The organism is Roseateles sp. FW305-36, from assembly GCF_058787015.1.
This window is the reverse complement of sequence record NZ_JBYSZK010000013.1, coordinates 113960-169254: the sequence shown is the minus strand read 5'-3', so window position 1 is coordinate 169254 and position 55295 is coordinate 113960. Positions and strand designations below refer to the sequence as shown.

General features: G+C 67.5%; 55 protein-coding genes (2 of these 55 running past the window's edge). 45 read left to right on the top strand and 10 right to left on the bottom strand.

Annotated elements, in window-relative coordinates; genetic code table 11:
- Positions 1-625 carry the 5' portion of a DegT/DnrJ/EryC1/StrS family aminotransferase gene (locus AC3WOE_RS22300; protein ID WP_492693591.1) on the bottom strand. It extends 491 nt beyond the left edge of the window, so only the first 625 of its 1116 coding nucleotides appear in the window; its start codon is at positions 623-625; its stop codon lies off the left edge, out of view.
- A 5-nt stretch (positions 626-630) separates the two neighbouring features.
- The gene (locus AC3WOE_RS22295) at positions 631-2553 is read right to left on the bottom strand and encodes a tetratricopeptide repeat protein (protein WP_492693590.1); all 1923 of its coding nucleotides are present in this window, start codon (positions 2551-2553) and stop codon (positions 631-633) included.
- 413 nt (positions 2554-2966) lie between these two features.
- Here AC3WOE_RS22295 and AC3WOE_RS22290 point away from each other — a divergent pair, with 413 nt between their 5' ends.
- From AC3WOE_RS22290 to AC3WOE_RS22235, 12 genes are all read left to right on the top strand, one after another.
- Positions 2967-4382: a hypothetical protein gene (locus AC3WOE_RS22290; RefSeq protein ID WP_492693589.1), complete on the top strand. Its 1416-nt coding sequence runs from the start codon at positions 2967-2969 to the stop codon at positions 4380-4382.
- A 107-nt stretch (positions 4383-4489) separates the two neighbouring features.
- Positions 4490-4942, top strand: coding sequence for a type II secretion system major pseudopilin GspG (gene gspG / locus AC3WOE_RS22285; protein WP_492693588.1), 453 nt, complete (start codon positions 4490-4492; stop codon positions 4940-4942).
- Positions 4943-4954: 12 nt separating this feature from the next.
- Positions 4955-5383: a prepilin-type N-terminal cleavage/methylation domain-containing protein gene (locus AC3WOE_RS22280; RefSeq protein WP_492693587.1), complete on the top strand. Its 429-nt coding sequence runs from the start codon at positions 4955-4957 to the stop codon at positions 5381-5383.
- Entirely contained in the window at positions 5298-5861 is a 564-nt protein-coding gene (locus AC3WOE_RS22275) for a type II secretion system protein (RefSeq protein WP_492693586.1), read from the top strand. The genes AC3WOE_RS22280 and AC3WOE_RS22275 overlap by 86 nt, the downstream gene beginning before the upstream one ends.
- Positions 5858-6553, top strand: coding sequence for a PulJ/GspJ family protein (locus tag AC3WOE_RS22270; protein ID WP_492693585.1), 696 nt, complete (start codon positions 5858-5860; stop codon positions 6551-6553). The genes AC3WOE_RS22275 and AC3WOE_RS22270 overlap by 4 nt, the downstream gene beginning before the upstream one ends.
- Positions 6550-7542 carry a type II secretion system minor pseudopilin gene (locus AC3WOE_RS22265; RefSeq protein WP_492693584.1) on the top strand — a complete coding sequence of 331 codons (993 nt, stop codon included), beginning with the start codon at positions 6550-6552 and terminating at the stop codon, positions 7540-7542. Before AC3WOE_RS22270 ends, AC3WOE_RS22265 begins: the two co-directional genes overlap by 4 nt.
- A 49-nt stretch (positions 7543-7591) precedes the next feature.
- Positions 7592-8821 (top strand): hypothetical protein, encoded by a 1230-nt coding sequence (locus AC3WOE_RS22260; RefSeq protein WP_492693583.1) that lies wholly within the window; start codon positions 7592-7594, stop codon positions 8819-8821.
- Positions 8821-9426, top strand: coding sequence for a GspMb/PilO family protein (locus AC3WOE_RS22255; RefSeq protein ID WP_492693582.1), 606 nt, complete (start codon positions 8821-8823; stop codon positions 9424-9426). The genes AC3WOE_RS22260 and AC3WOE_RS22255 overlap by 1 nt, the downstream gene beginning before the upstream one ends.
- Positions 9423-9866 (top strand): hypothetical protein, encoded by a 444-nt coding sequence (locus AC3WOE_RS22250; protein WP_492693581.1) that lies wholly within the window; start codon positions 9423-9425, stop codon positions 9864-9866. Before AC3WOE_RS22255 ends, AC3WOE_RS22250 begins: the two co-directional genes overlap by 4 nt.
- Before the next feature lie 7 nt (positions 9867-9873).
- Positions 9874-11976 carry a secretin GspD/PilQ domain-containing protein gene (locus tag AC3WOE_RS22245; RefSeq protein WP_492693580.1) on the top strand — a complete coding sequence of 701 codons (2103 nt, stop codon included), beginning with the start codon at positions 9874-9876 and terminating at the stop codon, positions 11974-11976.
- The gene (locus tag AC3WOE_RS22240) at positions 11973-13667 is read left to right on the top strand and encodes a GspE/PulE family protein (RefSeq protein WP_492693579.1); all 1695 of its coding nucleotides are present in this window, start codon (positions 11973-11975) and stop codon (positions 13665-13667) included. The genes AC3WOE_RS22245 and AC3WOE_RS22240 overlap by 4 nt, the downstream gene beginning before the upstream one ends.
- Positions 13667-14866: a type II secretion system F family protein gene (locus AC3WOE_RS22235; RefSeq protein ID WP_492693578.1), complete on the top strand. Its 1200-nt coding sequence runs from the start codon at positions 13667-13669 to the stop codon at positions 14864-14866. The genes AC3WOE_RS22240 and AC3WOE_RS22235 overlap by 1 nt, the downstream gene beginning before the upstream one ends.
- Positions 14867-14870: 4 nt before the next feature.
- Here AC3WOE_RS22235 and AC3WOE_RS22230 read toward each other — a convergent pair whose 3' ends face one another.
- Genes AC3WOE_RS22230 through AC3WOE_RS22220 form a run of 3 tightly spaced genes read right to left on the bottom strand, consistent with a single transcriptional unit; the run spans position 14871 to position 18087 of the window.
- On the bottom strand, positions 14871-15911 hold the full coding sequence (locus AC3WOE_RS22230) for a sulfotransferase family protein (protein WP_492693577.1): 1041 nt from the start codon (positions 15909-15911) through the stop codon (positions 14871-14873).
- Positions 15908-17872 carry a sulfatase family protein gene (locus AC3WOE_RS22225; RefSeq protein ID WP_492693576.1) on the bottom strand — a complete coding sequence of 655 codons (1965 nt, stop codon included), beginning with the start codon at positions 17870-17872 and terminating at the stop codon, positions 15908-15910. Before AC3WOE_RS22225 ends, AC3WOE_RS22230 begins: the two co-directional genes overlap by 4 nt.
- Positions 17869-18087 carry a hypothetical protein gene (locus AC3WOE_RS22220; RefSeq protein ID WP_492693575.1) on the bottom strand — a complete coding sequence of 73 codons (219 nt, stop codon included), beginning with the start codon at positions 18085-18087 and terminating at the stop codon, positions 17869-17871. The genes AC3WOE_RS22225 and AC3WOE_RS22220 overlap by 4 nt, the downstream gene beginning before the upstream one ends.
- A gap of 159 nt (positions 18088-18246) precedes the next feature.
- Between AC3WOE_RS22220 and AC3WOE_RS22215 the strand changes: the two genes are divergently transcribed.
- From AC3WOE_RS22215 to wecB, 10 genes are all read left to right on the top strand, one after another.
- Complete coding sequence (locus tag AC3WOE_RS22215; RefSeq protein WP_492693574.1) at positions 18247-19533, top strand: flippase; 1287 nt, start codon at positions 18247-18249, stop codon at positions 19531-19533.
- An 81-nt stretch (positions 19534-19614) separates the two neighbouring features.
- On the top strand, positions 19615-20544 hold the full coding sequence (locus tag AC3WOE_RS22210; protein WP_492693573.1) for a glycosyltransferase family 2 protein: 930 nt from the start codon (positions 19615-19617) through the stop codon (positions 20542-20544).
- Entirely contained in the window at positions 20541-21848 is a 1308-nt protein-coding gene (locus AC3WOE_RS22205) for a hypothetical protein (protein WP_492693572.1), read from the top strand. Before AC3WOE_RS22210 ends, AC3WOE_RS22205 begins: the two co-directional genes overlap by 4 nt.
- Complete coding sequence (locus AC3WOE_RS22200) at positions 21842-23122, top strand: oligosaccharide flippase family protein (protein ID WP_492693571.1); 1281 nt, start codon at positions 21842-21844, stop codon at positions 23120-23122. The genes AC3WOE_RS22205 and AC3WOE_RS22200 overlap by 7 nt, the downstream gene beginning before the upstream one ends.
- Positions 23119-24312, top strand: coding sequence for a glycosyltransferase (locus AC3WOE_RS22195; RefSeq protein ID WP_492693570.1), 1194 nt, complete (start codon positions 23119-23121; stop codon positions 24310-24312). Before AC3WOE_RS22200 ends, AC3WOE_RS22195 begins: the two co-directional genes overlap by 4 nt.
- 158 nt (positions 24313-24470) lie before the next feature.
- Positions 24471-25511 (top strand): glycosyltransferase, encoded by a 1041-nt coding sequence (locus AC3WOE_RS22190; protein ID WP_492693624.1) that lies wholly within the window; start codon positions 24471-24473, stop codon positions 25509-25511.
- On the top strand, positions 25508-26725 hold the full coding sequence (locus AC3WOE_RS22185) for a glycosyltransferase family 4 protein (RefSeq protein ID WP_492693569.1): 1218 nt from the start codon (positions 25508-25510) through the stop codon (positions 26723-26725). The genes AC3WOE_RS22190 and AC3WOE_RS22185 overlap by 4 nt, the downstream gene beginning before the upstream one ends.
- 16 nt (positions 26726-26741) lie before the next feature.
- On the top strand, positions 26742-27614 hold the full coding sequence (locus tag AC3WOE_RS22180) for a dTDP-4-dehydrorhamnose reductase family protein (RefSeq protein ID WP_492693568.1): 873 nt from the start codon (positions 26742-26744) through the stop codon (positions 27612-27614).
- Between the two features lie 19 nt (positions 27615-27633).
- The gene (locus tag AC3WOE_RS22175) at positions 27634-28644 is read left to right on the top strand and encodes an SDR family NAD(P)-dependent oxidoreductase (RefSeq protein WP_492693567.1); all 1011 of its coding nucleotides are present in this window, start codon (positions 27634-27636) and stop codon (positions 28642-28644) included.
- Complete coding sequence (wecB, locus tag AC3WOE_RS22170; protein ID WP_492693566.1) at positions 28637-29773, top strand: non-hydrolyzing UDP-N-acetylglucosamine 2-epimerase; 1137 nt, start codon at positions 28637-28639, stop codon at positions 29771-29773. Before AC3WOE_RS22175 ends, wecB begins: the two co-directional genes overlap by 8 nt.
- Before the next feature lie 21 nt (positions 29774-29794).
- Here wecB and AC3WOE_RS22165 read toward each other — a convergent pair whose 3' ends face one another.
- Positions 29795-30925, bottom strand: a complete 1131-nt coding sequence (locus tag AC3WOE_RS22165) for a GNVR domain-containing protein (protein ID WP_492693565.1) — start codon at positions 30923-30925, stop codon at positions 29795-29797.
- A gap of 14 nt (positions 30926-30939) precedes the next feature.
- The gene (locus tag AC3WOE_RS22160; protein WP_492693564.1) at positions 30940-32931 is read right to left on the bottom strand and encodes an SLBB domain-containing protein; all 1992 of its coding nucleotides are present in this window, start codon (positions 32929-32931) and stop codon (positions 30940-30942) included.
- 230 nt (positions 32932-33161) lie between these two features.
- Between AC3WOE_RS22160 and AC3WOE_RS22155 the strand changes: the two genes are divergently transcribed.
- Positions 33162-34292 carry an MraY family glycosyltransferase gene (locus tag AC3WOE_RS22155; protein ID WP_492693563.1) on the top strand — a complete coding sequence of 377 codons (1131 nt, stop codon included), beginning with the start codon at positions 33162-33164 and terminating at the stop codon, positions 34290-34292.
- Positions 34293-34329: 37 nt separating this feature from the next.
- Positions 34330-35802, top strand: a complete 1473-nt coding sequence (locus AC3WOE_RS22150) for a DEAD/DEAH box helicase (protein WP_492693562.1) — start codon at positions 34330-34332, stop codon at positions 35800-35802.
- Here the strand turns inward: AC3WOE_RS22150 and AC3WOE_RS22145 are convergent.
- Both AC3WOE_RS22145 and AC3WOE_RS22140 read right to left on the bottom strand, forming a co-directional pair.
- Positions 35799-36560 (bottom strand): SAM-dependent methyltransferase, encoded by a 762-nt coding sequence (locus AC3WOE_RS22145; protein WP_492693561.1) that lies wholly within the window; start codon positions 36558-36560, stop codon positions 35799-35801. The two genes, AC3WOE_RS22150 and AC3WOE_RS22145, sit on opposite strands and share 4 nt — an antisense overlap.
- Positions 36557-37132 (bottom strand): Maf family nucleotide pyrophosphatase, encoded by a 576-nt coding sequence (locus tag AC3WOE_RS22140; protein ID WP_492693560.1) that lies wholly within the window; start codon positions 37130-37132, stop codon positions 36557-36559. Before AC3WOE_RS22140 ends, AC3WOE_RS22145 begins: the two co-directional genes overlap by 4 nt.
- Positions 37133-37164: 32 nt before the next feature.
- On the opposite strand from AC3WOE_RS22140, the gene AC3WOE_RS22135 reads away from it, so the two are divergent.
- The 21 genes from AC3WOE_RS22135 to acpS all read left to right on the top strand — a co-directional run bounded on the left by AC3WOE_RS22135 (position 37165) and on the right by acpS (position 54382).
- The gene (locus AC3WOE_RS22135) at positions 37165-37719 is read left to right on the top strand and encodes a YceD family protein (protein WP_492693559.1); all 555 of its coding nucleotides are present in this window, start codon (positions 37165-37167) and stop codon (positions 37717-37719) included.
- A 161-nt stretch (positions 37720-37880) separates the two neighbouring features.
- On the top strand, positions 37881-38066 hold the full coding sequence (rpmF, locus tag AC3WOE_RS22130) for a 50S ribosomal protein L32 (protein WP_056876082.1): 186 nt from the start codon (positions 37881-37883) through the stop codon (positions 38064-38066).
- Positions 38067-38177: 111 nt separating this feature from the next.
- Positions 38178-39275: a phosphate acyltransferase PlsX gene (gene plsX, locus AC3WOE_RS22125; protein WP_492693558.1), complete on the top strand. Its 1098-nt coding sequence runs from the start codon at positions 38178-38180 to the stop codon at positions 39273-39275.
- Positions 39272-40270: a beta-ketoacyl-ACP synthase III gene (locus AC3WOE_RS22120; RefSeq protein ID WP_492693557.1), complete on the top strand. Its 999-nt coding sequence runs from the start codon at positions 39272-39274 to the stop codon at positions 40268-40270. Before plsX ends, AC3WOE_RS22120 begins: the two co-directional genes overlap by 4 nt.
- A gap of 41 nt (positions 40271-40311) precedes the next feature.
- Entirely contained in the window at positions 40312-41259 is a 948-nt protein-coding gene (fabD, locus tag AC3WOE_RS22115; RefSeq protein WP_492693556.1) for an ACP S-malonyltransferase, read from the top strand.
- Positions 41260-41263: 4 nt separating this feature from the next.
- Entirely contained in the window at positions 41264-42007 is a 744-nt protein-coding gene (fabG, locus tag AC3WOE_RS22110) for a 3-oxoacyl-ACP reductase FabG (protein WP_492693555.1), read from the top strand.
- Positions 42008-42096: 89 nt separating this feature from the next.
- Positions 42097-42336: an acyl carrier protein gene (gene acpP / locus AC3WOE_RS22105; RefSeq protein ID WP_056204266.1), complete on the top strand. Its 240-nt coding sequence runs from the start codon at positions 42097-42099 to the stop codon at positions 42334-42336.
- 37 nt (positions 42337-42373) lie between these two features.
- Entirely contained in the window at positions 42374-43618 is a 1245-nt protein-coding gene (fabF, locus tag AC3WOE_RS22100) for a beta-ketoacyl-ACP synthase II (RefSeq protein ID WP_492693554.1), read from the top strand.
- Between the two features lie 18 nt (positions 43619-43636).
- Positions 43637-44020: a hypothetical protein gene (locus AC3WOE_RS22095; RefSeq protein WP_492693553.1), complete on the top strand. Its 384-nt coding sequence runs from the start codon at positions 43637-43639 to the stop codon at positions 44018-44020.
- On the top strand, positions 44017-44601 hold the full coding sequence (locus AC3WOE_RS22090; protein ID WP_492693552.1) for a sigma-70 family RNA polymerase sigma factor: 585 nt from the start codon (positions 44017-44019) through the stop codon (positions 44599-44601). Before AC3WOE_RS22095 ends, AC3WOE_RS22090 begins: the two co-directional genes overlap by 4 nt.
- Positions 44595-45104, top strand: a complete 510-nt coding sequence (locus tag AC3WOE_RS22085) for a sigma-E factor negative regulatory protein (protein WP_492693551.1) — start codon at positions 44595-44597, stop codon at positions 45102-45104. The genes AC3WOE_RS22090 and AC3WOE_RS22085 overlap by 7 nt, the downstream gene beginning before the upstream one ends.
- Positions 45105-45156: 52 nt before the next feature.
- Positions 45157-46620: a DegQ family serine endoprotease gene (locus AC3WOE_RS22080; RefSeq protein ID WP_492693550.1), complete on the top strand. Its 1464-nt coding sequence runs from the start codon at positions 45157-45159 to the stop codon at positions 46618-46620.
- A gap of 517 nt (positions 46621-47137) precedes the next feature.
- Positions 47138-48946, top strand: coding sequence for a translation elongation factor 4 (gene lepA / locus AC3WOE_RS22075; protein WP_492693549.1), 1809 nt, complete (start codon positions 47138-47140; stop codon positions 48944-48946).
- Between the two features lie 21 nt (positions 48947-48967).
- Positions 48968-49951: a signal peptidase I gene (gene lepB / locus AC3WOE_RS22070; protein ID WP_492693548.1), complete on the top strand. Its 984-nt coding sequence runs from the start codon at positions 48968-48970 to the stop codon at positions 49949-49951.
- Positions 49952-49959: 8 nt separating this feature from the next.
- Positions 49960-50343, top strand: a complete 384-nt coding sequence (locus tag AC3WOE_RS22065) for a DUF4845 domain-containing protein (RefSeq protein WP_492693547.1) — start codon at positions 49960-49962, stop codon at positions 50341-50343.
- Between the two features lie 16 nt (positions 50344-50359).
- Positions 50360-51052: a ribonuclease III gene (gene rnc, locus AC3WOE_RS22060; RefSeq protein WP_492693546.1), complete on the top strand. Its 693-nt coding sequence runs from the start codon at positions 50360-50362 to the stop codon at positions 51050-51052.
- Complete coding sequence (era, locus tag AC3WOE_RS22055) at positions 51049-51969, top strand: GTPase Era (protein ID WP_492693545.1); 921 nt, start codon at positions 51049-51051, stop codon at positions 51967-51969. The genes rnc and era overlap by 4 nt, the downstream gene beginning before the upstream one ends.
- Entirely contained in the window at positions 51966-52724 is a 759-nt protein-coding gene (recO, locus tag AC3WOE_RS22050; RefSeq protein WP_492693544.1) for a DNA repair protein RecO, read from the top strand. Before era ends, recO begins: the two co-directional genes overlap by 4 nt.
- Before the next feature lie 4 nt (positions 52725-52728).
- Positions 52729-53496 carry a pyridoxine 5'-phosphate synthase gene (locus AC3WOE_RS22045; RefSeq protein ID WP_492693543.1) on the top strand — a complete coding sequence of 256 codons (768 nt, stop codon included), beginning with the start codon at positions 52729-52731 and terminating at the stop codon, positions 53494-53496.
- Positions 53493-53987 (top strand): GNAT family N-acetyltransferase, encoded by a 495-nt coding sequence (locus tag AC3WOE_RS22040; RefSeq protein WP_492693541.1) that lies wholly within the window; start codon positions 53493-53495, stop codon positions 53985-53987. The genes AC3WOE_RS22045 and AC3WOE_RS22040 overlap by 4 nt, the downstream gene beginning before the upstream one ends.
- The gene (gene acpS, locus AC3WOE_RS22035; protein ID WP_492693539.1) at positions 53984-54382 is read left to right on the top strand and encodes a holo-ACP synthase; all 399 of its coding nucleotides are present in this window, start codon (positions 53984-53986) and stop codon (positions 54380-54382) included. The genes AC3WOE_RS22040 and acpS overlap by 4 nt, the downstream gene beginning before the upstream one ends.
- Before the next feature lie 22 nt (positions 54383-54404).
- Here acpS and AC3WOE_RS22030 read toward each other — a convergent pair whose 3' ends face one another.
- On the bottom strand, positions 54405-55295 hold the 3' portion of the coding sequence (locus tag AC3WOE_RS22030; RefSeq protein WP_492693538.1) for a hypothetical protein. 117 nt of this gene lie beyond the right edge of the window; 891 of the gene's 1008 nt are visible here — the last part of the coding sequence; its start codon lies beyond the right edge, outside the window; it ends in the stop codon at positions 54405-54407.

The window sequence follows — 55295 nt, the reverse complement described above, 5'->3', positions numbered from 1 at the left end:
GCTGGTCGATGCGCAGCTTGGTCTTGGCGTCCTTGCAGACGATGGCGCCGCCTTCGAAGGTGTTGAAGACCTTGGTGGCGTGGAAGCTCAGCACCGACAGGTCGCCCGCGTTCAGCACGCTCTGGCCGTCGGACTCGACGCCGAAGGAATGGGCCGCGTCGTAGATGACCTTGAGGTTGTAGTTCTCGGCGATCTTCTCGATGGCCGCCACGTCGCAGGGGTGGCCGTAGCAGTGCACCGGCATGATGGCCGTGGTCTGCGGCGTGATCGCGGCCTCGATCTTGGCCGGGTCCAGGTTCAGGTTGACCGGGTCGACGTCGACGAAGACGGGCTTGATGCCGTTCCACAGCAGCGAGTGAGCCGTCGCGACGAAGGAATAGGGCGTCGTGATGACCTCGCCGGTGATGCGCAGCGACTGCAGCGCCGTCAGCAGCGCCAGCGTGCCATTGGAGAACAGCGCGATCTCGGGCACGCCCAGGTATTCGCACAGCGCCCGCTCGAACTTCTGGTGCATCGGCCCGCCGTTGGTGAGGAACTTGCTGTCCCACACCTCCTTCAGATAGGGAAGAAATTCCTCCAGCGGCGGCAGATGGGGCTGGGTGACGTAGATGGGTTTCTGGCTCATGGGAATCAGGCGGGAATGGGTTCGCCGACTTTCAGAAGATGCTTGGAACTGGCCTGCAGGGCTTCGTGGTTCTGGTACATCCAGTCGAAGGCGTCGACGAACTCGGTCTCGTCCTCAGGACTCGGCGGCTTGAAGAGCGCGCCCTTGACGTCGCTGGTCTGCAGATGGGTGATGATGGCCTCTCGTGCCGCGTCGTCGTGGATCAGCTTCATGGCGGCCTGGAAGTAGTCCTCGTCGTTGTCCGACACCAGCCAGCTCGGCAGGCCCACCATGCGCATCACGTCGCGGTCGCCGATGCTGAGCACCTCGTTGGCGTAGTAGGCCGCCGTGGGGACGCCGAGTAGGCAGGTGTCGACCGTGCTGTTGGTGTTGCCGAACGGGAAGGCGGCAAGGGCCAGATCGCAACGTTTAAGCTGGTGCAGAAATGAGGCATAGGGCCGCGACGGCTCCAGCGTGAAGCTGCGGAAACGGCGCTCGAACACCTGGCGGATGCGGTCGTACATGACGCCGGCCGCACTCGCGAAGAAATGGAAATGAACAGGCCTGGTGGCTTCCTTTTCCAGGCGCTCGCACATGGCCAGAAACCGGGGCGACAGCTTCATCAAGGAGCTGTTGACGGCGATATGGAGAGCATCGTCGTCAAACGGCAGCTTTTCGATGCTGAAGTCGATGGTGTCGCTGTAGGGCGCGAAACTGCCCCAGGCCTTGCGTTCCAGTACTTTCTTGCCGAATTCCCAGGATGCTTCGCCGTGGCCGTCCTGTACGAGGGTGTAATCCATCGTTTCCATCATTGCCGGCGCCGGATGGCCCAGCGTCATGATCTGGATTGGGGCATACCGCAAATTGGCGACCATCTGCGTCCATTCCGACATGCCTAAGCTTGGGTAGTAGATGATGTCTGGCGCGATTTTGACGATGTGCGCGCCAATGTCCTTCATGCTAATTCCCGGTTCCAGCAGGATGACGTCATGGAATAAATCGAACGCCGATTCCGAAATAAATCCGCGCACTGCCATGCAGACCACGTGGTAGCGGCTCTTCAACTGCCGAATCGACGCCGCATAGCTTCGATACATGGCATGACCCACTGACATGCGCTCCGCGGCGACGAGGATGGTGGGTCGGTCTACGACCTTGTAGGCGACGCTGCGGGACTTGAGGCCGCCCATCTTGTCGATGCGCAGCCAGACCTCATTCATCGACTTCTTGAGGTGGTGCTTGTGCGCGTGATCTGCGTAGCTGACATGCATCCAAGCCGATGTCAGTGCCTGAACAATCCCCTGGGTCGGCACCCCCTGCTCGATCAGTACCGAGTTTTCTATAAGCAGGCCGCGATTTTTTTCACCATTGGCGTTGTGGACGAAGGGTGCTGTGAACCATCCCAACATCAGCGGCAGCAACTGATCTGGTGGCAGCTTCAAAACACCGCTCATCAATTCCGCGGGCATGTCGTCCAGCGAATAGAACAGAGACAGTACGAAAACCTGGTTGGGCCGCAGCGTGAGGCTGCCGTTAGCGTTGCGAATGCCGTGATAGCGCAGCAGGTGGAAGGGGCCCTCATAACCGCTGAGCTCGAAAATCGCTTCCAGCGCGGGCTTGCGGCCGGCAAGAAATTCAATTTGTGCGAGGTCAATCTGGAAATCCGGGCTGCACAACAGCGCTGAGATCATGGCGGCGATCCGGGTATATGCCGCACGCCTCTGCTCTGCAGTGGTGTCTGGAGCAAGAATCCCGAACGGATTTCGTGTTTGGCTGATGTGGCTCAGCATGCTGAGCAGCAGCGCGACACCTTCCTTGGTTTGACGTTGAAATACAGCGCGTTCCAGCTTGTCGAGGGTCTCGTCGACCAGGAGGTTGGGGTCTGTCGTTGTCATATCTTCAAGAAGAACGTGCGAAAGTCGCGGGATCGATCTGGTCAGTCGGCCCAAGGGGACCAGAGATTCTAGAGGTTGGCTCGGGAGGCGGCCCGGTTGCCCATGGAGCAGGCATGGGGCGTTCGATCCAAGGGAGTGGAAGGCCGCGTTGGGACGCGCGCCACTGATGTCAACAAGCAACGCATCTGGGGCAAACCCCGATCTGTGACCGATGTCCGACGGACAAACACCTGTAATCGTCTGCTATGCTGCCGGGCAACCTGCTGAGCTGGAGGGTGTTGAGCCGTGCCAGTCAAAGTAGGGGAGGCGAAGCATGAGCGCTTTGTGTCGACGCAGTGGTCGCCGCGTTGGTGGCTGCGACGGACCGGAAACGGACCGGGGCAATCGACCCAATGCGGTGTTCTGAGTGTTCAGCTTCGCTTGTGTTCGGTTAATTTGTTGCAACAACGATCCGGAAGGTTCATTTAATGAAGAACTTCACCTACAAGGCCCTGGCCGTCGCGACCGCTGCGGTTTGTGGTGCTGGTGCTCAGGCGGCAGGCTCGGTCTCCTCGACGGCCGGCAAGTACGCCGTCGAAGCCATCACTTCGAGCAGTCAAATCACGCTGAATCCCGTCGTCTACACGATGGGTGTCTCGCGTGTGGTCTCTCAGCCGTTCACCATCATCGTGCGTGAGCCTGCTGGCGCAACGACGACCCTGAGCTGCGGCGCTGTGCCGACGGTTTCGGGTGGCGGTGCTGCCAACATCACCGTCAAGCGCACCTCGGCCTCCGAGTGCGTGTGGGACGTGAACGTCACCACCGACATCAACGTCGGCGGCAACATCACCTTCCCGAACCTGGCCATCAACGGCCACAGCCTGGCAACGGTCGGTGCTACCGAGAAGCTGAACATCGCTCTGTACGACACGGGTGAAACCGCTCGCGTTGACAACTCCAACGACATCACCGCTACGGTTGCCACTTCGGGCCGCGCTGTCACGCTGACTGCCACGACCGACAGCGGCACCAAGGCCGACGTCAACTTCAACAACGGCGCCAACCCGCTGTTCGGCTTCGTCGTTGCGAACGACGACCTGGCGAACAACGCCACGGCCAGCTTCAGCATCGGCGTTGACGGTACCCTGCTGAACGCCAGCGGCGTTGCGGTGACCGCCAACAGCATGCTGACGAACGTCGTGGTCACCATCGCTGGTGACTTCTCCGGTCTGAAGACGAGCTTCAACGGTGTTGGCAACAGCTCGGTTAATGTTACGACGACCGCTCCGCTGAGCACCGCACCTGCCGTTACCGTCAATGCTACGGCTGGTACGGCTGTGTTCACGGTCAACGCCGGCAACCTGACGCAGAATGGCTCGACCAACGTCAAGGTCAGCCTGGAATCCGCTCAGACCCAGTCGCTGGGTACCGCTCGCACCTTCGGCGTGTCCGCTGTGGCGAACCCGACGCTGGCTGGTGTTGGTCCCCAGGCTCTGGCTGGCAACGCCAGCTGGTGGGTGTGGGGCGCGAACGGCATCGAACTGCGTTCGGCGTTCTTCAACAACGACACGTCCAACGGCAACCTTACCCGCTTCTTCTTCCAGAACACGGGCTCGCAAGCTGCTGACTACTCGGCAACCTGCTACGGCGAAGCTGGCATCACCCCGACGTACGGCACCGCCAAGTCGGGCAAGCTGCTGGCGAACGGCACGACCGCTCTGAACGCTTCTGACATCTGCACGTTCAGCAGCGGCAAGCGCGGCTCGATCGTCTTCACGATCAACGCCAACGTCGGCGCTGTGAAGGGTGTCTACCAGCAAGCCCTCAACGGCGCTGCTGCTTCGTACATCGCTCTGGAGCGTCCGTACGGCAACAACAACACGTCGAACGGCAGCAACTACTGATAACAGTAGTCGCTTCGGCGATGTGCAAAAGGGCACCTTCGGGTGCCCTTTTTTTATGGATCGAGGGCATCCCGTAAACTGGTGCCCTTTGTGACTATTGCTGCACTATGGCCCGCCCTCGCCTCGACCCATCGATTCCATCGCGGGGTTTCACCCTGCTCGAAATGCTGGTCGTGCTGACCATCATCGGCCTCATTGCCGGTCTGGTCGGGCCGCGACTTTTCAAGAAGGTGGACCAGGGCCGGGTGACGACGGCCACCACCCAGATCAAGCTGCTGCGCGGCGCGGTCGAGAACCTGCGCCTCGACATCGGCCGCTATCCGACGGCCCAGGAGGGCCTGACGCTGTTGAACAAGGCGCCTGCCGACCCGGCGCTGGCACCTCGCTGGCGGGGGCCCTATCTCGACGAGGCGGTGCCGATGGACCCCTGGTCGCATCCCTTCCAGTATTCGCTCCCCGGCCGCGACGGCCAGCCCTTCGCGCTGTACTCCCTCGGTGCAGACGGTCAACCGGGCGGCGAAGGTGACGGCGCGGACATCGGCGTACTGCCGGCCAACTGAGGCAGGGCTGCATTGTCGGTATTTGCATTCGCGAGCCAGCGCGCGGACGGTGCGAGTGGCTCACACCAGCATGGCTTCACGTTGCTGGAACTGCTGGTCGTGCTGGCGTTGATGGCGCTGGCGGCCGGCATCGCCGCACCGCGTGCCGTCGGCTGGCTGGATGCCGCGCGTGAGCGGGGCTGGCGCGACGACTTCCGCAGCTACCTCGAAGCCCTGCCGGTGCGTACCTTCCTGAAGGGCGAGGCTCAGACCCTGGAAGCCAAGGACCTGCTGCAGGCTGTTCCGGGCGCGCCGGAGCAGACGCAGATATACCTGCACCAGCCTCTGGGCTACGACCCGCTGGGCGTCGCCTCGGGTGGCACCCTCGTCCTCAGCCGGGGCAAGGTCAAGGAAACCTGGCGTATCGAAGCGATCACGGGCAAGGTCAGGGAAGGGGGCTGAGGTGCGGCACCAGCACCGCCGCGGCGCACGCGGCTTCACCCTCATGGAAGTCGTCATCGCCCTTGTCATCCTGGGCACTTCCGGGCTGATGCTGTTCGCCTGGATCAACCAGAACCTGGAGACGGCGAGCCGTCTGCGCGACGCTCAGGCGCGCGCGCAGTTGCAGCTCGAAGGGGTGAACTGGCTGCGCCTGGTGAATCCCGCCTTGCAGCAGCAGGGGGAGCTCCAGGAGGGGGAACTTCAGCTCAGCTGGACTTCGACCCTCGTCGAGCAGCCGCGCAACGAGTTCGATTTCGGCGGCAGCCTGCTGCCGCGCTGGGAGCTCGGGCTGTACCGCCTCCGCGCCACGCTCAAGCGCGGAGAAACCGGCCCCCGCGTCAGCTGGGAGCAACTCGTCGCCGGGTGGCGGCCGGCAAACGCCAGCCGCGCCGCGCCGGCGCCTTTCGGTCCGCCCGGTGGCGTTGGGAGCCGCCCGTGAGGTCGCATCCGGCGGCGCGCCGGCGGGCCCGCGGCTTCACGCTGGTTGAGATGATCGTCACCTTGACGCTGATGGCCATGATCGCCACCGTGCTGTGGCAGGCCATGAGCCAGATCGCGCGGGTGGAGCGTTTGCTGCAGCGCTCCGGCGTGGACGGCCAGCTCGATCTCGTGCGCCGTGAATGGCTGCGCAGCCTGGTGCAGGCGGCGCTGGTCGAGCAGATCGGCGCACCCCGCCAGTTCGTCGGCGACGGGCAGCAACTGCGTCTGGCCAGCAGCGAGACCCTCGCCCTGCCTGGGTCCGCGATCGGACAGGTGGTCCAGTTGCGCTTCGTCGCCGATGCCGCGACCCGCCAGCAGAAGCTGACCATCTTCGATGCCAAGGCCGAGGCCACCATCGCCCTGCAGCAGGCGACGCCGGTCGAGCTGCTGAGCTGGACGGGCGCCGAGGGGCGCTTCCGCTACCTGGACGGCGAAGGCGTCTGGCAGGACCAGTGGCCCGTCCCCAGGCCCGCCCAGGCCCCCAGCGGCGATCCGGACCTGGACTTCCGGCGCGACCTGCAGGCGACGCTGCCGCGGCTGCCGCGGGCCGTCTGGATCGACCTGGGTCCTGAACTGGGTGGCCCGCTGCTGGCCGAGATCAGCACAACCATGCCGGGCCGGCCGAGCCTGGCCCACTGGGAGCGGCAATGAAGCGCGAGCCCCGTCAGTCGGGTTATGTGCTGTTGATGGTGCTGGGCGTGCTGGCCGTGATGGCTTTCGTCGTGCAGCGCTTCGCCCAGCGCAACGACGAGCTGCGCCGCAATGCGCTGGACTTCCAGCAATACGCCGACGGCCAGGCCGCGGTGTCCGGGGCCCTCGCCGCGACGCTCTACTGGAATGCCACCCGGCCGCTGCAACCCACCGGTCGTGGCGACGCGACGCTGTTGCTGAGCCAGGACGACCGGCCCTACAAGACCGAGGATGGCACCTGGGTGCAGGTCCAGGATGCACGCGGCCTGCTGTCGGCCAACGGGGCGCCGCGTGCCGCGCTGCAGGCGCTGCTGGTGCAGGACGGCGTTCCGGTGACGCGGGCGCAGGCCATGCTCGATGTGCTGGACGACTACATCGACACCGACAACCTCAAGCGCTTGAACGGTGCCGAACGCGCTGAATACCAGGCGCTGGGCCTGCCGGGGCCGCGTAACGACTGGCTGTTGAGCCTGCGTGAGCTGCAGGTGATGCCGCTGTGGCGGGAGGACGCAGCGCGCCTTGCGCGCTGGAGCGGCTGGCTCACTGCCGACCCGGGCCATCTGTTCAACCCGGCCACCGCGCCGCTGCCCACGCTGCGTGCGATGTTTCCCAATGCCGCACCGGCGCAGCTCGATCAGATCCTGCAACTCCGTGCGCAGGACCAGTTGCGCGACCTGCGCGTCGCACGTGCCGTGCTTAGCTTGCCGATGGACGAGGAGGACTACATCCTGTCCACCGGCAATGACGCTCGCATCAGGCTGTGGGCGCCGGGGCTGCCCATGGCCCTTGAGTACAATGCCCGTTTGACCCCCGCAGGGGAGCTAGGTCCGTGGGTCATCACAGAACAGCACAGCACGAAGCGGCTCAATCCCATCGATGAAGCTCCCCGCGCTCTCGCGTTTCCTCTCGCTTCGAACGCCCAGCGCGCCGCCAGCAGCGTGGCGCCTTGAGGGCTTCGACCCGATCCCGACTCCGCATCCTTGGGCGCGCACGCCCCTGTTGCTGCCGCGCAGCCGCTGCCGCCTGCGCTGGTTCCGGTTGCAGGGCATCCCGACGGCGGAGCGACTGAGCGCGCTGAGGCTGCAGGTCGAGGCCTGGCGACCCTTCGATCGCACCGCGGCGCGGCTGGTCATCCAGGGTGAACAGGGCCTGGCGGTCGCCTGGGACGAGGCTGCGCTGCACCAGGACGCGCTCGCGGCCGGCCTGCCGCCGGAGCGCTGCCAGTTGCTGCACGAGACCTTCATCCAGGCGACGGGGGGCGATGGCCTGCGCCTGCTGCGCGGCGTCGAGGGCTATGAGGCCCAGCAGTGGCAGGACGGCCAGCTGCTCGCCAGCCGCTGGTGGCCCCAAGCCCTTTCCGAAGCAGACTGGCGGGAATTCGTCCGCGCCAGCGGCGCCGGCCGCGACGGCCTGGCGGTGAGCCTGCCGGAGCCGCAGACGCCGCTGGCTGCCGTCACGCCTTGGGCCCGTCACTTTCCGCTGCATCCCTCGGCCGACAGCGAACGGGGCCTCGAGCAGCGCCTCGTGCTGCTCGGCGGGCTGGGGATGCTGCTGGGCGTGGGCGTGATGGCCCATCAGTGGTGGGATGCGCACAGCCAGGAGCGCCGTCTGGTCGAGCGCGTCGCCGAGCTGAAGGCAAGCGCGGGCCCGGTCGTAGCGGCGCGCGATGCCACGTTGGCGCAGATGGCCGAGGTCGGCAAGCTCGCGAGCTGGTTCGCAGCGCCCCAGCCGGTGGACGTGCTGGGCTATCTCAACGACACCCTGGCGCGCCTGAACGTCCAGATCAAGGAACTCGAGCTCGAGGGCGACAAGCTCCAGCTCGCGCTGCAGCTCGGTGCCAACACCGGCCGTGCCAACGTCGTCAAGGAATTGCAGGCCGGCGGCTGGTTCAGCGACGTCACCGAGGTGCGCGCCGACAATGCCCGCAACCTGCTGGTCATGGACATGCGCATCCGCGGCGCGCTGCCGCCGGTGGTGGCCGCCGTCGAGGCTGCCGCCGCCCCGCCGCCCACTGGCGTCGTGGCCGCACCGGCCGCCATGCCGCCGGCCGCGCCAGTGGTGGCGGCACCCATGCCCGCACCCGCGACTGCGCCACGAGCCGCTGCTGCACCGGCCGCGCCGGCGCCATCCCCCAGGGGGCCGCAGCAACCCGCCAAGCCCATCATCGCCAAGCCCGACGCCAACGGCCTACCGCCGTCCTCGGTGTTCGACGCCATCCCCAATCGCTGATGAACCGCGACGCCCTGCTTTCCTACCGGACCCAGCTGCGCGAGCAGTGGGCCGAATCGCGCCTAGTGCGGCTTGGCGCCTGGCTGGGCCTGGCCCTGCTCAGCGTCTACCTGTTGCTTGCCGGCTTCGATGCCGCCGATGCATCGTTGGAGCGCAGCCGGGTGCTGGCGACCGAGGTCGCGCGCCTGCAGGCCCTGTCCAAGGAGACCGACTGGTCGCGTCGCAGCCAGGAAGTGGCGGGCCTCAAGGCCGCCTACGAGACCACCGTCTGGGCCGATCCCGACTTGGCACTGACCGAGGCGGGGCTGCAGGACTGGCTGCGCAACACCGCCCAGCGCCTTGGCCTCAAGGTCCGCGAGATCACGCTGGTGCGCGCCGAGCCGGGCGCCAAGCCGGTGAAAGAACTGCCGCCCGGCTATGTGGTGCTGCAGGCAAGGATGAGCGTCGAGGTGCAGCGCGCACCGCTGTTCACGCTCCTGGCCGAAATGGCCGCGCAGGAGCGCCGCATCGTCGTGGAGCGCCTCACGATGAAGGGTGTCGTGCAGCCCGCGGTTGCCGAGATGCAGCTGCGCGTGCTGGCGCGGCCCGGGAGCAAGCCGTCATGAACAAGGCCGCGCCCTGGTTGATGGCCTCCGCCGCCCTGGCCCTGGGTTGGCTGCTGGCGCCGGCCGCTGAGCCCGAATCGAACCTGGTCAGCGCCCGCCGTGACGCCTGGCAACTGCCCGACCTGCCGCGCCGGTCGGACCGGGCGGGCCGGGCCATCGGTCTGGCGACTTCGCCCATCTTCGAACCCGAGGCGACGACGCTCGCGGCAGCAGCTGCGGCGCAGTCCGAGGACAAGCGCTGGCGCGTCGCTGGCGTGTTCGGGCGGGGCAGCGAGCACAAGGTGCTGATCGCCTTCGCCGTCGCCGGCAAGGCGCCGCTGCGCCTCGCCGTGGGCGACAAGGTTCCGAGCGGGGAGCGCATCACCCGCATCCAGGACGGCGAGGTGCTGATCCGCGTCGGCAACAAGCAGGTTCCGTTGGGAGCTGATTACCGTGAATGAAAAGAGAATGTCCCTGACGCTGCGACCGATTGCCCTGGCAGCGGGTGCGATGCTGGCCCTGAGCGGCTGCGCACCCATCGTGCCCGTCCTGCCCGCGCCCCTGCCCGTGGCCAGCATTGCCGCTGACGCGACATCGAAGCCCGACCCCAACGCGCGCGACACGACGCGTGTCGGCCCCGGTCCCAAGGCCCCCGAGGTCGAGGCACCTAACCTGGCCGTCACGGCGCCCGTGGCCCAGCAGAAAGACGAAGTCGTTGCAGCGGTCAATCTGCAGCAGGTGGCCTTGCCGACCTTTGTCTCGGTGGTCTATGCCGACGTGCTGAAGAAGAACGTCAGCGTCGATCCCGCCGTCACGGCGCGCCCCGATCTCGTGACCTTCAAGACCGGCAACGGCCAGACGGCAGCTCAGGTCGAGACCGCCGTGCGCCTGCTGCTGAAGAGCTATGGCCTTTCGGTCATCGAGGTTGGCGGCCTGGTGCGCGTGGTGCCAGATAACGCCAGCCAGGGCGGTGATCTGCCCGGCCTGCGCTACGGCGCGGCCCTGCCCGAAGTGCCGCCTTCGCTGCGTCCCATCTTCCAGCTGATCCCACTGGAGTCGGTGCGCCAGGTCGACGTGACCGGCTGGCTCCGGACGCTGTTCGGCGACCGCGTCAAGGTGCAGGAAGACTCAACGCGCAATGCCGTGCTGATCAGCGGCAACCCCGACAATGTCAAGGCCGCCGTCGAGGCACTGGCCGTGCTCGACCAGCCGGCGCTCAAGGGACGTACCAGCCTGACGCTGACACCGGCCTACTGGTCCGCCGAGGAGCTGGCCCGTCGCCTGGGCGAAGTGCTGTCGGCCGAGGGTTATGCGGTGCACCCCGTAGGCTCGACGGTCACCCAGGGCGGGCTGCGCAGCCCCATCATCCTGCTGCCCGTCTCGAGCCTGAACCAGGTCTTCGTCTTCGCCGCGGGCGACAAGGTGGTGGCCCACATCGCCGAATGGGCCAGGACGCTGGACAAGCCCAATGAGCGCGGCGTCGGCAAGAACCTGTTCACCTACGCGGTCAAGCACAAGGACGCTGAACAGTTGGCCCAGACGCTGGAGCGGGTGCTGGGCGGCGGCGGCACCACGGCCAGCACGCCGACGGTCTCCGCTGGAGCCACCGGCACGGCGACCCCGACGGCGGCGGCGACCGCCAGCCGGCTGAGCAATGTCGTCGTCGACAAGGCCAGCAACACGCTGATCTTCCAGGTCAACCCCGAGGAGTTCGGCCAGGTCTCGGCTCTGCTGCAGACCCTGGACAAGCCGACCAAGTCGGCGCTGATCGAGGTGACGGTTGCTGAGCTGAAACTCGAGGACGGCGCCCAGCTCGGTGTGCAGTGGCTGACCAGCCATATCGAAGGCACCAAGGGCCCCGGCTATACCGCGTCTGCCAGCAGTGGATCGGGCAGTTCGGGGGGCTTCAACGTTTCCATCCTCAATGGCCTGGGCACCCAGCGCGTGGCTATCGATGCGCTGGCGAGCAACTCGCGCGCGACCATTCTGTCCAGCCCGCGCCTGATGGCCCGCAACGGCGAGACGGCCTTGATCCAGGTCGGCGACGAGGTACCGGTGCTGACTCAGTCAATTGCCACCACCGCCACCAGCGGCGGCACCGCGGGCAACCTTCTGGCGACCTATCAGTACCGCTCGACAGGCGTCATCCTGAGGATCAAGCCCGTCATCCATTCGGGCGACCAGATCGACATCGACCTGTCGCAAGAAGTCAGCCAGCCGGTGCAGACGACCTCCGGCAACATCACGAGCCCCACCATTTCCACCCGCAAGGTCGAGACCAAGCTGACCTTGCGCAATGGCTCGACCATGCTGCTGGCCGGCCTGATCGACGGCACCTCGTCGGACGGCAATGGCGGCGTGCCCTTCCTGAAGGACATCCCCGTTCTGGGCAGCTTGTTCCGCAACCAGACGGTCAAGAAGTCGCGTCGCGAGATGATCATCCTGATCACGCCCTATATCGCCAACGACTCCAGCGAGGCCGAGGCCATCACTGAGAGCTTCCGCAAGTCGCTGGGTGACTGGGCGCGTGTGCCGGCGACCGATAAGGGCGACGTCGCGCCCAAGCCATGAGCGAATCCACCGTCCCGCGCCTGATCGGCGAGCTGCTGCTCGCCCGCGAGCAGATTCGCGCCGACGACCTGAACGCCGCGCTGCGCTTCCAGGCGGAGCAGGGCGGGCGCATCGGTGCCGTGCTGCTGCGCATGGGCGCCATCACCGCCGAGCGCTTGTATGCGGCCTTGTCCGAGCAGCTCGGCATGGGCTGGTTGCGCTTCGACGAGCTCGACGAAGCGGCCATGCGCCAATGCCTGCAGGAGCTGGAAGGCGGCGCCGCGCAGCTACTCAGGCTGGGCGTGCTGCCCTGGCGCGACGAGGGCGGCTGGCAGCTTGCCTGCGCCGACCCGCTGGACGCCGAGGTGCGCGAGTTCGCCCAGTCGCAAGCCGCGCTCAAGTCGGCGCGCTGGTGGCTGATCGCCCCCGACGACAGCCAGCGCTGGGTGCAGCGCCTGCAGCAGGGCGACCTCGCCATGCAGACGCTGGACGAGCGGGCCCTGCGCGAGATGGCCGAGGACGCGCCTGTCATCGCCTGGGTCAATAACCTCATCGCCCAGGCCGTCGAGTCGCGCGCCTCGGACATCCACCTGGAACCCGGCGAGCGCGAGTTCGAAGTTCGCCTGCGCATCGACGGCCAGCTGCACACCCGTCTGGCCCTGGGCATGGACCGCTATCCGGCCGTTGCCTCGCGCATCAAGCTGATTGCCGGCGTCGATATCGCCGAGCGCCGCCTGCCGCAGGACGGCCGCATCTCCACCCGCGCCGCCGGCGCCGAGATGGACGTGCGCGTCTCTTCCATCCCGGCCGTCTATGGCGAATCCATCGTCATGCGCCTGCTGCCCAAGAAGCGCGCCGACCTGACGCTCGAGCGCCTGGGCCTGCGGCCCTCGCAGCTGCGCCAGTTCAAGCGCTGGCTGGGCCTGGCCAACGGCCTGGTGCTGGTGACCGGCCCGACCGGTGCCGGCAAGAGCACGACGCTGTACTCCGCCCTGGCCGCCACCAACGACCAGACGCGCAAGATCCTCACCGTCGAGGACCCGGTCGAATTCCGCCTGCCCCAGGTCATCCAGGTGCAGGCCCAGCCCGAGATCGGCTACACCTTCGCACGCGCGCTGCGGGCCTTTCTGCGCCACGACCCAGACATCATCATGGTCGGCGAAATCCGTGACCGCGAGACGGCCGAAATCGCCATCCAGTCCGCGCTGACCGGCCACCTGGTGCTGGCCACCCTGCACACCAACGACGCGCCCTCGGCCGTCACGCGTCTGGTGGACATGGGCGTCGAGCCCTTCCTCGTCGGCGCCTCGCTGCGTGCCGTCATGGCCCAGCGTCTGGTGCGCCGGCTCTGCGAAGCCTGCGCCGTGCGCACCGACGAGACGCCGACGCTGGGTGACGCCGAGCTGGCCGCGGCCGTCGCTGATGCGCGTGCCGAGGACGGCGCCGCAGACCTGCCGTTCTGGCGCCGCGCGGTCGGCTGCCCGGCCTGCCAGAACACCGGCTTCAAGGGCCGCGTCGGCATCTACGAGATGCTGGACGTGGGCAGCGAGATGCAGCACGCCATCGCGCGCGAGGTGGGCCTGCCCGAGCTTGTCACCCTGGCGCGCCAGACCGGCTACCGCTCGCTGGCCCAGGAAGGCGCCCTCAAGGTCGTGCAGGGTGCCACGACGCTGGATGAAGTGCTGCGTGCCACCGGCACGGCCGAGAGCTGATGCGCTTCGACTACGCCGCGCGCGATTCGAACGGCCAGCCCCATGGCGGCCAGCTCGAGGCGGCCGATCAGGCCGAGGCCATGGCCAAGCTCGCCGCCCAGGGCATGACGCCCGTCAGCTTGCGCGCGCGCACGGTTGCCGGACCCACGCGTGCGGCGCTGCGCAAGGCCAACATCAAGCTGGCCGACCAGGTCGTGCTGCTGCGCGAGCTGGCCACGCTGCTGGCCGCCGGCGTGACGCTGGGCGACGCGCTGCCCAGCCTCGTCGAGGCCTATGAAGGCCAGGCCCTGGGCCTGCCGATGGCGCAGATGGAGGCCCTGGTTCGCGGCGGCGGGCGGCTGTCGGATGCGCTGCGCATCGAGGCCTTGCGCATGCCCGTCTACGTCATCGCCCTGGCCCAGGCCGGCGAGGCCAGTGGCGACATTGCGCGGGCCCTGCAGGAGTCGGCCGAGCAGATGGAACTCGCCCGCAAGGCCAACGAGGATCTGCGCAGCGCCCTCATCTACCCCAGCGTGCTCGTCGGCGCCGGCTCGCTGGCGGTGTTCTTCATCTTCGTCGGCGTCGTGCCCCGGTTTGCCAACCTCATCAAGGGCAGTCGCCAGGTGCCCGAGCTATCGCGCTGGGTCATCGAGTCGGGCGTCTATGTGCGCGGCCATCTTTTCGAGGCCCTGCTCATCCTGGCGGCCCTGGCCGCCCTGATCGTGACCAGCCTGTCGCGCGAATCCACGCGCCAGGCCCTGCTGCAGATGCTGCAGCGCGTGCCCGTCGTCGGTCCCTGGCTGGTGCAGGCCGAGATCGGCCGCTGGGCCACGGTGCTGGGCAGCCTGCTATCCAACCGCGTGCCGGTGCTGACGGCCATGGAGCTGGCCCAGAACGTCATTCGCCTCAACCTGCTGCGCGCGGGCCTGGAGCGGGCCACCAAGGGCTTGCAGCAGGGCCAGACGCTGAGTGCAGGCCTGGAGAGCCAGGCCTGGTTCCCGCGCACCCGGCTCAACCTCATCCGCGTCGGCGAGCGTTCCGGCGAACTGCCCAAGATGCTGCTGGCCCTGGGCCACAGCCAGCGCGATGCGGCCGCCGTGCTTCAGCGCCGCATGCTGGGTCTGATCGAGCCCATCGCCATCATCATCATCGGAGCCGTCATCGGCGTCGTCATGGTGGCCGTCATGATGGCCATCACGAGCTTCGACACCCTGGTCTGAGGCTTCAGGTCAGCCGCGCCTGGGCCGCATCCAGCGCCGCAACCCCCGCGGCCGCGGCGGCCGACACGGGCTGCTCGTAGCGCTCGATACGCCCCTGGCTTGTCCGCGCCAGCGCGGCTTCGAGCGCGGCCTGCGGGGCGGATGACAAGCCCAGCTGGCCCATCACCTTCGCGACCGTGGCGCGTGGATCGGCCGCCAGGGCCGCCTGCTCGACGGCGATCCAGCGCTGCGGCGGCAGTTCGGCCTGCAACTGCCGCAGCACCTGCGCGCAACCCTGCAGTGCCGTGCCCAGGAAGGCGTCCAGGTCCCGCGCGGCACCTGGCGTCAAGCGGTGCTCCGTGAACATGGCCTGCCACATCTTGCGATTCGAATGGAAGACGGTCGCCGCATCGCGCACCATCCACACCACCTGGACCTCGGGGAAGCGCTTCAGCAGCGCCGGCAGGCGCAAGCTGTGGTTGGGCGACTTGAGGATGAGGCGCCGTCCAGCCTGGCCGCTGGAGGCCAGCACGCCGGCCATGAAGCGCTCGAAGCGCGGCAGCCACTCGGCCTCATGCTCGCTCCAGTAGCGCGGGTCCAGCGTGTGTCGCAGCTCGGCCAGCCGCTCCGGCATCAGGAAGCCGCGGTAGGCCGAGTCCACACCCAGGGTCAGCAAGGCGAACTCGTCTTCCTGCGGCGACAGGGCGCTGATCTCCAGCCCGTCCATGGGTCGCGCCACGCCGCTTTTGTGCGGCGGCGCCGGCAACAGCTGGAAGGCAGTGGCATTCATGCACTGCCAGGTCAGCGGCGTGGGCCAGCCGGTGGCGGCCGTCAGCAGCTCGTGCATGACGGTCGTGCCGCTGCGCCAGGGGCCGACGATGAAGAGGGGGGGGGCCAGCGGCGGGGCTTCGGCCACGCGCGCCTCGCTCAGCTTGCGGTTCAAAGTCGCCCAGGCCGAGCGCCAGCGCAGTTGCGCACGCTGTCCCAGACCGAGCGAGGCCCAGCCTTCGCCCGCCTTCAGCCAGGCCAACAGCTCGGCATCGAAGCTGTGCAGAGGGCTGCTCATGACCCGCCGAACTGCGCAGCGCGCCGTTTCTCTGCGGCCGCGAGCTGTTGGTCCAGCAACTGGCGCAGCCGCGCGGCCGTTTCGGGCTCGGTCTTGCTCAGGTCGTGGAGCTCGTGCGGGTCGGTCACCAGGTCGTACAACTCGGCCCGGTTCGCGGCCAGGTGCAGCACCAGCTTGCGCGAGCCATCGATGACGGCGTAGTGGCCCCCGCCGATAGGCTGGAAGCGGCTTTGGCGCTCCATGGCCATCGAGTACACCGGTTGGGTGGGCAGCTCGCCGCCCAGCAGGGCCGGCTTGAGGCTGCGGCCGTCGACACCGGGAATGGCGGGTAGGCCCAGCACATCGCTGACGGTGGGCACCACATCGGCAAGGCTGACGGGTGTGGACACCACACGGCCCTCGCGCTGACCTGGTAGCTTGATGACCAGCGGCACGCGGATGACAGCCTCGTGCAGCCATTCGCCGGCGTGGCCGATATAGCCGCGCTCGAAGGACTCGCCGTGGTCGGAGGTGACGATGACGAGGGCGCGGTCCAGCTTGCCCTGGCTCTGCAGCTCGTCGAGGAAGTGGCCGAGGGCTTCGTCCGCGCCCATGATGGCTTCGCGGTAGCGCAGCCGGTGCTTGTCGACCAGGCCCTGTTGCGACGCGGCATAGCCCGTCATCCCCAGCAGCTGCGACCAATGGTCCAGCTCGCCCGCGGGTAGCAGCTTGTGCTTGGTGCTGGCCGGCGGCAGATAGGGATCATGCGGCGGCAGCGTGTGCAGCCAGAAGAACTGCGGGCGCTGGTTGCTGACCAGCAGCGGGCGGGCGGCTTCGTAGGTGAGCTCCGGCGCGAAGGGGCTCCGCTCCGGGAAGAGGTGGACGTCCAGCGTGTCCAGCAGCGGGATCAGGCCGGACAGCCAGAAGGGCAGGGTGGTGTCGGGAAAGATGCTCAGCGCGACGCGGGGCTTGAGGCCCAGGGAGGGCGAGGGCGCGATGGTCTGGCTGTCGTACTCGTCGAAGCTGCCATGGTGGCGCGGGCTGGCCATCAGGTTGGCGCTGATGGAATGGGCCTCGTAGCCCTGGGCGCGCAACTGGCTGGCCAGAGTCCGGCCATGCATGGCGGGCGCCATCTTGGCGACGATCTGCACGCCCCAATGAGTCCAGGGCAGCACACCCGTCTCCATCGTCGCCGTGCTGGGCGTCGTGAAATTGCTGCTGGCGTAGTGCCTCTCGAAGCAGCTGGCGTGCTGGGCCAACTCGCGCAGCCTCGGCATGCGCGTCGGGCCGTCTCCACAGACCGCGGCGTCCTCGGCGGCCAGCGTGTCGATGGTGATCAGATAGACGTCGGGCAGCGCAGCGGCGTTGGCCGGCGCGGCTGAGGGCGCAGGTGCCTGGCTCAGCAGCCGTGGCGGATGCCAGGCAAGCCAGCCGACCGACAGCACCAGCAGCAGCACCGCCGGCCCGCGCAGGCTCAGCAGCAGCGGCACCAGACGGGCCATCACCCGCGTCAGCTTGCCGAAGCGCCAGCCGATGAGGACGGCCAGCACCAGGAGGATGACGGCCGCCAGCCGCATGTTGGCGGTCAGAGCGATGTCGGGGTTGAATGTCAGCTTCAGCCAGGCCCAGCTGGCCGAGCCGAACACCCAGAGGCACAGGAAGCTGACGGGCAGCACGGTAAGGGCCCAGGCCATGCCGCGGGCCGCGGCGGTCGAGGAGCCCAGGCGAAGGAGCAGCAGCTCGACCAACTTGGACAACGCCGCCAGCAGCAGTGAGGGGATGGCCAGCACCAGCAAGGCCAGTGCGATGTCGCGCAGCAGCTCGGCCGTCGTCTGGAAGCCCAGGAAGGCGTCAACCTGCTTCAACAGCACCCAGGGCATCCACAGCAGGGCCAGCGCCGCGAAGCCCGCAATGAAGCAGGCGAAGAAGCTCGCGGGCGGTAGTGAGGAAGGGGAGGCGGAGCCGGCGCTGCCCGGCTTCATTCAGCGTTGCGCCCGGTCAGTCGGCGCCAGACGCGACGCAGCAGGGCGCTGATCCACTGGCGCAGGAACAGCCAGACGCCGATCACCGTGGCAAACAGCGGCGCCAGCAGCTGGAACAGCATGCCGCCGGCATTGGGGTCGATATAGGCGTGCGCCGGCATGCAGACGAGGGCGAGGCACAGGGCAGTGCACAGCAGGGAGGGAGACGGCTTCATGTCTGTTTCGGGCAGCCAATAGGCGGGCTTTCGGTGAAAACCCGTTGGGAGGAAGACCCAATCCGTGATTCTATGGCCCTGTCCGGACGGGGCCGCCGGGCTTGAAACCCGTTCATACAATCGCGCGCCCCCTCCTCTGCGCTTCGCGCCTCCCCCGACTTGAAGCTGGCCAAGCACACGCTTTTCAATCTGGTCGGCCTCGGCGCGCCCCTACTGGTGGCGCTGGCGTCCATCCCGGCGCTGATGCACGGCCTCGGGGCCGAGCGCTTCGGCCTGTTGACCCTGGTCTGGGCCGTCACCAGCTATTTCGGCCTGTTCGACCTGGGCCTGGGCCGGGTGCTGACCCAGCAGTTGGCCATCCTGCTCGAGCAGCGCGATGGCGAGCGCATGGGACGGCTGTGCGCGACGGCCCTGGTCCTGATGCTGTGCCTGGGCGTGCTCGGTGGCCTGGCCATGGTGGCGCTGGCGCCCTGGGGTGTCGACCTCATCAAGGCCCTGCCGGATCGCCGCGAGGCCATCGTCGCCTGCCTTGTGATGGGGGGCGCCACGCCCTTCATCGTGGCGACGGCGGGCCTGCGGGGCATGCTCGAGGCCGGCCACGAGTTCGAGGTGCTGAACTACCTGCGCCTGCCGCTGGGCATCTGGACCTTCGCCGGGCCCTGGCTGGTGCTGGTCTGGCTGGGCCCCGACCTGGTGGCCATCACGCTGGCGCTGGCGGCGGGGCGGGTGCTCGCCGCCCCGCTGCATGCCTTCTTTGCCTGGCGGGCCCTGCCGGAGCTGCGCGGCCGCCTGCGCTGGGATGCCGGGTGGGTGAAACCGCTGCTGGTCTCCGGCGGCTGGATGACCCTGAGCAATCTGGTCAGCCCGCTGATGGGCTATGTCGACCGCTTCATGATCGGCATCACCGTGTCGGCTGCCGCTGTCGCCTATTACGTGACGCCGCAGGAAATCGTCACCAAACTCTGGATCATCCCAGGCGCCCTGACGGCGGTGCTGTTCCCGACCTTCGCGGCTCAGGCCGCTCGCCAGGACGAGGCGGCGCGTGCCCTCTACAAGCGGGCGGTGCTCATTCTTCTTGCCGTGCTGCTGCCCATCACGGCCGCCCTGGCCGTCTTTGCCACGCCGCTGCTGACGCTGTGGATAGGTGCCGAGACGTCGATCCACAGCGCGCCGCTGCTGCGCGTGTTCGCGCTGGGCATCTTGATCAACTGCCTGGCCCATGTGCCCTTCACCTGGCTGCAGGCGACCGGCCGGTCGCGGGCGCCTGCCGTGCTGCACTGCATCGAGCTGCCCTTCTTCCTGCTGGCACTGTGGCTGCTGTCCAGCCATTGGGGCGTGATGGGCGCCGCCGTCGCCTGGTTCGTCCGCATTTCCCTCGATGCTGCGGTGCTGTTCTGGCTCTGCGAGCCGGGGCGCTACGACGGGTCGAAGGTCGGCACCGTGTGAATACAATCCCGCCTCGTTCAACGGCCGCCTGGATGGCGGTCTCTCTCTGAGGCGTGTGGCGCCTTTCGAGCAGCCCCCTTCATGCCCCAGCCCCTCGTCAGCATCGTTACGTCGGTCTTCAACCAGGCGGAGTACCTGGAAGCGACCATGCTCAGCGTGCTGGCTCAGGACTACGCAGCCCTGGAATACATCGTCATCGACGACGGGTCAACGGACGCCTCCCTGGCGGTGGCTGAACGCGTGGCCGCGGCCCATCCAGGCCGGGTCACGGTGCTGACCCAGCCCAATGCCGGCCAGGCCGCCAGCCTGAACCGGGGCTGGAGCCTGTCGCGCGGCGAGATCCTGGCCTATCTGAGTTCGGACGACTGCCTGTCGCCGCAGGCCGTCAGCCACATGGTCGCGGCTCTGCAGCAGCGGCCCGAGGTGACCGTTGCCTATTGCGATTTCGAGCTGATCGACAACCGCGGCACGGTCATCCGCACGGCCCGTACCGAGGACTTCGACCTGCGCCGCCTGCGCGTCGATCTGGTCTGCCAGCCTGGCCCGGGCGCCTTCTTCCGGCGTCGCGTGTTCGAGGCCACCGGCGGCTGGCGGCCCGAACTGCGCCAGGTGCCCGACTTCGAGTTCTGGTTGCGCGCCGTCGACCATGGCCCCTTTGTGCGCGTGGCCGAGCCGCTGGCGCAGTACCGCATCCATGACCGCTCGGCCACCTTCCGCGCCATGCCCGAGGTTCGCGCCGACGAGATCTGCGGCGTTGTGCAGGGCTATTGGAAGGGTCGCGGTGGCGCGGATGCCGACCTGGCGACGGCCAAGGCCTTGTGCATTGCCGCCAAGAACCATGCCCAGGCGGGCCGGCCGCTGCGCGGCGCTCAGTGCCTGGGCCAAGCCTTCCGCATCGCACCACGCCTGCTGGTCTCGGGTCAGAGCTGGCGGCCCTTCCTGTTCGGCTTGGCCTTCCGTGCCTTCGGCATCGTGTCGGTGATCCGGCGTTTCCGAAGGGCCCAGGGATGAGCGCCAACGCCAGCGCCACCCCACGTCAGGCCAGCCGGCAGTCCTGGCTGTTGACGGCCCTGCTGTGGGTCTTCGCCCTCGGCCCCTATGCGGCGGGTGAGGGCTACAGCTCCTCGGTCGGGCCGCATGTGCTCTTCATCCTGTTGCTGGCCGGCATGGAAGCGTCACGCGGCTTCGGTACCGGGCGCAACTTGCGCTTCGTGCTCGGCGCCGGCGTGCTGCTGTCCCTGCACTTCATCGGATCGCTGATCTCGACGCCCTGCCAGGACCTGGGCGGCAAATCGATGGGCAGCTTCGTGCTCTTCCTGGCCCTGCTATGGGCACTGGCGGTGCTGTCGAATGCCATCAGCCTGGATGACCGCAAGCTGGCAAACGTACTGGTGGGGTTGACGGCCCTGGTGGTCACGACGGTGCTCATCCACCACCTGATCCTGATGGTGAACGGCCGCACGACCTACGAGCGTGCGAGCGGCATATTCCCCGAGCCCAGCCATTTGGCGCTAGCACTGACGCCCGCCTTGGTGGCTTTGGGCTTCAGTGGCCGCTGGCAGATGACGGCGCTGGCCTTGGGCGCCATTGCGCTGCTGTTGGTGCTGTCGAGTTCGTCGACGCTGATCGTGCTGTTGCTGCTGGCGCTGATGTGCGTCGCGGCTGCCATGGGCCACGTGCGCCGGGTGCGCACGCTGCTGACGCGGTTGGTGCTGCCAGTGGCGGCCGTGCTGGCCCTGGTGTGGGTGTCGCCCTATCGCGACGACGCCCTGGCCCGAATCGCCGGCGTGCAGGAGACCGACGTCGGCGCGAACGCGTCCAGCATCATCTACGTGATGGGCTGGGAGCATGCGCTCGAGAACCTCGACGTGACCGGCGGCTATGGCCTGGGCTTCAACCGCATGGGCTGCGAGCCCCGGCCGGTGACCGACACGACCCGCATCATCGAGCTGATGAACCTGGGCGACGCCAATTACAACGACGGCTCGTTCACCATCTCCAAGGTGCTGAGTGAGCTTGGCTGGTTCGGCGCCACGTTGTGGGCGGCCATGAGCCTGGCCTTCATCGCCTTCATCAAGCGCCTGGCCCAAGGTGTGCGACCGGGGCGCAAGCTGCTGGTGGCGCTGTTGGTGGGCATGGTGGCGGTGCTGCTGCTGGGCAGTTTCATCCGCGGCACGGGCTATTTCTCCGGACCCTTCCTGGCCGGCATCTTCTCGCTGTTCTGTCTGCGCCGGGTGCTGGCGGAAGATGCCGAGCCGGCACCGTTGCCGGCGGTCGACCCCGCGCCCGCGGCGCCGCAGGAGGAAGCATGCTGAGCCGCGGCCGCATGCTGCGTGATTCGGCAGCAAATCTGCTGGGTTTCGGCCTGCCGCTGGTGGCGGCCTTCTTCTGCATCCCGCTGCTGATCCACGATCTGGGCACGGAGCGCTTCGGCGTGCTGACCTTGCTGTGGGCCGTGGCCAGCTATCTCGGCCTGCTCGACCTGGGCCTGGGCAAGGTGGTCACGCAGGAGCTATCGGCCCCGGCGCCCGGCCGCGTGGCCCTGCCGCGCCCTGTGGTCGTGGCCAATGCCATGCTGCTGCTGACCTTTCTCAGCGTGCTCATCATTGCCGTCGCCGGCCTGTTGCTGCTGATCACCGCGATGCAGTCCGACCCGCCGCCGTGGAAGCTCGATGCCCTCTGGGCCGGTGGCGTCATGCTGCTGGGCGTGCCCGCCCTTGTTCTGTCCAACGGCTACAAAGGCATCTTGGAAGCCGACGGGCACTTCTCTCTGGTCAATGCCGTACGCGTGCCTATCGGCGTCTGGACCTTTGCCGCGCCGCTGATGGTCTGCAAGCTGTGGGGGCCTTCGCTGGTCGGAATCTCGGCAGCCCTGGTGCTGGGGCGGCTGGCCAATCTCATCGCCTACGCGGTGGCCTCCGGCGAATCCTGGTTCCCCTGGGTGTGGCTGCAGCGCCAGGACCGCCCGGTCATGAAGGGCCTGGCCACCAGTGGTGGGTGGATGTCCCTGAGCAGCCTGCTGAGCGCCTTCATGGGCTATGTCGACCGCTTCGTGCTGGCCTACGTGGCCTCGCCGGCGGTGGTGGCCTATTACGCGGTGTCCCAGGAGATCGTGACCAAGCTCTGGATCTTCCCGACCAGCGTCGTCACGGCGACCTTCCCGTCCATGGTGAAGGCGCATTCGCAGACCGCTGTCGCTTCGAATGTGCTGTGGCGTTCGGCCTGGCTGGTGATGCTGGCGGTGGTGCCCATCTGCGCCGTGCTGGGCATATGGGCCCAGCCCATTCTCGCGCTGTGGGTGGGCGAGAAGTTCGCCGCCGAGGCTCATCAAGTGCTGTCCATCCTGGCGGCTGGCATGGTGTTCGGTGCCATCGCGGCCGTGCCCTTCACGGCCCTGCACGCGATGCGCAAGCAGAAGGTGGCGGCGCAGATCCACGTCGCTGAGTTTCCGGTGTTCCTGGGGTTGATTTTTGTGTTGGCGAACCAGTACGGCGCCGCGGGTGCGGCCATGGCCTGGGCCCTGCGGTGCGCGATCGATTTCTTTGCCATGGCGTTCTGGTGCGGCCGGGCCATGAAGGAGCGCGCATGAGCAGCATCAGCCCCTTCCTGCTGTCCATCGTCATCCCGACGCGCAACCGCTTCGATTGCGCGAGCGCCTGCATCGCGGCGGCGCGCATAGCCGCACCCAACGCCCAGATCGTCATCGCCGACTCCAGCGACGGCAACGAACTGGCCGACCATGTGGCCGGCCTGCAGGTGTCGACGGGCCGCATCGACTACCGCCGCAGCCCCAAGGACGCCAACGTCGTCGAGAACTTCGAGTTCGCGCTGACGCACTGCGAGGGTGACTACGTCATCTTCACCGGCGACGATGACCTGGTGGGCCCGCAGATCGAGGAGGTCGCAGCCTGGGCGAAGCAGGGCGGCGTGGATGCCGTCGTGCCCTACGGCAATCGCTTCGGCGTCGCCTATTACTGGCCCGGTGTGGATTCCAAATACTTCGGGGCGGCCTACAGCGGCAAGGTCTTCGTCTGGTCGGCCACTGGCCGTGCCACCGAGGTCGATCCGCAACTGGAATTGCGCCGCGCCGAGCGCCATGTCGGCCGCGGACTGTCGCTGCTGCCGCGCATCTATCACGGCCTGGTGCGCCGCGAGACCCTGATGGAAGCCAAATCGCGCTTCGGCGCGCTGTTTGGTGGCGTCAGTCCCGACATCTACAGCGCCATCCTGATCGCCATGGTGGCGCGTCGTGTCGTTCATCTCGACTTCCCCTTCTTCATTCCCGGCGCCTCGCCGCGAAGTGAAGCGGGTTCGGGGGCTGCACGGACCGACCGTGTGCCCTTCGACGAGAGCCCCTATCTGAAGCGTTTCAAAGGCCTGCGCTGGAACCCGCTGATGCCGCGCTTCTTCTCGCCCTACACGGTCTGGGGCTACTCCATGGTGGAGGGCATGCAGGTGGCCGGCCTGAACGTGACGGCCCTGACCTATGCCCGCATCTATGTGCGCTGCCTGGTCTATTGCTTCAGCTACCGCCGCGAGATTCTGGATGCCGTGGGGCAGGCCCGCCAGCACTTCGGTAGCGGCAGCGTCGCCATGGCGATGGCGCGCGCCTCGCTGGAAGAGCTGCTGCATTCAGTCAGCCGCGTCGTACCGCGCCTGATGGTGCCGCGTGCCGGCGGCTGGGCGCGCCGCTATGGCGGCATCGTTGATTCCGTGGCGGCACTGCGTCTTGTGACGACGATGGTGAAGCCGTTTCGAGCGCCCGACCGCAAAGACTGATCGGGCCGCTTCGCAAGGGGCGATGAGACAATGAAAGTCATGAAGGAACAAATGATCGCGGCTCGCCTGGCGAGCAGGTCTGGCACGGCGGCGCTGGGCGCCTGGCTGCCTCAGGCCCCAAGCGAGACAGGCTTGCGCGAAGGTTCCGAACCGTGACGATGCAGGCCGGGCGCCTGTTGCTGTATGCGCCCAATGTCCATACCGGTGGGGGCTTCGTGCTGTTGCAGGCCCTGCTCGCTGCGTGGCCGCCGGCCCGACCCCTCGAGGCCTGGCTGGACGAGCGCGCGCGCGCGCGCTTGACGCCGCCCCCGGGCGCCAGCGTGCAATGGGTGCGGGCCGAGTTCGGTTCCCGCTTGAGCGCTGAGTTCTCCGTCGCAGCGAAGGCCCGGGCCGCTGATCGCCTGTTGTGCTTCCACGGGCTGCCGCCGTTGCTGGCGAGCGCGGCCCCGGTCTGGGTTTTTCAGCAGAACCGCCTCTTCCTGGGCCAGATGTCGTTGGCAGCTTTCGGCTGGAAGACCCGGCTGCGACTGCGCTGCGAGCAGGCCGTCGCGCGCAGGCTGCGGCATCGCGTCGCGCGCTACTGGGTGCAGACGCCTTCGATGGCCAGGGCCGTGCAGGACTGGCATGGGCCGCAGCGCGTCGACATCCGCGTGCTGCCCTTCGCGCCGCCCGCACCGGAAGCCGCCGCAGCCGCAGCAGCGGACGGTGCGTGGGACTTCATCTACGTCGCCGATGGCGAAGCCCACAAGAATCATCGCAGCCTTGTCGAGGCCTGGAAGCTGCTCGCCCAGCAAGGCCTGCGCCCGACGCTGGCACTGACCCTGTCCGATCGCGACGCCGGCCTCGCCGCCTGGGTGCAGGCGCAGACTGCCGAGCACGGCCTGAAGATCAGCAATCTTGGCCCGCGCTCGCACGAGGACGTGCTGGCGCTGTATCGCAATGCCAAGGCTCTGGTCTTCCCCTCCCAGGGTGAGTCATTCGGCCTGCCGCTGATCGAGGCCACCCAGGCTGGCCTGCCCATCCTGGCCGGCGAGCTGGATTTCGTGCGCGACGTCTGCGAACCGGTGCAGACCTTCGATCCGGCTTCGGCGACGTCGATCGCCCGCGCCGTGAAGCGCTTCCTGGGCGTGGCCGAAGCGCCACTCGAGCCCGTCCGTGCAGCCGACTTCCTTCAGGCGCTGCTGGCCGAGACTGCATGAAGGTGTTGCTGCTGAGCCAGCACTTCTGGCCCGAGTCCTTCCGCATCAACGAGGTCGCTCAGTCCCTCGTCGAGCAGGGCTGCGAGGTCACGGTGCTGACCGGCAAGCCCAACTACCCGGAAGGCCAGCTCTTCCCCGGCTACCGAGTCGGTGGCATTCAGAGCGAGCGCCACGAAGGCTACGAGATCGTCCGCGTGCCCCTGCTGCCACGCGGCACGGGCGGCGCGAAAAAGCTGGTGCTGAACTACCTGTCTTTCCTGTTCTGCGCCTGCCTCATGGGCCCCTGGGCTCTTCGTGGCCGGCGTTTCGACACCATCTTCGTCTACGGCACCAGCCCCATCCTGCAGGCCATTGCGGCCGTCGTGCTGAAGTGGCTCAAGGGTGCGACCCTGGTGGTGTGGGTTCAGGACTTGTGGCCGGACAGCCTGCAGATCACCGGCTTCGTGAAGAGCCCGAAGCTGCTGGCTGCAGTCGCGGTCGTCGTGCGCTGGATCTACCGGCGCTCCGACCTGCTGCTGGTGCAGTCGCCGGCCTTTGTCGCCCCCGTTGAGGCAATGGCGGGCGGCACGCCGGTGCAGGTGCATGAGAACCCCGGCGACCGCGCGGCCTCCGGCCCTCAGATGCCCACGGCCCTCAAGCTCGACGCGTCGGCCTTCAACATCGTCTTTGCCGGCAACCTCGGCACGGTGCAGTCGCTGGACTGCGTCCTCGACGCCGCAGAACGCCTGGGCGTCGCCAGTGGCGTGCGCTGGGTGCTGGTGGGCAGCGGCGCGCGCGACGCCTGGCTGGCCGAGCAGGTGGCCGCCCGCGGCCTGACCCAGGTGCAACTGGCCGGGCGCTTGCCGCCCGAGCAGATGCCGGCCGTCTTCGAGCAGGCGGATGCGCTGCTGGTCAGCCTGACCGGCGGCCCGGCCTTGAGCCGGACGGTTCCGAGCAAAATACAGGCCTATCTGGCCGCCGGCCGGCCCATCGTTGCTTCCATGGACGGCGAAGGGGCCCGCGTCGTGCAGACCGCCGGTGCGGGCTTGGCCAGCGCGGCTGAAGACGCTGGGGCGCTGGCCGCTGCGGTGCAGGCCCTGCAGGCGATGACGCCCGAGCAGCGGCGAGGGATGGGCGAGGCCGGCCGGCGTTATTACGCTGAGCATTACGAGCCCGACCGGCTGGCCCGGGCCCTGGTGGGACATTTCGAGCGTGCTGTCGCGGCACGCCGTTGATGAGAGTGAAGGTGTGATGGATCAGAACAAGAGGCGCCTGCTGGTGCTGGGCGCCAGCGGCATGCTGGGCAATGCGGTGCTGCGCGTCTTTGCCGCCGACCCCGCCTACGAGGTGTTCGGTTCGGTGCGCAGCCTCGCTTCGGTGAAGGCCTTGCAGGCCAAGGCATCGACGGTGCATTTCGTGTCCGGCGTCGACGTCGAGAGCCTGGACGGCCTGACCCGGCTGTTCGCCCAGGTGCGCCCCGACCTCGTCATCAACTGCATCGGCGTCGTCAAGCAGCTCGCCGAGGCCGACGACCCGCTGACGGCCATCCCCATCAACGCCCTGCTGCCGCACCGCCTGGCGCGCCTGGCCCAGGTGGCCGGCGCCCGCCTCATCCACGTCAGCACCGACTGCGTGTTCTCGGGCAAGAAGGGTGGCTATCTGGAGACCGATCCGTCGGACGCCTGCGACCTCTATGGCCGCAGCAAGCTGATGGGCGAGGTCGACTACGAGAACGCCGTCACCCTGCGCACCTCCATCATCGGCCACGAGCTGAACAGCGCCCATGGCCTGATCGGTTGGTTCCTGGCGCAAAACGGACCGGTGCGCGGCTTCACCAAGGCGGTGTTCTCGGGCTTCCCGACCGTCGAGCTGGCCCGCATCATGAAGGACTTCGTCGTGCCGCGTCCCGAGCTGCGCGGCACCTGGCATGTGTCGGCCGATCCCATCGACAAATACAGCCTGCTTAAGCTCGCGGCGGCCGAATACGGCCGCGACAACGACATCGCGCCGGACGACAAGCTGGTCATCGACCGCTCGCTGGACTCGAGCCGCTTCCGCGCGGCGACCGGCTATGCCCCGCCTTCCTGGCCTGAACTGGTGCGCCAGATGCGCGCCTTCGGCTGAAATCTAGAGAGATAAAGACATGTTCAAAGACAAGGTCCTGCTGATCACCGGGGGCACGGGCAGCTTCGGCAACGCGGTGCTGCAGCGCTTCCTGAAATCCGACTTCGCCGAGATCCGCATCTTCAGCCGCGACGAGAAGAAGCAGGAGGACATGCGCATCGCCCTGAAGAGCGACAAGGTCAAGTTCTACATCGGCGACGTGCGCGACTACGACAGCGTGCACGACGCGCTGAGCGGCGTGGACTACGTCTTCCATGCGGCCGCGCTCAAGCAGGTGCCGTCCTGCGAGTTCTATCCGATGGAAGCGGTCAAGACCAATGTGATCGGCGCCGAGAACGTCATGCGCGCGGCCATCGCCCAGGGCGTCAGCCGCGTCGTCGTGCTGTCCACCGACAAGGCCGTCTACCCCATCAATGCGATGGGCATGTCCAAGGCCATGATGGAGAAGGTCATGGTCGCCAAGTCGCGGCTGTGCGATCCGGCCAAGACGGTGCTGTCAGCCACGCGCTACGGCAATGTGATGGCATCGCGCGGCTCGGTGATCCCGCTCTTCCTGCAGCAGCTGCAGGACGGCAAGCCGCTGACCATCACCGACCCGACGATGACGCGCTTCCTGATGTCGCTGGAAGAGTCGGTCGACCTGGTGCTGTACGCCTTCGAGCATGCCCATCCCGGCGACATCTTCGTGCAGAAGGCGCCGGCCTCCACGGTGGGCGACCTGGCCGAGGCCATGCGCCAGCTGCTGAAGAAGAACAACGACATCAACATCATCGGCACCCGGCACGGCGAGAAGCTCTACGAGTCCCTGGTCTCGCGCGAGGAGATGGCGCGCTCCGAGGACTTGGGTGGCTACTACCGCATCCCGGCCGACTCGCGTGACCTGAACTACGCCAAGTATTTCGTCGAGGGCCAGACGGCCATCTCCGAGATCGACGACTACACCTCACACAACACCCACCGGCTGGACGTCGAAGGCGTCAAGAAGGTGCTGCTGCAGCTGGACCTGATCCGGGAGGCCCTCGATGCTTAAGGTCATGACGGTGGTCGGCACGCGGCCGGAGATCATCCGGCTGTCGCGCGTGATCGCCCAACTGGACCGGCATTGCGAGCATGTGCTGGTTCATACCGGCCAGAACTACGACTACGAGCTGAACGAGGTCTTCTTCAGCGACCTGGGCCTGCGCAAGCCCGACCATTTCCTGGAAGCCGCCGGCACCACGGCCGCCGAGACCATCGCGCTGGTCATCCAGAACGTCGACAAGGTGCTGGAGCAGACCCAGCCCGATGCGCTGCTCATCCTCGGCGACACCAACAGCTGCCTGGCGGCCATCGCGGCCAAGCGCCGCAAGGTGCCCATCTTCCACATGGAGGCCGGCAACCGCTGCTTCGACTTCCGCGTGCCGGAAGAGATCAACCGTCGCATCGTCGACCACACCTCCGACATCAACCTCAGCTACAGCCAGATCGCGCGCGACTACCTGCTGCGCGAGGGCTTCCCGCCTGACCAAGTCATCGTCACCGGCAGCCCCATGCGCGAGGTCATCGAGCACTACCGCCCGGGCATTGACGCCTCGGACGTGCTGCGGCGCCAGGGCCTGGAGGCCGGAAAGTATTTCGTCGTCAGCTCCCATCGCGAGGAGAACGTCGACGCGCCCGAGAACCTGCGGCGCCTGCTGAAGGTGCTGAACACGTTGGCTGAGCGTTACGACGAGCCCGTCATCGTCTCCACCCACCCGCGCACCCGCAAGCGCCTCGAAGGCCTGCTGGCCACCCAGGCCATGCACCCCAAGGTGCAGTTCATGAAGCCCTTCGGCTTCCTTGACTACATCCAGCTGCAGTGCGGCGCTCGGACCGTGCTGTCGGATAGCGGCACCATCACCGAAGAGTCCTCCATCCTCAACTTCCCGGCACTGAACCTGCGCGAGGTGCATGAGCGCCCCGAGGGCTTCGAGGAAGGGTCTGTGATGCTGGTGGGCTTTGACGTCGAGCGGGTGCTGGACGGCCTGCGCATCCTGGAAACCCAGCCGCGTGGCGACGAGCGCCTGCTGCGCCTGGTGAACGACTACGCGCCGGCCAATGTCTCGGACAAAATCCTGCGCATCATCATCAGCTACACCGGCTTCGTGAACCGCAAGGTCTGGCACAAGCCGCTGGCCTGAGGCCCGCGGCCTTCAGGCCGCTCAGGCGGCGGGTCGACCCTGACCCTTGATCTCGCGCACCGTCACCCAGCCGGCGCACAGCAGGAAGGTCACTGCGAAGGCCACCAGCATGAAGATGCTGCGCTTGGGCTTGCTCTTGCGCTCAGGTACTTCAGCCCGGTCGACGACCTGCAGTTGACCGCCGTCGCGGCTTTCGTCGATGCGGGCGATCTCGTACTGGCGTGCGATCTGGTCGAACAGCGTTTCCTGGTACTTGTAGTCGCGATAGGCCGTGATGTAGCTGCCCTGCTCGGTCGGCTCTTCGCCGCGCCCCTGCTTGGCCATCTCGGCGCGCAGGGCGGCCACCAGGCCCGATTGCGCGATCACCTCGGCGGCGTTGTCCGACATGGCGCGGCGCAGTACCTGCAGCTTCACTTCGGCGGTTGTCAGCTCGGCCTTGAGCTTGGCGATCCCCTCGGCCGTCGCCTTGGGCTCGGCCTTCAGGGCGCCGAGGTTGACGCCGGTGGCCGCCAGGGCCTTTTGGGCCTCGGTCAGCTTGACGCGCACCTGCTGCAGCTGGCGCTCGAAGAAGGCCCGGCGCGCCTGGGCTTCGGTCAGCGCGAGGCCGGCCGTCAGCGTGCGCAGTTCCTCGATATAGGCCGTGGCCATGTCGGCCGCCGTCTTGGGATCGTGGTCATCCACTTCCAGTGAGATGACGCCGTCCTTGCGGCCCATCGACACCCGGGTGTTCTCAGTGAGGATCTTGCGGGCATCGACCCGGAACTCGCGTTCGTAGCGGTCCATCAGCTTGAAGCGGTCGACCATCTTGTCCGCCACCGTTGCGCTCTGGACGAAGGCCACGTACTGGTCACCCGTATTGCGGGCACCCACCGAGGCGATGCCGGCCAGGGCGCCGAGGGAGGCGAGGGCGCCGGCGGCGGCGCCCTGCTGCTGTTGCGGCGGCAGGAAGCTGACACGGGCGGTGAACGTGGGTTGCACCAGATAGCTGCCGCCCAGGGCCAGGCCGCTGGCTAGCAGCGGCAGTCCGATCATCATCACGCGCCGGCGCCACAGCGCGGCCAGGACGGCGCCGATGGGGAAGCCGTCGTCGGAGGCCGCCATGACATCCCGCGCGGCCAGGCTGGACGGCGCTTCGGTGCTGGAACTGTTCATTGCTGAGTTCTTCTTCACTTCAGGGACTTCAGGGCCGCGGCACCCAAGCCGAACTGATACAGGATCTGCGTCCACTCCTTCGCCTCCTGGCTGAAGGTCACCTTGGTCAGGTCTTCGGGCACGTAGATCGTGTCGCCCGGCTGGGCGGCGACGGCCGACAGGCCCGTGCCCGAGCTGAACCAGCCGCTGCTGTGCTGGCGCGAGCTGACGACATTGCCGTTGGCGCGGATGACGAAGGTGCTGCCGGCGTCGGCACCGCGCGTGGGGCCACCGGCCAGGCGCAGCATGTCGTCGACGCTGGCGCCCTGGCTGAAGACATAGCTGCCGGTGTTGAAGACGCTGCCGAACACACCCACGGTGGTGGGACGGGCCGGCACGGTCAGGCGATCGCCGTCCTCGACAGCCAGCTCCGGCAGGCTGCTGGCGGTGGGCGCCAGCTGCAGCACGACCCGGCCGGTCAGCTTGACGGCGCGCAGGCGGTCGATCAGGCGGCCCGAGGCCTGGCCGCGGTTGCTCTGCGTGGTCGGGTCGTCGGGCGTGGTCGTCGCGCGCGGCTTGACCATGACGCGGGCGAATTCGCCTTCGAGATCGCGCAGGGCCCGGTCGTACTGGGCCTGCTGGGAGACTCGCACGCTTTCGCGGCTGAGTTCGGAGCCGTAGATGAAGGCGGCCGGCGTCAGGCCGCCGGCGGCCTTGATGATGTCGCCCAGCGTGCTGTTCGGCGGCAGGATGTATTCACCCGGCCGCTGTACCTCGCCGTCCACGCGAACGCGCTTGTTCTGCTTGTATTGCGGCAGCACGGTGTCGAGGGCGTTGAAGGCTCGCACGACATCACCACCCTGCAGCGGTGTATTGCCCTGCTGCGGCAGCTTGACCTCGGCGACGCGGCCGTCGTTGCGCTTCTCCATGCTTTCGATGGCCACGCGGCCACGCTCGGCCGCGGCGCTCAGGCCGCCACCCATCAGCATCAGGTCATTGACGGTCTCGCCGGCCTTGAGCTCGAAGATGGCCTGGCGGTTGACGCTGCCGATCAGGGCCACCTGCTGTCCGACGGGGCCGATGTGAATGACGTCGTCGGCCTGCAGCAGCCGGTCGCCGCTGCGGTCGCCGCGCAGCAGCAGGTCGTACAGGTCGAAGCTGCCGACGAGCTTGCCGCCGCGGCGCAGTTCCAGGTTGCGAAAGCTCCCGGAGGCCGACGGGCCGCCGGCCTGGATCATCGCGTTGACGATGGTCGACAGGCTGCTGACCGTGTAAGCGCCGGGGCGCTGGGTGAAGCCCGTGACATAGACGCGGATGCCGCGCAGCTTGCCCAGGGCGGCGCTGAGCTTGTAGTTGCGGAACACCTGGCCGACGCGCTGTTCCAGGGTCGAGTTCAGGTCGGCGTAGCGCACGCCGGCCACCAGCACCGGGCCGACGCGCGGGATGTTGATGCGGCCGGCGCGGTCGACGGTCAGGCGCAGGTCGCCCTCGACCGCGCCCCAGATCGTGACGAGCACTTCGTCGCCGACGCTGATCACATAGTCCGACGGGATCTGGCTCGAGGTCTCGCCCATGGCCGCCATGCCCGAGCGCTGCTGCTGTTGCTGCTGCTGGGGCTGCTGCAATTCATAGGGCTGGGGCAGGTTCGGCGTCATCAGCTCGGCACCGAAGCGCCGAATCTCGATGTCGTCGCCCACGGCGCGCTGCACGTAGCGCTCGAACTCGGTCTGCTGAGCGGCGCGGGCGGCGAGCTGCTCCCGGGTCAGGGGCTGGCCGGGAATGGGCTGCAGCAGCATCTGCAGTTGCAGCAGCATCTGCTGTTGCTGCTGGAGCACCGTCTCGCGCTGCGAAGGCGTCAGCGGCGCGGCCTGCTGCATGTCGGCGCTGCTGTTCGTGCCCTGGCGGTTGGGCACCAGCAGGCGCACCGGGCCGACCGCATTGGGGTCGTTGTTATCGTCCGCCGCCGTCGCCAGGCCCGGCAGGACCAGGCTCGCGGCCAGGGTCAGCGCGGCCGTCCCGCGGAGCATCCCAGTCAAAAACTGTGTTCGGTCCCTGGGCGCACTGATATTCATTGACGAGGCTCGTATGGATTGACTGCTTGTCTCCGTCTCGCAAGTCGAGACCGGCCAAGGCGGCGCGGATTCTAGCCAGCGCCTAGGCGGGGCCGCGGCCTGTGAGGACCACTGGCTACACTTGGGGCCTCGGGTCGACCCATGGACCGACACACCGGCTTCCCGCCCATGACCCGCGAAACCGCATGCTCCCCATCCTCGCCCTGAGTTTCGCCATTGCGGCAGCCGTGACGCTGCTCATCATCCGTTCCTCGCACCTGCACGGCGCTCTGTCGGCGGACGACGACCTGTCCGGCCCGCAGAAATTCCACTCGCGTCCGGTGCCGCGCATCGGCGGCCTGGCCATCTTCGGCGGCTTCTCCGTGGGCACGGCCTTGCTGGCCTGGCGTTATCCGGCCATGCGCAGCATGGCAGCCCTGTTGCTGGCCTGCAGCGTGCCGGCCTTCGTCTCCGGCGTCATCGAGGACCTGACCAAGCGCGTCAGCCCGCTGCGCCGCATGCTGGCCACGCTGCTGGCCGCCGCCCTCGGCGCCTGGCTGCTGGGCGCCCAGATCAAGGAAACCGCCATCCCGGGCCTGGACCTGATCGCCTCCACGGTGGTCGGCGGCTATGTGCTGGCCCTGCTCGTCGTCAGCGGCGTCGCCAATTCCATCAACATCATCGACGGCATGAACGGCCTGGCCTCGATGTGCGCGGCCATCATGCTGGCGGGCCTGGCCTATGTCGCCCTGCAGGCGGGCGACCAGTTCATTGCGGCCATGGCCATTGCCGTCATCGGCGCGGTGCTGGGCTTCTTCATGTGGAACTACCCCTTCGGCCTGATCTTCCTGGGCGATGGCGGGGCCTATTTCCTCGGCTTCATCCTGTCGGAACTCGCCATCCTGCTGCTGGTGCGCAATCCCGAGGTCTCGCCGATGTTCCCGCTGCTGCTGTGCGCCTACCCGGTCTGGGAGACGGTGTTCTCCATGTACCGCCGCAAGGTCGTGCGCGGCCGTCCGGTCGGCATGCCCGACGGCATCCACCTGCACAGCCTCATCTACCGCCGCCTGATGCGCTGGGCCATCGGCAGCCGCGACGCCGCCGTGCTGACCCGCCGCAACGCGCTGACCGCGCCCTATCTCTGGGTGCTGTGCAGCCTTTCGGTCGTGCCGGCCACGATCTGGTGGGACGACACCGTCATGCTGCAGATCATCCTGGGCCTGTTCGTCGTCTTCTACGTGCTGCTTTACTGGCGCATCGTCCGCTTCCGCACGCCGCGCTGGATGGTGCTCAACACGCGGTCCGAATCGCCGCCGCGGGTGGCCCGGCCGGAGTAGTCGGAACGGTTTTTTTGCTATCCGGGATAATCACCGGATGCAAGAAACCCCCGAGTCCGCAGCCGCGGCGCCCGTTGAGGCGGCGCCTGCCCGCTTCGACACCCTTCCTCTCGACGCGAAACTGCTGCGCGCGGTGGCCGATTCCGGCTATCTGACGATGACGCCCATCCAGGCCAAGGCGATCCCCATCGTCCTGGAGGGCCGCGATGTCATGGGCGCCGCCCAGACCGGCACGGGCAAGACGGCCGCCTTCTCCATCCCGCTGCTGCAGCGCATGCTGAAGCACGAGAACCCCAGCGTCTCGCCGGCCCGCCATCCGGTGCGCGCCCTGGTGCTGGCGCCCACGCGCGAGCTGGCCGACCAGGTCGCCGAGAACGTCAAGAAGTACGCCAAGCACACCAACCTGCGCTCGGTCGTCGTCTTCGGTGGCGTCGACATGAAGCCGCAGACGGCCGCGCTGAAGGCCGGCGTCGAGGTGCTGATCGCCACGCCGGGCCGGCTGCTGGACCATATCGAGGCCAAGAACTGCGTCCTCAACCAGGTCGAGTACGTCGTGCTGGACGAAGCTGACCGCATGCTGGACATCGGCTTCCTGCCCGACCTGCAGCGCATCCTGAGCTACCTGCCCAAGGCTCGCCAGACCCTGCTGTTCTCGGCCACCTTCTCGCCCGAGATCAAGCGCCTGGCGCAGAGCTATCTGCAGGATCCCATCCTGGTCGAGACGGCGCGTCCCAACCAGACCGCCTCCACCGTCGAGCAGCGTTTCATCAGCGTCACCGACGACGACAAGCGCGCCGTCGTGAAGCAGATCCTTAAGGAACGCGCCATCCGCCAGGCCATCGTCTTCGGCAATTCCAAGCTGGGTGTGGCCCGCCTGGCCCGCTCCTTCGAGCGCGACGGCCTGCGCACGGCCGCCCTGCATGGCGACAAGTCCCAGGACGAGCGCCTGAAGTCGCTGGACGCCTTCAAGCGCGGCGAGGTGGACCTGCTGGTGGCGACGGACGTCGCCGCGCGAGGCCTGGACATCGCCGACCTGCCGGCCGTCTTCAACTTCGACGTGCCGTTTAACGCGGAAGACTATGTCCACCGCATCGGCCGCACCGGCCGTGCCGGCGCCTCGGGCCTGGCCATCACCCTGGTCACCAAGTCCGATGCGCGCCTGATGGCCGACATCGAGAAGCTGATCAAGCGCAAGATCGACCTCGACCCCTTCGAGTTGCAGGACAGCCGGCCGCCGCGCTTCGAGCGCGAACGAGAGCGTCGGCGCCCGGAAGAGGACGAGGGCAGCAGCAGCCGACCCGCGCCGCGCGCCGCCTTCCGCCCGCCGGCGCCGCCCAAGGATCCCTTCTTCGACAAGCCCTACGAGGCCAATGCCGGTGGCCAGGAGCCGCCCGCCTGGGAGAAAGCCAAGACGGCCGCCCCCGCCAAGGGCCTGTCCAGCTATATCAAGCCCAAGAAGCAGGTCGCCGCGTTGTTCGGCGCCAAGAAGCCGGCCCCGGCCGAGTCCTAAGCCAGGATGGCGAAGACCGCAGGGATGCGGTCGGGCAGGGTGGTGCGGTTGGCTCGCCAATCGGCCACCGTGGCGGTCTGTGTCCAGCCACCGGGCAAGGTCAGGCCGACGCTGATCGACAGCCGGGTGCCGGGCTTCAATGCCGCCAGCAAGGCCTGGCGCAGCGCCTCGTTGCGGTAGGGTGTCTCGATCAGCAACTGGGTCTGCTGGGCCTTGGCGGACAGCGCCTCCAGCTCGCGGATGCGGGCGGTGCGCCCGCCAGCTTCCACTGGCAAATACCCGATAAAGGCGAAGCTCTGACCGTTCAGGCCGCTGGCGGCCAGGGCCAGCAACAGGGAGCTCGGCCCAGACAGCGGCACAACTTCGACCCCGGCGTCATGCGCCGCAGCCACCAGCCGCGCGCCCGGGTCGGCGACGGCGGGCAGGCCTGCTTCCGAGATCAGGCCCAGGTCATGGCCATCCAGTGCCGGTTGCAGCAGAGCGCGCCATGCGACTGAATCGTCGCCGGCGGGCTTGCCGCCCTTGGGCGGGCGGGGCAGTTCCGCGATCTGCAGCGACTGCAGCGGCTGGGTCAGCGGTGCGACCGCGTCCACGCGCTTCAGCAGGGCTCGTGTCGTCTTGGCGTTTTCGGCCGCCCAATGTGTGAGCCGGGCCGCCTGCTCGATGACGCGCTGGGGCAGCACCTCGCGCAAATCCAGCGAATCGTCGACGCCGAAATCCAGCGTGTTGGGCATCAGGATCAATCGGCCCTTGGTCATGCCAGAGGCTCCAGGCCGGCGCGACGCAGCAGACTGCAGGTGCGGATCAAGGGCAGGCCGATCAATGCGGTCGGATCGTCGGATTCGACCGCTTCCAGCAGGGCAATGCCCAGGCTCTCGACCTTGGCGCTGCCGGCGCAGTCATAGGGTTCGTCGGCGCGCAGATAGGTCTCGATGGCGGCGTCGCTCAGCTCGCGCAGTCTCACGCGCACTTCGGCACGCTCGATGGCCGCCAGGCCCGGCGCCACGACAGCCACCGCGGTCTGGAACACGACCTCACGCCCGCTCATGCGGCGCAACTGGGCGGTGGCAGCTTCGTGCGTGCCCGGCTTGCCGATGGCCTCGCCGCCGAGGTCGGCGACCTGGTCGGAGCCGATGACGATGGCGCCGGGGAATCGTGCGGCGACCACGCGCGCCTTGGCCAGGGCCAGCCTTTCGGCCAGCGCAGCGGGCGCCTCGCCAGGCAGAGCGGTCTCGTCGACTTCGGGCGCCACCGCCTCGAAAGGCAGTCGCAGCCGGGCCAGCAGTTCCTGTCGGTAGCGCGACGTCGAGGCGAGGATCAGTGAAGGCATCGGGTCATTGTCCCCCGCCTAAACTTCAGCCCATGAAACCGCGCGCCTTTGTTCCCGAAAAGCTCGACCTCGCCGCCTTTGCCCATGACGGGGCCAGTCTGGAGGGCGAATGGCCGGCAAGCTCGCTGGAGCGCCTGGCCGATTCCGCGGCGCCGGACTCGCCCGCCAAGGACTGGCCGGCGGTGGGCTGGAGCCTGCACGCCGAAGTGCGCCGGCCCCGCGGCGGCAAGGCCCAGACGTGGCTGCAGGTCACCGCCGAGGCCCAGGTCGCGCTGACCTGTCAGCGCTGCCTCAAGCCTGTTGAGGAGCATCTGGACATCGACCGCTGGATCCGTTTCGTTGATACCGAGGCCGAGGCTGCAGAACTGGACGCCGACAGCGACGACGACGTGCTGGCCCTGCCGCGCCACCTCGACGCTCGCGAGCTGATCGAGGACGAACTGCTGCTGGCCATGCCGCTGGTGCCGCGCCACGAGGTCTGCCCCGAGCCCCTGGCCCACGCAGACGACGAAGCCGAGCCCGAAGAAGAAGAGCGTCCCCATCCCTTCGCCAAGCTCGCGGCCCTGAAGCGGGGCGGCAGCGCCTGACTTCATGGCTCACACCGCCTTGTTCGCACCTTTCGATAGGCCGGTTTGGCGAAATCCGCATCCGGTGCTACACTCATGGGCTTTTCTGCGGCCTGGAGTTCGAGCCTTGTTCTCACTCCTCGGGGTCGCGTCCCGAAACCCCGCAGATTCTGGAGAATTTCATGGCTGTTCAGCAAAACAAGAAGTCGCCTTCCAAGCGCGGCATGCACCGTTCCCACAATGCCCTGGTGACCCCGGGCACGGCCATCGAGCCGACGACCGGCGAAGTGCATCTGCGTCACCACATCAGCCCGACCGGTTTCTACCGTGGTCGCAAGGTGCTGAAGAGCAAGGCCGACGCGGCCTGATGGTGCCGGGTGCCGCCTGGCGCGGCGCCGAACCATGGATGAATCTGCCGACCCGGCCTGCGTACCGCGCAGGGCCGGGTTTGGTCTTTGTGGCTCACGAAAACCACTGAAATGACCGCCGCTCCCCTGCCCGAACCGATCCGCCTGTCCGTCGACTGCATGGGCGGCGACCACGGCCCCTCGGTCACGCTGCCGGCCTGCCGCGCCTTCCTCGAAAAGCACCCCGCTGCCGAACTCATCCTCGTCGGCAGGCCCGAGGCGCTGAGCGCCGCCGCGGCCTGGCCGCGTTGCCGCGTCGTCGCGGCCAGCGAGGTCGTCACGATGGAGGATTCGGTCGAAGTTGCCCTGCGCCGCAAGCGCGACTCGTCCATGCGCGTCGCCATCCAGCAGCTCAAGGCCGACCGCGAAGGCAACCCGGCCCTGGCCCATGCCTGCGTGTCGGCCGGAAATACCGGCGCCCTGATGGCCGTGGCCCGCTATCTGCTGAAGACGCTGGACGGCATCGACCGTCCCGCCATCGCCACCGTCATGCCCAACCAGCGCGGCCGCTTCACGACGGTGCTGGACCTCGGCGCCAACGTCGACTGCACGGCCGAGCACCTGCTGCAGTTTGCAGTCATGGGCAGCGCGCTTGTGTCCGCCGTCGAAGGCAATGAAGAGCCCAGCGTCGGCCTGCTCAATATCGGCGAAGAAGCCATCAAGGGCAGCGAGACCATCAAGCAGGCCGCCGAGTTGCTGCGCGCCGCTGGCACGGCGGGCCAATTGAACTTTTTCGGCAATGTCGAAGGCAATGACATCTACAAGGGCACGACGGACATCGTGGTCTGCGACGGCTTCGTCGGCAACGTCATGCTCAAGACCTCCGAAGGACTGGCCACCATGATGGGTGGCTTCATCAAGGAAGAGTTCAGCCGCAACTGGCTGACCAAGATCGCGGGGCTGATCGCGCTGCCCGTGCTGAAGGCCTTCAAGGACCGCGTCGACCACCGCCGCTTCAACGGCGCGGCCCTGCTGGGCCTGCGTGGCCTGGTCTTCAAGAGCCATGGCTCGGCCGATGCCTTCGCCTTCGAGCAGGCTTTGGCCCGCGCTTATGATGCCGCCCGCAACCGGCTGCTTGACCGGGTCCACGACCGCATCGTCGCCACGCTTCAGGTCAAGGCAGGCGATGCAGGAGACAACGCGGCGAACTCCGTCGCGAAGGCCGCATGAGCCCCACTGGAACCTCTACCCCTCGCTATTCCCGCATCCTCGGCACCGGCAGCTTCCTGCCGGCCGATCGCGTGACCAACCAGGATCTGGCCGACCGCCTCGCGGCCGACGGTGTCGAGACGTCCGACGACTGGATCGTCGAGCGCACCGGCATCCGCGCCCGGCATTTCGCGGCGCCCGATCAAACCTCCAGCGACCTGGCCTTTCCTGCCGCCCAAGCCGCGCTGGAAGCCGCCGGCATGGCGGCTGAAGAGATCGACCTCATCATCGTTGCCACGTCCACGCCGGACATGGTCTTCCCGTCCACCGCCTGCCTGCTGCAAAAGAAGCTGGGCGTGCACGGCTGCGCCGCCTTCGACGTGCAGGCCGTCTGCTCGGGCTTCGTCTACGCGCTCAGCGTGGCCGACTCCATGATCAAGAGCGGCGCGGCCAACAAGGCCCTGGTCGTCGGCGCCGAAGTGTTCTCGCGCATCCTCGACTTCAAGGACCGCACCACCTGCGTGCTGTTCGGCGATGGCGCTGGCGCCGTGGTGCTGGGTGCGAGCCAAGAGCCCGGCATCCTCGCGACCGAGTTGCACGCCGATTCGCGCCATGTCGACGTCCTCTGCACGCCCGGCACGGTGGCCGGCGGCCAGGTCCTCGGCAGCCCCTTTCTGAAGATGGACGGCCAGGCTGTGTTCAAGCTCGCCGTCGGCGTGCTCGAAAAGGTCGCCCGCTCGGTGCTCGACAAGGCCGGCATGACGGATGCCGACCTGGACTGGCTGATTCCCCATCAGGCCAATATCCGCATCATGCAGGGCACGGCCAAGAAGCTGAAGCTGGACCTGAACAAGCTCATCGCCACCGTCGACGAGCATGGCAACACCTCGGCCGCTTCCGTGCCGCTGGCCCTGGACGTCGCCGTGCGCAGCGGCCGCATCCAGCGCGGCGACACCCTCATGCTGGAGGGCGTCGGCGGCGGCTTCACCTGGGGCGCCGCGCTGCTCAAGTATTGAGCGGCGCCGGCTGCGCCGACGCATCAACTGGAACTGATCTCATGACTGCACCTTTTGCCGTTGTCTTTCCCGGCCAAGGCTCGCAGGCCGTCGGCATGCTCGACGCCTGGGGCGATCACCTGGAAGTCCGCCGCACCCTGGAAGAAGCCTCGGCCGCCCTCGGCGAGGACATCGGCGCGCTGATCCATGCTGGCCCCAAGGAGCAACTGGACCTGACGACCAACACCCAGCCCGTCATGCTGACGGCCGGCATCGCCTGCTGGCGTGCCTTCGTGGCCGAGACGGGCGCCAAGCCGGTGGCCGCGGCCGGTCATTCGCTGGGCGAGTACACCGCCCTGGTCGCCGCTGGCGCACTGAGCCTGGCCGACGCGCTGCCCCTGGTGCGCTTCCGCGCCCAGGCCATGCAGGAGGCCGTGCCCGTCGGTGCCGGCGCCATGTACGCCATCCTGGGCCTGGACGGCGATGCCGTCCGCGCCGGCTGCGCTCAAGCTGCCGCCGAGACTGGCGAGGCCATCGAGGCCGTCAACTTCAATGACCCCAAGCAGACGGTGATTGCCGGCAGCAAGGCCGGTGCCGAGAAGGCCGCCGAGATCCTGAAAGCCGCGGGCGCCAAGCGCGCCTTGCCGCTGCCGGTGTCGGCACCCTTCCATTCCAGCCTGATGAAGCCGGCGGCCGAGCGCCTGAAGGAAAAGCTGGCGACCGTGCAGTTCCAGGCGGCCGCCTTCCCGGTCATCAACAACATCGACGTGGCCGTGACCGACAGCGACGTCGCGCTGCGCGACGCCCTCTACCGTCAGGCCTTCGGCCCGGTGCGCTGGGTCGAGGTCGTGCAGGCCCTGAAGGCCCGCGGCGTCGGCCACCTCATCGAAGCCGGCCCCGGCAAGGTGCTGACCGGCATGGCCAAGCGCATCGACGGTGAGCTGCAGGCCGCCTGCGTCTTCGACCCCGCTTCGCTCGCCGAAGCTCGTGCCCTGCTGGGCGGAGGCTGAATCCATGACTGAATCCACATCCAAGGGCGTCGCCCTCGTCACCGGCGCCAGCCGCGGCATCGGCCGCGCCATCGCGCTGGCCCTGGCCAGCGAAGGCTGGCGTGTCGTCGGCACGGCGACGTCCGAATCCGGCGCCGCCGGCATCACCGAGGCCCTGGCGGCCCACGGCGGCCGTGGCATCGTGCTGAACGTGACCGACGGTGCCGCCGCTCAGGCCGCCGTGGACGACATCGTCGCCAAGGAGGGCGGCCTGCACGTCCTCGTCAACAACGCTGGCATCACCCGCGACATGCTGTCCATGCGCATGAAGGACGAGGACTGGGACGCCGTGATGGACACCAACCTCAAGGCCGTCTTCCGCATGGCCCGCGCGGCCACCAAGCCGATGATGAAGCAGCGCTCCGGCCGCATCATCAACATCACGTCTGTCGTCGGCGCCTCCGGCAATGCCGGCCAGGCCAATTACGCCGCCGCCAAGGCCGGCGTGGCCGGCCTGACGCGCTCGCTGGCCCGCGAACTCGGCAGCCGCAACATCACGGTCAATTGCATCGCCCCCGGCTTCATCGCCACCGACATGACCGAGGTCCTGCCCGAGGCCCAGAAGACCGCGCTGCTGGCCCAGATCCCGCTGGGGCGCCTCGGCGCACCCGAGGAAATCGCCGCGGCGGTTGCCTTCCTGGCGTCACCTGGCGGTGCTTACATCACGGGTTCCGAGCTGCACGTCAACGGCGGCATGTACATGGCCTGATTTTGGCCGGACGCCTTGAATTAGGGGCGTCCATCTAGTGCCCGTAGAATGCCGGGCTGTTTTCTGCAAACCTCTCCTGGAGGAGTTTCATGAGCGATATCGAAGCACGAGTGAAGAAGATCATTGCCGAGCAACTCGGCGTGGCGGAAGCCGACGTCACCAACGAGAAGGCTTTCGTTGCTGACCTGGGCGCCGATTCTCTCGACACCGTGGAACTGGTGATGGCCCTCGAAGACGAGTTCGGCATCGAGATCCCCGACGAAGAAGCCGAGAAGATCACCACCGTGCAGCTGGCGATCGACTACGCCGTCAAGCACCAGAAGGCCTGAGCGCCTTTTTCTCTCTCGCAACTCTGATCCGCACTGCATGAGCCGTCGTCGCGTTGTCGTCACCGGTCTTGGCCTGATCAGTCCCGTCGGCAACTCTGTTGCCGAGGGTTGGGCCAATATCCTCGCCGGTCGTTCCGGCATTGCCACCGTCACCCGCTTCGATGCCAGCAACCTGGCATGTCACTTCGCGGGTGAGGTCAAGGGCTTCAACATCGAGGACTACATCCCCGCCAAGGAAGCCCGCCACATGGATGGCTTCATCCATTACGGGTTGGCGGCGGCTTTCCAGGCGGTGCGTGACTCCGGCATCCCCACCGGAGATCAACTGACCGAAGATCAGGCCGAGCGCATCGGCGTGCTCGTGGGTTCGGGCATCGGCGGCTTGCCGCTGATCGAAGACACCCACACCGAGCTGATGAACCGCGGTCCGCGCCGCATCTCGCCGTTCTTCATCCCGGCCTCGATCATCAACATGATCTCGGGCCACGTCTCCATCAACTTCGGCTTCCAGGGACCCAACCTGGCGATCGTGACGGCCTGCACCACGGGCTTGCACGCGATCGGCGAAGCTGGCCGCCTCATCGAGTACGGCGACGCCGACGTGATGATCGCGGGCGGCGCCGAAGGTGCGGTCTCGCCGCTGGGCATCGGCGGTTTTGCCGCGGCCCGGGCGCTCTCCACCCGCAACGACGACCCCGCGACCGCGTCCCGCCCCTGGGACAAGGACCGCGATGGCTTCGTGCTGGGCGAGGGTGCCGGCGTGCTGGTGCTCGAAGAGTACGAGCACGCCAAGAGGCGCGGCGCCAAGATCTATTGCGAACTGGCCGGTTTCGGCATGGGTGCGGACGCGTACCACATGACCGCGCCCAACGTTGACGGCCCCAAGCGCTCCATGCGCGCGGCGCTGCGCAACGCGGGCATGAACCCGGATCAGGTCCAGTACATGAACGCCCACGGCACCTCCACGCCGCTGGGTGACGTGAACGAGACCAACGCGATCAAGCTGGCCTTTGGCGATCACGCCAAGAAGATGGTCATCAGCTCGACCAAGTCCATGACCGGCCACTTGCTGGGCGGCGCGGGCGGCATCGAGTCGGTGTTCACGGCCCTGGCCATCCGCGACCAGGTCGCCCCGCCGACCATCAACATCTTCAACCAGGACCCCGAGTGCGACCTGGACTACTGCGCCAACGAGGCGCGGCCGATGAAGATCGACGTCGCGGCGAAGAACAACTTCGGCTTCGGCGGCACCAACGGCACGCTGATCTTCAAGCGCGTCTGACGACGCCGCACCCCGGCGATGCGTCGCACGCCGCCGGTTGTCGTGCATCTGCAGCCCCAGCCTGCCATGCAGGCCGTCGTCGCGATGATCGTGGCGCTGACGGCCAGCGGCCTGGCGGCATGGGCCCTCAGCCATGAGCCTCGAGCCTGGCCGGCGCTGCTGGCCATTCCCATCGCTGCCTTCTGGGCCTGGCGGGCGGCCGCCGTGCTGCCGCGCCGCCGGCGCTGTGATGGCCAGGCCTGGTGGCTGGCCGAGCCCGGCCAAGACGACGACACCCAGGTGCGCCTCGCCGTGCTGATCGACCTCGGCGCCTGGCTGCCGCTGTCGCGGGCCCAGCAACCCAGCTGGGCGGCAATTCGGGCGACGCTGTTCGCCGCACCCGCCGGAGCGGCGCAGCGATGACGACCGACGCCGACATCCTGCTGGTGCGCGAAGCCCAGTCGGGCAGCCGCGCCGCCTTCGACATGCTGGTGCTGAAGTACCAGCGCCGCGTCGAGCGCCTGCTGTCGCGCAGCGTGCGCGACCCCGCTGACGTGGCCGATCTCTGCCAGGAAACCTTCCTGGCCGCCTACCGCGCCCTGCCGGCCTTTCGCGGCGAGAGTGCCTTCTATACGTGGATCTACCGCATCGCCATCAATGCCGCCAAGCGCCACCGCGCCCGCCAGCGGCCGGTCGAATCCCTGGATGACGATGAGGGAACTTTCGGCACCGAGGCGGCTCCAAGCGACGATGCGACCCCGGAAGCACTGCTCGCGGGGCGCCAGTTGGCCCGGGAACTGGACGATGCCGTCGCAGCCCTGGCCGAGGACCAGCGCCGCGCGCTGCTGTTGCGAGAGGTGGATGGCTTGAGCTACGACGAGATCGGCGATCTGATGGACTGCCCGCCGGGCACCGTGCGCTCGCGCATCTTCCGCGCGCGCGAAGCCGTTGCCGCGCGGCTGCGGCCGCTGCTGGGTGGCGGCGGGGGAGGGCGGCGATGGTGAGCCCCGACGACGCCTTGAACGAAGCCCTGTCCGCAGTCATGGACGGTCGCGCGACGCCGGCGGACTGGGCGCGCGTCAACGCCGCCTGGGCCAGCGATCCGGGCCTGCGCGAACGCTGGGCCCTGTGGCATGCCGCTGGCGATGGCCTGCGCTCGGCGGAGTTGCCGGAATTGCACCGGCAACCTGAAGCCCTGCTCGACGCGCTGCATGCCCAGTTGCCGGCCGAGACGCCCCCGCCCTCGCGCCGCGGCGACTGGTGGGCGCCCTTGGGCGTTGCCGCCAGCTTCGTCGCGATGGCGCTGGTGGTCGGCCTGCTGCGGCCGGCTCCCGCCGTGGACACCGAAGTCGCCGCTGCACCGATTGCAACACCGCGCGCGCAGGGACTTGGCGGCCTGAGCTTTGCGCAGACCGCCGCAGGCCGTACCCTGCCGGATGCGCCGCCCGAGACCATCGACTGGAACCTGACCCTGCCGGAACCGCCGGCTTCGCAAGTCCATCCTTGAGCCTGGCTGCGTTGCCCCCAACTGCCTGACCCATTGCCTGCCGGAACCCGATATGCACGCTGAGAACCGTCCGACTCCCGCGCGCTCGCGCCTGCTGCTTTCCGGCACCGCGCTGGCTCTCGCTCTTGCGCTGGGCCAGGCGCCCGCCGCCGCCCAGCCCCGTGACCTGCCGGACTTCAGCGAACTGGTCGAGCGCGTCGGCCCGGCCGTCGTCAACATCCGCACCGCCGAGAAGGTCAAGATGACCGAGGGCCAGGCGGAGATGAACGAGCAGATGCAGGAGTTCTTCCGCCGCTTCGGCATCCCCGTGCCCAACCAGCGCCGCGGTGGGCCTCGCGGTGGCGGCACGCCGGACGACGATGGCCCGATGCGCCGTGGCGTCGGCTCCGGCTTCATCCTCAGCGCCGACGGCTATGTGCTGACCAATGCCCACGTCGTGCAGGGCGCCGACGAGGTCATCGTCACGCTGACCGACAAGCGCGAACTCAAGGCCAAGCTGATCGGTGCCGACCAGCGTTCCGACGTCGCCGTCGTCAAGGTCGAAGCCACCGGCCTGCCCGTTGTCAAGATCGGCGACAGCAACAAGGCCAGGGTCGGCGAATGGGTCATCGCCATCGGCTCGCCCTTCGGCCTCGAGAACACCGTGACGGCCGGCATCATCAGCGCCAAGCAGCGCGACACCGGCGACCTGCTGCCGCTGATCCAGACCGACGTGGCCATCAATCCCGGCAACTCCGGCGGCCCGCTGGTGAACATGCGTGGCGAGGTCATCGGCATCAACTCGCAGATCTACAGCCAGAACGGCGGCTATATGGGCATCTCCTTCGCGATCCCGATCGCCGATGCGGTCCGGGTGGCGGACGAGCTGCGCGCCGGTGGTCGTGTCGTGCGCGGCTTCCTGGGGGTCTTGCCGCGCGACATCACCAAGGAGGAGGCCGAGGCCCTCGGCCTGGCCAAGCCGCTCGGTGCCGTCGTCAGCAATGTGACGGCCGGCAGCCCGGCCGAGAAGGGCGGCGTCGAAGGTGCCGACGTCATCACCAAGGTCGATGGCAAGGTGGTCGAGAAGGCCCTGGACCTGCGTCGCATGATCGCGGCCGTCAAGCCCGGCTCGAAGGTCACGCTGACCGTGTTCCGCCGCGGCAGCTACAAGGATGTCGTCGTCACCGTCGGCGAAGTCGAGCGGACCCAGGCCGAGGCCGAGGGCGCGCACGAGAAGGAAACGCCTGCCGCCACCGGCGCCAGTGCGGCCCTGGGCCTGAAGTTGTCGGAGCTGACCGAGGCGCAGCGCAAGGAGATGAAGCTCAAGTCCGGCGTCAAGGTCGACAGCGCCGCCGGTGCCGCCGCGCGCGCCGGCCTGCGCGAGGGCGACCTCATCCTGTCGGTGGACAACGTCGAGGTGGCCACGGTCAAGGCCTTCCAGGCACAGGTGGCCAAGGCCGACAAGAACAAGGCCCTCAACCTCGTCGTGCGACGGGACGACCTCACCAGCTTCGTGCTGTTGAAGCCGGCCCGCTGATCTAGCGCAAAACCTCAGCCGCCGCCTCGGGCTTTCCGCGATGTGGCAAACCCAGACCCGCCGGCGGCTGAAGTTGTCCACCGTTTTGAGAAGTTGGCGCCGGCTAACTTCGATGTTTAGGCCCGGATTGTTCTCGCCACCCGCTAAAATCAAGGTGAGACGCGCCCGAGAAAGCGGTGTCCGGCGGTGGAATCGAAGGCCGCTCATGACACCGGTATTTCTTCCACAGGCGATCCACAAGAACTTGTGGATAAGCTGTGGTTAAAATCCTTGTTGGCAGCCTGCAACGGCCGGAAAACCAATGCTGGTGCGGCTTCCCGCTGGGGCCTTTTGGCTACAATGGAAGCCCAACAAGCAGTTGCCATACCTTTTGTTGGAAGGCACGTCGCCTCTTCGACGTGCCTTTTTTTTAGCTGTAGCACGCCGCATCAAAGCTTCATATCGCGTGGCGATGTGACCTTGCGCTGGAACGGCCTTCGCCGTTGTGCCTGACTCCGTTGGCGTGCCCACGATTTCCATGAACCACATCCGCAACTTCTCCATCATTGCCCACATCGACCACGGCAAGAGCACCTTGGCCGACCGCATCATTCAGCGTTGCGGAGGCTTGAGCGATCGCGAGATGGAAGCGCAGGTGCTGGACTCGATGGACCTGGAGCGCGAGCGTGGCATCACCATCAAGGCGCAGACCGCGGCCCTGCAGTACAAGGCCAAGGACGGCCAGGTCTACAACCTCAACCTGATCGACACGCCCGGCCACGTCGACTTCTCTTATGAAGTGAGCCGTTCGCTGTCGGCCTGCGAGGGCGCGCTGCTGGTGGTGGATGCCTCCCAGGGCGTGGAGGCCCAGACGGTGGCCAACTGCTACACGGCCCTGGACCTCGGCGTCGAGGTCGTGCCGGTGCTGAACAAGATGGACCTGCCGTCGGCCGACCCCGACAACGCCAAGGCCGAGATCGAGGACGTCATCGGCATCGATGCCGACGACGCCATTCCCTGCTCGGCCAAGACCGGCATGGGCATCGACGAGATCATCGAGGCCGTCATCGCCCGCATGCCGGCGCCGCGCGGCAACCCCGAGGCGCCGCCCCGCGCCATGATCATCGACGCCTGGTTCGACAACTACGTCGGCGTCGTCATGCTGGTGCGCGTGGTGGACGGCGAGCTGCGCAAGGGCGAGCGCATCCGCATGATGAACACCAACACGGTCTACCCGATCGATCACCTGGGCGTGTTCACGCCCAAGAGCGAGAACCGCGAAGGCCTGAAGGCCGGCGAGGTGGGCTTCATCATCTGCGGCATCAAGGAGCTCGCCGCGGCCAAGGTCGGCGACACCGTCACGCTGGAAAAGAAGCTGCCCAACAACGCCGGCCCGGCGACCGAGGCCCTGCCCGGTTTCAAGGAAATCCAGCCCCAGGTGTTCGCAGGCCTCTACCCGACCGAGGCCAGCGAGTACGACCAGCTGCGTGACGCGCTGGAAAAACTCAGCCTCAACGACTCCTCGCTGCGCTACGAGCCCGAGGTCAGCCAGGCCCTGGGCTTTGGCTTTCGCTGCGGCTTCCTCGGCCTGCTGCACATGGAAATCGTGCAGGAGCGCCTGGAGCGCGAGTTCGACCAGGACCTCGTCACGACGGCGCCCAGCGTCATTTATGAGGTCGAGCTGAACACTGGCGAGGTCATCCAGGTCGAGAACCCGTCCAAGATGCCCGAGATCGGCGCCATGCGCGAGATCCGCGAGCCCATCGTCACGGTGCACCTCTACATGCCGCAGGACTATGTCGGCGTCGTCATGACGCTGGCCAACCAGAAACGCGGCGTGCAGCTCAACATGGCCTATCACGGCAAGCAGGTCATGCTCACCTACGAGATCCCGCTGGCCGAGATCGTGCTGGACTTCTTCGACAAGCTGAAGAGCGTCTCGCGGGGCTATGCCTCCATGGACTATGAGTTCAAGGAATACCGCGCCGCCGACGTCGTCAAGGTCGACATCCTGATCAACGGCGACAAGGTCGACCCGTTGTCGATGATCGTGCACCGCAGCCAGAGCCAGTACCGTGGCCGCGGCGTGGCCGCCAAGATGCGCGAGCAGATCCCGCGCCAGATGTATGACGTGGCCATCCAGGCCGCCATCGGCGCCAACATCATCGCCCGCGAGAACATCAAGGCGTTGCGCAAGAACGTGCTGGCAAAATGCTATGGCGGTGACATCACCCGCAAGCGCAAGCTGCTGGAAAAGCAAAAGGCCGGCAAGAAGCGCATGAAGCAGATCGGCTCCGTGGAAGTGCCGCAAGAAGCCTTCCTCGCCATCCTGCAAGTCGACGATTAACTCCCCATGCCCTTTCAATCGATGAGTGTTCTGACCGGCGTTTTGTACGCGGCCCTGGTGGCCTATCTGGGCGGCTGGTACACCGGTCGATGGAGCGGCAACTTCGCGCTGCTGCTCTTCATCCTGACGGCGGTCACGCTGTTCTACTGGCTGGCCGAGCGCTTCCATTTCGCCCCGGCGCGCCGCGCGGCGGCCCAGGCCCTGGTCGACAACGACGCCAAGCGCCGCGAGACCCTGGCCGCCCAGGGCATCGCCCGGGTGGACGGCGACGTCGAGCCGGCCCGCCAGCAGATCCTGCAGCAGCCCTGGTGGCTGGACTGGACCGCCGGCCTGTTCCCGGTCATCCTGGTCGTCTTCCTGCTGCGCAGCTTCCTGTTCGAGCCCTTCAAGATCCCGTCGGGTTCCATGGTGCCGACGCTGCTGGTGGGCGACCTCATCCTGGTCAACAAGTTCCACTACGGCATCCGGCTGCCGGTGATCAACAAGAAGATCATCCCGAACAACGACGTCAAGCGCGGCGACGTGATGGTCTTCCGCTACCCCGAGGACCCGAGCACCGACTTCATCAAGCGCGTGGCCGGCATCCCGGGCGACGAGATCAGCTACGTCAACCAGAAGCTCTACATCAACGGCCAGCTGGCGACGACCCAGCCCCTGGGCAACTTCTACGACGACAGCGGTTCGCCGCGCGTCTACCGCCCCCGCTTCCTGGAAAAGCTCGGCGACAAGGAACACGAGATCCTCGTGCAGCCCGAAGCCCAGACCTTTTTCCGTGCCGACCGTGCCGACGGCCCCTTCCCCTTCCAGGAGAATTGCCGCTACACCATCGAAGGCGTGACCTGCAAGGTGCCGGCCGGCCACTACTTCATGCTTGGCGACAACCGTGACAACTCACGCGATTCCCGCTTTTGGGGCTTCGTGCCGGATGAAAACATCGTCGGCAAGGCCTTCTTGGTCTGGATGAATTTCGGTAACCTCAAGCGCATCGGTACCTTCTTCAATTGATGCACCAGATGAGCTGCCGCCGCCTTTCTCCTTCCGCCCCCTCCCGCAGCCAGCGTGGCGTCACGCTGTTCGGCCTGCTGTTCTGGGGCATCATCGTCGCCGTCACCGCCGTGGTCGGCATGAAAGTCTTCCCGACGGTGCTGGAGTACTACACCGTGCAGCGTGTCGTCGACCGCATCGCGGCCGGCAACCCGTCCACCGTGCCCCAGGTGCGCCAGGAATTCGACCGGGCCACGCAGGTCGAATACTCCATCCAGAGCCTCACGAGCGCTGATCTCGTGGTCACCAAGGACGCCAACGACAAGGTCGTCATTGAGTTCGCCTGGAACAAGGAGGTCGACCTCTTCGGGCCGGTCTACCTGCTGATCAAGTACCACGGCAAGTCGCGTTGACCTTGCCCCCACTTCGATGAGCGCCGCCCTTGAGGCCTTGCAGCAGCGCCTGGGGCACCGCTTCCAACGGCCTGAACTGCTGGCCCGGGCGGTCACCCACCGCAGCTATGGCGCCGACCACAACGAACGCCTGGAATTCCTCGGCGACGCCGTGCTGAGCCTGGCGGTCTCCAGCCTGCTCTACGAGCGCTATGCCGGCTCCGACGAAGGCGACCTGACGCGGGTGCGGGCCCACCTCGTGCGCGAGGACAGCCTGCACAAGCTGGCCCTGGCCCTGGGCCTGCCCGGCGTGTTGAAGATGTCCGATGGCGAGGCCCGTGGTGGCGGCGCGCAGCGGCCGTCCATCCTGGCTGATGCCGTCGAAGCCGTGCTCGGCGCGGCCTATATCGACGCCGGCTATGACGCCGCCCTGGCCATCGTGCGCCGCCTGCTGGGCGAGACCATCGCCACGGCCAGCAGTGCCGGCGATTTCGCCAAGGACGCCAAGACCGCGCTGCAGGAATGGCTGCAGGCCCGCCGCATCGCCGTGCCAAGCTACCGTATCGTCGCGACGCGCGGCCAGGCCCATGCCCAGACCTTTGAGGTCGAATGCGCCGTGCCGGCCCTGGACGTGGCTGAACTCGGCGAAGGGCGCTCCCGCCGCACCGCCGAGCAGGAGGCCGCCCGCCGCCTGCTGGATAGACTGACCGCCGAACGAGGCAAACCATGACCACCGAGCCCAAGCCTGATTCCAGTGCTTCCGAAGTACCGCAGCGCTGTGGCCTGATCGCCATCGTCGGCCGCCCCAACGTCGGCAAATCCACGCTGCTGAACGCCCTGGTGGGCCAGAAGGTCAGCATCACGTCCGACAAGGCCCAGACCACCCGCCACCGCATCACCGGCGTGCGCACGGTCGAGGAGGCCCAGTTCGTCTTCGTCGACACCCCCGGCTTCCAGACCAAGCACAACGCCGCGCTGAACCGCACGCTGAACCGCACCGTGCATGGCGTGCTGGCCGACGTCGACCTGGTGCTCTTCGTCGTCGAGGCCGGCCGCTTCGGCTTGGACGACGCCAAGGTGCTGGGCCTGCTGCCCGAGGACAAGCCCGTCGTTCTGATCGCCAACAAGCTGGACGCCGTGCACCGCCGCGCCGAACTGGCGCCGTGGCTCAAGGGCATGCAGGAGCGCCGCAACTTCGCCGAATTCGTGCCGCTGTCGGCCAAGAAGGAGTCCGACGTCACCCGCCTCTTCAAGATCCTCAAGCCCTATCTGCCTGAGCAGGGCTGGTTCTACGACGAGGAAGCGCTGACCGACCGCAGCGAGAAGTTCCTCGCCAGCGAAATCATCCGCGAGAAGCTGTTCCGCCTGACCGGCGACGAGCTGCCCTACACCTCCACGGTCGTCATCGACAAATGGGAAGAGGAAGGCGAACTGCGCCGCATCAGCGCCAGCATCGTCGTCGAGCGCGATGCCCACAAGGGCATGATCATCGGCCAGGGCGGCGAGCGCCTGAAGCGCATCGGCTCGGAGTCGCGCCAGGAGCTGGAGCATCTGATGGACGGCCGGGTCTTCCTGGAGCTATGGGTCAAGGTGCGCTCGGGCTGGGCGGACACCGAAGAGCATCTGCGCAGCTACGGCTACGAGTGAGCCCTCGCCCGCCTTCGGTCCAGCCGGCTTACGTGCTGCACCAGCATGACTGGAGCGAGTCCAGCCTCATCCTCGACCTGTTCACGCGCGAATTCGGCCGCATCGCCGTCGCGGCCAAGGGCGCCAAGCGGCCTTACTCCCAGCTGCGCGCCGTGCTGCTGCCGCTGCAGCGCATCAACGTCTCCCTGAGCAAGCCGGGGAAATCGGCTTCGGCCGATGGCGGCGAGGTGCAGACCCTGCGCAGCGCCGAGTGGGGCGGGGGTGCCACCCTGCCCAGCGGTGCGGCCCTGTTCTCCGGCTACTACCTGAACGAGTTGCTGCTCAAGCTGCTGGCCCGCCACGACCCGCACCCGCCGCTCTTCGACGCCTATGCCGACACGCTCGCCCACCTGGCCGAAGGCGACTCGGTGCTGCGCGCCTTCGAGATCCGGCTGCTGGCCGAACTGGGCCTGCTGCCCGACCTCAGCGTCGTCACGCCCACCCAGGCGCCGATAGACCCGGCGCGCCGCTATCAGCTGTCGGCCGAATCTGGCCTCATCCCGCCCACCAGCGACGCCAGCCTGCCCGGCGCGCTGTTGATCCAGCTCCAGGCCGCGCTGCTGCACGGCAGCATGGCCGCGCTGCGCCAGGCCTGCGCTGCGGCACCGCAAACCCTGAAGACGACGCTACGCGGGCTGCTCCACTACCATCTGGGACACCAGCCGCTGCGCACCCGCGCGCTGCTGGTGGACGTGCAACAACTGCTCGATTCTTGACCTCATGAACCCGCTCGCCCACGCCGGCCACCGCTGCGCCCTGTCGGTCAACGTCAACAAGGTCGCGCTGCTGCGCAACACCCGCCATCTCGGCATCCCCAGCGTGCTGCGCGCCGCCGAAGCCTGTCTGCTGGCCGGCGCCCAGGGCATCACCGTGCACCCGCGGCCCGATGCCCGGCACATCCGCGCCGGCGACGTCGACGACCTCGCCGCCTTCCTGAAGGACTGGCCCCAGGCCGAGTTCAACATCGAGGGCAATCCGACCCAGAACCTGATGGACTTCGTGCGCAAGCACCGCCCCCACCAGGTCACCTTCGTGCCGGACTCGGAAGATCAGTTCACGTCGGACCATGGCTGGACGCTGCCGCAGGACGCCGGCCGCCTGAAGCCCTTGATCCAGGAAGCCCAGGACCTCGGCGTGCGCGTCAGCCTCTTCATGGATCCCAACCCGGCGGCCATGGCTGCCGTGGCCGAACTGGGCGCCGACCGCATCGAGCTCTACACCGAGACCTTCGCCAGCGCCTTCGGCACCGAGCACCAGGACGCCGTGCTGGCCGGTTTCACGGCAACAGCCGAGGCCGCGCTCAAGGTGGGCCTCGGCATCAACGCCGGCCACGACCTGAACCGCGACAACCTCAGCCTTTTCCTGCGTCATGTGCCGGGCGTGCTCGAAGCCTCCATCGGCCATGCGCTGATCGCCGACGCGCTCGAGCTGGGCTATGCCGAGACGGTGCGCGCCTACCAGCTCGTCATCGCCACGGCCTACGCATGAATCTGCGCCGCGCCCGGGCGGACGATGCACCCCGCCTGGCCGCATTGGCCCGGTGGGTGTGGCTGGACAGTTATGCCCTCGAGGGTGTCGAGCAGCGCTTTCTGAGCTATTTGGACGAGTCGTTCACGCCGGCCGCTTTCGAGAGCGCGCTGACCGACCCGCAGCAGGCCCTCTGGGTACTCGAAGAGGGCGCCGCCCTGCAAGGCTTCGCCCAGGCTGCGCGCGGCGCGACTGCACCGGTGCCGACAGCATCGCAGGTCGAATTGAAGAGGCTTTATGTCGCGCCGCCCTGTACCGGTCGCGGCCTGGGCTCGCTGCTGTTGCAGGCGGCCCGCGAAACCTGGCCCGGCGAAGGCCTGTGGCTCAGCGTCTGGGTGGGCAATACCGGCGCCTTGCGCTTTTATGCGCGCGAAGGCGGCCAGGTCGTGGGCCAGACGCATTTCATGCTCGACGGCCAGGCCATAGACAACGAGGTCGTCGCCTTCCCATGATCTACGGCATCGGCACCGATCTCTGCGACATCCGCCGCATCCGCGAGACGCTGGCGCGGCGCGGTGAGCGCTTTGCCGAGAAGGTGCTGGGTCCGCACGAGCTGGCGGTCTTCCGCGAGCGCCGCGCCAAGGTCGAAGCGCGCGGCGAGGCCTATCTGGCGACGCGCTTCGCCGCCAAGGAGGCCTTTTCCAAGGCCATCGGCATGGGAATGCGCATGCCCATGACCTGGCGTGCCATGGAGGTCGTCAAGGCGGCCAGCGGCAAGCCCGAGATCGCCCTGCATGGCGCGCTGGCCGAATGGTTCGCGGCCCGCGGCTTGCGGGCCCATGTGACGGTCAGCGACGAGCAGGACTACGCCGTCGCCTTCGTCATCGTGGAAACCGCGGCGCCTTAGTTCGAGCCCGGCCGCCGCCCGCTCAGCTCTTCTTCTTCGTCGCGGCCGGCCTGGCCAGCGACTCGCCCTTGGACTGCATGACCATGTTCATGTCCACCAGCATGCGGCCGTTGTCGGGCATGTCCATCGTCATCTGCATGTCCATGTCGAGTTGGGTGGCTAGAGCCAGGCGGTCGGCCAGGCGCAGCGAGCTCTTGCCCTTGCCGCTGCCGTTGATGACCATGTGCACCGTCTGGGGCGGTGTCGCTGGCGCCGAAGCGGCTTCGCCCTGCGGCGCCGAGGCCGCGCCGGGCGGCGTGGGCACGGGGGTGTTGATGTCGAGCTTCAGATCCATGGACAGGTCGAAGTGCGCCACGCCGCGCTCCAGGCGGGCCAGGGTGTAGTGCACGACGCCGTCCATGGCGCCGGCGCCGCCGGGCATGGGGACGGGCAGATTCATGGTCAGCGGCACATCGATGCTGTCACCCACCTTGAGCGGGCGCTCCTTCAGCGACTTGAAGAGCTGCAGGGCCTGGCTGATCGTGTTCTGGCCCTGGGTCCGCATCATGTCGCTGAGTTCGGGCGAGCCCTGCACCTCGCGAACCTCGAAGGCGAAGTCGCGCGGATTGAAGCGGGCAACGAAGCCGACGTCGGCCTTGGTCGGATTGGGCACCGGGATGGCCTTGCCACCCACCTCCAGCTGGACGCCCTTGCCGCCGGTGGTGACCGTCATGGGCAGCCAGCCTTCGGCATCGGCCTGACCCACCTGCAGGGTCTGCTGCATCTGCATGGACATCTTCATCGGCCCCATCTGGGCCATGCGCTCGCCCGCCTGGGCGATCTTGGCGCGCTGCTCGTCCGTGGCCGCGGCGCCGGCTTCGACGCGCATCTTCATGACGGCCTGCATGTCCATCAGCTGGCGCTGGTGCTGGCC

Bases quoted from the DNA above. Each gene is read 5' to 3' on its own strand.
- AC3WOE_RS22290 (WP_492693589.1), top strand. From the start codon at position 2,967: ATGAAGAACTTCACCTACAAGGCCCTGGCCGTCGCGACCGCTGCGGTT.
- gspG (WP_492693588.1), top strand. From the start codon at position 4,490: ATGGCCCGCCCTCGCCTCGACCCATCGATTCCATCGCGGGGTTTCACC.
- AC3WOE_RS22265 (WP_492693584.1), top strand. From the start codon at position 6,550: ATGAAGCGCGAGCCCCGTCAGTCGGGTTATGTGCTGTTGATGGTGCTG.
- AC3WOE_RS22255 (WP_492693582.1), top strand. From the start codon at position 8,821: ATGAACCGCGACGCCCTGCTTTCCTACCGGACCCAGCTGCGCGAGCAG.
- AC3WOE_RS22250 (WP_492693581.1), top strand. From the start codon at position 9,423: ATGAACAAGGCCGCGCCCTGGTTGATGGCCTCCGCCGCCCTGGCCCTG.
- AC3WOE_RS22245 (WP_492693580.1), top strand. From the start codon at position 9,874: ATGTCCCTGACGCTGCGACCGATTGCCCTGGCAGCGGGTGCGATGCTG.
- AC3WOE_RS22240 (WP_492693579.1), top strand. From the start codon at position 11,973: ATGAGCGAATCCACCGTCCCGCGCCTGATCGGCGAGCTGCTGCTCGCC.
- AC3WOE_RS22235 (WP_492693578.1), top strand. From the start codon at position 13,667: ATGCGCTTCGACTACGCCGCGCGCGATTCGAACGGCCAGCCCCATGGC.
- AC3WOE_RS22230 (WP_492693577.1), bottom strand. From the start codon at position 15,911: ATGAGCAGCCCTCTGCACAGCTTCGATGCCGAGCTGTTGGCCTGGCTG.
- AC3WOE_RS22225 (WP_492693576.1), bottom strand. From the start codon at position 17,872: ATGAAGCCGGGCAGCGCCGGCTCCGCCTCCCCTTCCTCACTACCGCCC.
- AC3WOE_RS22220 (WP_492693575.1), bottom strand. From the start codon at position 18,087: ATGAAGCCGTCTCCCTCCCTGCTGTGCACTGCCCTGTGCCTCGCCCTC.
- AC3WOE_RS22210 (WP_492693573.1), top strand. From the start codon at position 19,615: ATGCCCCAGCCCCTCGTCAGCATCGTTACGTCGGTCTTCAACCAGGCG.
- AC3WOE_RS22205 (WP_492693572.1), top strand. From the start codon at position 20,541: ATGAGCGCCAACGCCAGCGCCACCCCACGTCAGGCCAGCCGGCAGTCC.
- AC3WOE_RS22200 (WP_492693571.1), top strand. From the start codon at position 21,842: ATGCTGAGCCGCGGCCGCATGCTGCGTGATTCGGCAGCAAATCTGCTG.
- AC3WOE_RS22195 (WP_492693570.1), top strand. From the start codon at position 23,119: ATGAGCAGCATCAGCCCCTTCCTGCTGTCCATCGTCATCCCGACGCGC.
- AC3WOE_RS22190 (WP_492693624.1), top strand. From the start codon at position 24,471: ATGCAGGCCGGGCGCCTGTTGCTGTATGCGCCCAATGTCCATACCGGT.
- AC3WOE_RS22185 (WP_492693569.1), top strand. From the start codon at position 25,508: ATGAAGGTGTTGCTGCTGAGCCAGCACTTCTGGCCCGAGTCCTTCCGC.
- AC3WOE_RS22180 (WP_492693568.1), top strand. From the start codon at position 26,742: ATGGATCAGAACAAGAGGCGCCTGCTGGTGCTGGGCGCCAGCGGCATG.
- AC3WOE_RS22175 (WP_492693567.1), top strand. From the start codon at position 27,634: ATGTTCAAAGACAAGGTCCTGCTGATCACCGGGGGCACGGGCAGCTTC.
- wecB (WP_492693566.1), top strand. From the start codon at position 28,637: ATGCTTAAGGTCATGACGGTGGTCGGCACGCGGCCGGAGATCATCCGG.
- AC3WOE_RS22165 (WP_492693565.1), bottom strand. From the start codon at position 30,925: ATGAACAGTTCCAGCACCGAAGCGCCGTCCAGCCTGGCCGCGCGGGAT.
- AC3WOE_RS22160 (WP_492693564.1), bottom strand. From the start codon at position 32,931: ATGCTCCGCGGGACGGCCGCGCTGACCCTGGCCGCGAGCCTGGTCCTG.
- AC3WOE_RS22155 (WP_492693563.1), top strand. From the start codon at position 33,162: ATGCTCCCCATCCTCGCCCTGAGTTTCGCCATTGCGGCAGCCGTGACG.
- AC3WOE_RS22150 (WP_492693562.1), top strand. From the start codon at position 34,330: ATGCAAGAAACCCCCGAGTCCGCAGCCGCGGCGCCCGTTGAGGCGGCG.
- AC3WOE_RS22145 (WP_492693561.1), bottom strand. From the start codon at position 36,560: ATGACCAAGGGCCGATTGATCCTGATGCCCAACACGCTGGATTTCGGC.
- AC3WOE_RS22140 (WP_492693560.1), bottom strand. From the start codon at position 37,132: ATGCCTTCACTGATCCTCGCCTCGACGTCGCGCTACCGACAGGAACTG.
- AC3WOE_RS22135 (WP_492693559.1), top strand. From the start codon at position 37,165: ATGAAACCGCGCGCCTTTGTTCCCGAAAAGCTCGACCTCGCCGCCTTT.
- rpmF (WP_056876082.1), top strand. From the start codon at position 37,881: ATGGCTGTTCAGCAAAACAAGAAGTCGCCTTCCAAGCGCGGCATGCAC.
- plsX (WP_492693558.1), top strand. From the start codon at position 38,178: ATGACCGCCGCTCCCCTGCCCGAACCGATCCGCCTGTCCGTCGACTGC.
- AC3WOE_RS22120 (WP_492693557.1), top strand. From the start codon at position 39,272: ATGAGCCCCACTGGAACCTCTACCCCTCGCTATTCCCGCATCCTCGGC.
- fabD (WP_492693556.1), top strand. From the start codon at position 40,312: ATGACTGCACCTTTTGCCGTTGTCTTTCCCGGCCAAGGCTCGCAGGCC.
- fabG (WP_492693555.1), top strand. From the start codon at position 41,264: ATGACTGAATCCACATCCAAGGGCGTCGCCCTCGTCACCGGCGCCAGC.
- acpP (WP_056204266.1), top strand. From the start codon at position 42,097: ATGAGCGATATCGAAGCACGAGTGAAGAAGATCATTGCCGAGCAACTC.
- fabF (WP_492693554.1), top strand. From the start codon at position 42,374: ATGAGCCGTCGTCGCGTTGTCGTCACCGGTCTTGGCCTGATCAGTCCC.
- AC3WOE_RS22095 (WP_492693553.1), top strand. From the start codon at position 43,637: ATGCGTCGCACGCCGCCGGTTGTCGTGCATCTGCAGCCCCAGCCTGCC.
- AC3WOE_RS22090 (WP_492693552.1), top strand. From the start codon at position 44,017: ATGACGACCGACGCCGACATCCTGCTGGTGCGCGAAGCCCAGTCGGGC.
- AC3WOE_RS22085 (WP_492693551.1), top strand. From the start codon at position 44,595: ATGGTGAGCCCCGACGACGCCTTGAACGAAGCCCTGTCCGCAGTCATG.
- AC3WOE_RS22080 (WP_492693550.1), top strand. From the start codon at position 45,157: ATGCACGCTGAGAACCGTCCGACTCCCGCGCGCTCGCGCCTGCTGCTT.
- lepA (WP_492693549.1), top strand. From the start codon at position 47,138: ATGAACCACATCCGCAACTTCTCCATCATTGCCCACATCGACCACGGC.
- lepB (WP_492693548.1), top strand. From the start codon at position 48,968: ATGAGTGTTCTGACCGGCGTTTTGTACGCGGCCCTGGTGGCCTATCTG.
- AC3WOE_RS22065 (WP_492693547.1), top strand. From the start codon at position 49,960: ATGAGCTGCCGCCGCCTTTCTCCTTCCGCCCCCTCCCGCAGCCAGCGT.
- rnc (WP_492693546.1), top strand. From the start codon at position 50,360: ATGAGCGCCGCCCTTGAGGCCTTGCAGCAGCGCCTGGGGCACCGCTTC.
- era (WP_492693545.1), top strand. From the start codon at position 51,049: ATGACCACCGAGCCCAAGCCTGATTCCAGTGCTTCCGAAGTACCGCAG.
- AC3WOE_RS22045 (WP_492693543.1), top strand. From the start codon at position 52,729: ATGAACCCGCTCGCCCACGCCGGCCACCGCTGCGCCCTGTCGGTCAAC.
- AC3WOE_RS22040 (WP_492693541.1), top strand. From the start codon at position 53,493: ATGAATCTGCGCCGCGCCCGGGCGGACGATGCACCCCGCCTGGCCGCA.
- acpS (WP_492693539.1), top strand. From the start codon at position 53,984: ATGATCTACGGCATCGGCACCGATCTCTGCGACATCCGCCGCATCCGC.